Origin of the sequence: Dyadobacter diqingensis (genome assembly GCF_024220585.1) — a bacterium.
GTDB lineage: Bacteria > Bacteroidota > Bacteroidia > Cytophagales > Spirosomataceae > Dyadobacter > Dyadobacter diqingensis.
This window is the reverse complement of the sequence record NZ_JAMXKF010000003.1, coordinates 461,369-519,039: the sequence shown is the minus strand read 5'-3', so window position 1 is coordinate 519,039 and position 57,671 is coordinate 461,369. Positions and strand designations below refer to the sequence as shown.

Sequence of the window (57,671 nt, the reverse complement as noted above, 5' to 3'; positions counted from 1 at the left end):
ACCAAATGTTTTTTTAGATCTTCCGGGGTTATGCTGGCTGCGTATTTTGTCGCATCATCCTGAGCATAACTCAACGTCGTGAGTGTCAGGAGCATTCCTGCGATTATGTTTTTATTCATGGTAGGAAATAAAATGAAAATAGAATTCCTGCAAAGAAAACAAAGACAGCCACGAAACCAAAATTCTTGTCATGCTTATGAATTTTTAATTATTGTTTGGTGTTAAAAGTGAAGGCTAATCTTGTTGTTTTGCTACTTCCAAGTTCTTAACTTTAAATTGATTACCTTTTTCACACACACTAAATATTAAGTAATGCCAGAGATCAGTCGTTTCCTTGGTATCATTATCAGGATGTTTTTTGACGATCATAATCCACCGCACTTTCATGCGGAATTTCAGGATTTCAAAGCGATTATTGATATAAAAACCGCTGAAATACTTGAAGGATATCTGCCGTCTAAACAGTTAAAACTGGTTCAGGCCTGGGCAATCATTCATGAAAAAGAACTGTTGGAGAACTTTGTAAATCTGGGAAAAGAGTTGAAATCCTGGAATAAAATTGATCCGCTGCAATAAATTATGCTTTACTATATCAAAGAAATCCTGTCTGTTCAAGACTATAACATTTCCTGCCTGTTTAACACGGGAGAGGTTAGAGTGGTAGATCTGGCTGCGATAATAGCAAAGTATAAAAAAAATAATGACGGGCTGATCAGTAGCCTTGCCGACAAGACGTATTTTAAATCAGTAAAACTTGACTCATACGGTACATTGACCTGGGCAAATGGAGTGGATTTTGATCCGGACAACCTTTATAATATGTCTTACCCACAAATAGCAACCATCTAATATTTTTCTATACTTTTTGCACTTCTCTTAGCTTAAACGGCGTTTTTGAATTGTTAACAATAAAAAAATTGTAAATTACTGTTATTCAGCGAAAAAAGTCCGTATCTTTGCACCTTATTTCAGAAAGTTCAGCAAGAACACAGCATAGCGGCGAGCCAGGGGGCACCTATTACTGTGCCTGCTGTTAACCGTAAACAATTGACTCATAAAACAATGCAATCCATTCGTAACATCGCAATTATTGCGCACGTTGACCACGGCAAAACAACATTGGTTGACAAAATCATTCATGCTTCGAAGCTTTTTCGTGAAAACCAGGAATTCGGCGATCTGATTCTTGATAACAATGATCTTGAGCGCGAACGTGGAATTACTATCGTTTCGAAAAACGTGTCTGTACGTTACAAAGACTACAAAATCAACGTAATCGATACTCCGGGTCACGCTGACTTTGGTGGTGAAGTGGAACGTGTACTTAAAATGGCTGACGGCGTAATTCTTCTTGTTGATGCTTTTGAAGGTCCTATGCCTCAAACACGTTTTGTACTTGGAAAAGCTATCGCTCTTGGTCTGAAACCAATCGTTGTTGTTAACAAAGTTGACAAAGAGAACTGCCGCCCTGAAGAAGTTCAGGAAAACGTTTTTGATTTAATGTTTAACCTTGGCGCAACAGAAGATCAACTTGACTTTACAACCGTTTACGGTTCATCAAAACAAGGCTGGATGGGGCCGGATTGGACTAAACCAACCGACAACATCACTTACTTGTTGGATACCATTATTTCTCAAATTCCTGCGGCAATTATCCACCCTGGTACTCCACAGATGCAGATTACGTCTCTTGACTACAATGCATTCGTTGGCCGTATCGCGATTGGACGTGTATTGCGCGGAACTTTGAAAGAAGGCGCTGTGATGACGCTTTGTAAAGCGGACGGTGTTTTCAAAAAAGTGAAAGTGAAAGAACTTCAGGTATTTGAAGGTCTTGGAAGAGTGAAAGTAAGTGAAGTTGAAGCAGGTGATATCTGTGCTGTTACCGGTATTGAAGATTTCGAAATCGGGGATACTTTGGCAGATGCTGAAAACCCGGAAGCACTTCCACGTATTTCTGTTGATGAGCCAACATTGAACATGTTGTTCACAATCAACAACTCGCCTTTCTATGGTAAAGAAGGTAAATTCGTAACATCTCGTCACTTACGTGATCGTTTGATGAAAGAAACTGAGAAAAACCTTGCACTTCGCGTAGAATCTACTGACACAGAAGATAAATTCCTGGTTTACGGACGTGGTATCCTTCACTTGTCAGTTTTGATCGAAACGATGCGTCGTGAAGGTTATGAACTACAAGTTGGACAGCCTCAGGTTCTTTTCAAAACAGACGAAAACGGACAGCGTCTTGAACCAATCGAAACATTGGTAGTTGACGTTCCAGAATCATCTGCTGGTAAAGTAATCGAATTGGCTACACAACGTAAGGGTGAGCTTTTGATCATGGAACCAAAAGGAGATTTGCAGCATTTGGAATTCGAAATTCCATCTCGTGGTTTGATCGGTCTTCGTTCTAACGTATTGACTGCAACACAAGGAGAAGCTGTTATGACGCACCGTTTCAAAAGCTTCGAACCATTCCGCGGACCAATTCCAGGACGTAACAGTGGATCGATCATCTCTAAAAACACAGGTGCTGCAACAGGTTACACAATTGATAAATTGCAGGATCGCGGACGTTTCTTCGTTGAACCAGGTGAAGAAATTTACACTGGCCAGGTGATTGGAGAACATACTCGTCCAAATGATATCGTTGTAAACTTGCAGGAAGCGAAAAAACTGACCAACATGCGTGCTTCTGGTACGGATGACGGACTTCGTATCGTTCCTAAAATTAATTTCTCTTTGGAGGAATCAATGGAATATATCCAGAAAGACGAATATCTTGAAGTTACTCCGCAAAGCATGCGTATGCGGAAAATATATCTTGAAGAAAACGATCGTAAACGTTTCGGTGCTAAAATCGAAATGGTTTAATCGAAGATCACGATTTTCAAAAGAAAAGGGGGCACAAATTGTGCTCCCTTTTTTTGTATTTTTTTCATTCTTAATTTCCGGCAAAACCATATGAAAAATTTGGAAGTAATTGCTAAAATAACAGTATCCTTTCACAATTGAAAGGAACTTTGAAATAATATTTTTTTATCAATTTTTTATACAATTTCAAGAAAGAACAGGTTTATATTTAAATATGTTGAAAAGGCGTATGTTTGTATTGTCATAAATAAACAATTCATTAACATACTTATTATCAGATATTTAATTGTAAATTAAAATGACTTATATAGAACCTGCTCCAATTAAGGACAAAGAAAATCCGTTGGAGTCCATGATGCAGCGATTTGACAAAGCCGTAGAGCTTTTGGGAATATCCGACGAAATGTATCATATTCTTAAAGTTCCCCGCAAACAGGTCACAGTAGGAATTCCTGTCACAATGGATTCCGGCAAAATAAAAGTCTTCGAAGGTTATCGCGTCATCCATTCTACCATTCTTGGTCCCAGCAAAGGCGGAATTCGTTTCGATCCGGACGTAAATCTGGACGAAGTGCGTGCCCTCGCGGCATGGATGACCTGGAAATGTGCTGTGGTGGATATTCCCTATGGTGGTGCCAAAGGAGGTGTTGCCTGCAACCCACGCGAAATGTCCGCCGGCGAAATGGAGCGTTTGATGCGTGGTTACACGATGGCACTTTTGGATGTCTTCGGCCCGGATCAGGATATACCTGCGCCGGACATGGGAACAGGACAGCGTGAAATGGCCTGGCTGATGGATGAATATTCAAAAGCAAAAGGCATGACAATCCCCGCTGTGGTTACCGGAAAACCATTGGTTTTGGGTGGATCACTTGGCCGCACCGAAGCAACCGGTCGTGGTGTGATGGTTTCAGCACTGGCTGGTATGGAAAAATTGAGGATAAACCCTTATCGCGCAACGGCTGTCGTACAAGGTTTTGGTAACGTGGGTTCACATGCCGCGGCCCTTTTACGCGAACGCGGGGTGAGCATCCACGGGATCAGCGATATCTCAGGTGCTTATTTTAATGACAAAGGAATAGACATTGCCGCTGCGATAGCTTACCGCGACAGCAACAACGGATCACTCGAAGGTTTCACAGGAGCAGAATCAATTCCTGGCGACGACTTATTTACAATTCCGGTGGATGTTTTGGTCCCTGCTGCCAAAGAAGATGTTATCACGAGGAAAAATGTGGAAAGCATCCAGGTTAAAATGATCGTGGAAGGCGCCAATGGCCCGACTTCCTTCAAAGCTGACGATATTATCAATGATAAGGGTATTATGGTTGTGCCTGATATTTTGGCCAACGCCGGCGGTGTGACCGTTTCCTATTTCGAATGGGTGCAAAACCGTATCGGATACAAATGGACACTGGAACGAGTTAATCGGCGTACCGACAGGATCATGAAAGATGCTTTTGACAAGGTTTATGAAACTTCGCTAAAATACAAGGTTTCACTTCGAATCGCGGCCTATATCGTTGCCATCGACAAAGTATCGAGTACTTATAAATATCGGGGAGGATTTTAAAATCGCCTCAAACATCTTAAAAACGTAGAAGAGCCGACCAGCTTTTCTACGTTTTTTGTTATCATGCCTACCTCTAACATTAACTAAATGTTAATAAAATTCCATCTTTCAGAGAAATCGGGATTCATTGCTTTCATAATGTTAACTTTAACTTTTTATTGACGCATACTTTCTGTTTTAACTCACAGATTATGTGTATTTTAGTTAACATAAAATTAGTATTGAACCCGCTTTATGTCGCTGAGTCCTCGTTTCATTGCCCTGATACTGGCATTTATTATCTCCCTGATCACGACAACCTTTTTAGCTTTTGTAGAAGGTGTTAATACCAGCATGCTCTTTGTCGTAGCCATTGCATGTTTTATTTCCAGCTTTTTCCTTGTGCTGTACACAATTGATATTATTGTTTTCCGGGAGGTGAATAAGATGTACCGCACCATTCACAAGCTGAAAATGAAGGATTTTAATATGGTGCCCCGCAAAAGGCTTATCCGTGAGTCAAACCCGCTTAAAACCCTGAATGATGAGATTTTTGTTTATGTTTCTAAAAAACAAAAGGAAATTGATGAGCTGAAAAAACTCGAATTGTTCAGAAGAGAATTTCTTGCGGATGTTTCCCACGAATTCAAAACACCCATTTTTGCAGCGCAGGGTTTTATCCACACCTTGCTGGACGGCGCCATGGAAGATGAAAATGTCCGCGAGCGTTTTCTGAAAAAAGCCGCCAGAAATCTGGACAGCCTGGATGTACTGGTTAAAGATCTGCTGGTGCTTTCACAAATGGAAACCGGCGATATTAAAATGAACATCGAGGCAGTAGACATGCTTCAATTAAGTCTTAACATTTTCGGACGACTTGAAAACATCGCCGAAGACCGGAATATTTCCCTGAAAGTAAAACCCGATGATTTGACAGAAGCATGGGTAAAAGCCGACCAGGACCGGATGCAGCAGGTCATGCTTAACCTCATCGAAAATGCCATTAAATACGGAAATGATGGGGGAAAGGTTATCGTGCATTTCAATACCGGTAAAAAATATATCGAAATTTCGGTGCGGGATAACGGCCCGGGTATTCCACCTGAACATTTAACGCGTATTTTTGAAAGATTTTATCGTGTAGACAAAAGCAGGTCGAAAGAGCGCGGCGGCACAGGTTTGGGACTGGCCATTGTAAAACATATTATCAATGCGCACGGAACCAAGATTGCCGTCATGTCTAAACCAGATAAAGGCACGACTTTTACTTTTAAACTGGAAAAGCTGTTTCAGGGATCAGGTGTTGAAAACGAGGAATCATTAACATCACAGGCGAATTCATAATTCATTTACCAACACATAAATAATAACTCATGTTTGTACATAACGTATTTTTTTGGCTTAAAGAAAAAGAAAACGAAGAAGCACAAAAAGCACTTTTTGCCGGATTGAAGACGCTTGAAGGTATTGAATCTATTAAATCAGTTTACATCGGAACACCGGCCTCAACACGCAGACCTGTCATTGATGCAAGTTATAATTTTGCAGAAGTTTTGATTTTCGACGATGAAGCTGGTCATGACGTGTACCAGGTTCATCCGCTTCACAAGAAATTCATCGAAGATTGTGCACACCTTTGGGAGAAGGTTGTGATCTACGATGTAGAGGCTTAACAAATATTCACAAAAAAGATATCCACAAGTTATCCACAACATCAATGTGGATAACTTGTGGATATCGCCTTTAAAACCCATCTCATTTATCCAAAACGCATTTTTATTGTTATTAACATCTGTGGATAACTTAAAACTGCATCTCGTGTACGCCTCCTCCTCCGCATAAGAAAGGTAATAATTTGTATTACTGTCGTTATATAAATAACAACAAAAACAAACTAACCATGAGAAGGATCAGAATTGCGGGTTTATATATTGGAATACTGATAGCGGCGATGAGCGTTTCATCCTGTGTCTATCATTCCCGCCAGCCTTATTACGATAACGGCTATGGGTACGGTCACCCGCCTCGTACCATTATTGTCCGGCCCTCACCACCACCACGCGTGGTTTATCGCGACAATTACAGACAAAAAAGACATCACGAAAGACACAGCCACCGGTATTCCAACAGAGAAAGAAATAACCGGTATGGTCGTAATTAATCAATAAATAACAATGAGCCGGTCGAAGTCAATCGCCCGGCTCATTTCTTATCCAGAAAAAGTACCTATTTGGCTCCGTCGATGCCTGATTTTGAAGTTTTCGCTTCAACCGGCATTTTGAACTTCGCATTTTCTATTTTTAACACAACGGTATTCGGCCATTGGCGGTTGGTATAAAAACGCTGACCATTCACCGCACTCACGGCCAGGCCAATCGGTGTTGGCGATACCTTAACCGACGCATCAAAATTATTGACGTATTCAACCAACTCGCTCTTATAACCTAATACACTTACTTTTGTTTTCGCATTTCCTTCAATCATGGACAGTAAAAAGTCGCGACGCTCACCATACTTCCATTCGCCGGGTGTATTCCGCGTCACAAAGGCATAAATGTATTTGTCATCATTAGACTGTGTGAACCAGATATTTTTGTCACGGATCACTGGCAGTGGTTTCACGGTATAAATGGCTTCACGGTTAGCAAAATTCCATAAAGCAATCTCCCTTAGTAAACTTTCCTGTTCAATCTGAATTTCGCCATTGGGTTTCGGGCCCACATTCAATAGAAAGTTACCACCCTTCGCCCGGATCTCGATCAGCATGTTGATGATTTCGGTGCCTGACTTATGCGGATCGTTTGTCGGTTTGTACTGCCAGTCAGTCCCCATCGTGTAACAGGCTTCCCAGGGACGTGGCGAGGCCTTATCCGGAATATTCTGCTCAGGCGTATTCATGGCGTCACGTGTGATCACAAGGTCAGGATTGATGCTCCACGCGTATTCACGAAGACCGTCGCCCGGACCGTCAAAAAACATGATGTCGATTTTACCGTAGTTTGTCAGCAATTCTTTCACCTGCTGTTTGTCATAATCCATCAGCTTCGGATTATTCATCGGAAATTGCTTTTCGTGCTGCAATCTGCCCAGCGGGATATTGTTTTGGTGAAAGAATAGAAAATCTTCCGGCGAAAAATAAATCCCGATCGCGATACCCTGCTTGCGGAACGCATCGATAATCTCCTTGGTTACATCCCGCTTAAAAGGTGTGTTCATCACATTAAACGGGGTCGATTTTGTGTCAAACATGCAAAATCCCGAATGATGTTTCGTCGTAAAAACCACGTATTTCATTCCCGCCAAACGAGCCATCGTGGCCCATTCATCCGGGTCAAATTTTTTAGGATTGAAAAACGAAGGAAGCTCCTTGATGTATCTGTCCACATACTCATCGGATGCCCCGGCCAGCGAATGGCTGATCACCGCACCCAGTGAAACATCCACATTCCAATGGATAAACATGCCAAAACCCAAATCCTGGAACCACTTGATACGTTCAGGATTGTTGGTGACTTGCTGCTGGGCCTGTGTTAAAAAAGAAAGGCAAAAAAAGAAGGACAATAAAGTTAAACGCCGGATCATAGGATTAAATAAGTCAAGATGTAAGTAAAGGATGTCCAAACCAATAGAAAATACCCTCTAAAAGTATTTTTTCTTAATAAACATCTGCAAAAATGGCTATCTCCCTATTTTTTGTTCGTAAAATTGTAAACTGATCTTTCCGAAAATTTCGAACATGCTGGCTTTTTCTATCATTGCTTACTTATTACTAAACCTGGGAATCGGCTTGTGGGCATCACGCAAAATCACCACCACAACCGATTTCGTGCTGGCCGGCAGAAGATTACCACTTTTTCTGGCCGCATCTGCCACTTTTGCAACCTGGTTCGGTTCGGAAACCATTATGGGAGCGCCCACAGAATTTATAGAAAAAGGCGTTTTAGGCGTTATTGAGGATCCTTTTGGTGCAGCGCTGTGTCTGTTTCTTGTCGGAATATTTTTCGCAAGACGTTTTTATAAAATGAATATCATCACCTTTTGCGATTTCTTCCGGATACGTTATGGCAGACCGGCTGAACTATTGTCGGCTGTACTGATTATCCCCTCCTATTTCAGCTGGATTGCAGCCCAGCTGCTCGCTATGGGCATTGTACTGAAAGTAGTTTTAGGCTGGTCCTTAACAGAATGTATTTTACTAAGTTCCTTCGTGGTTATCCTTTACACCATATGGGGCGGAATGTGGTCCATTTCCATCACCGATTTTCTTCAAACCATCATGATCATCGTTGGTTTGCTTGTTGTTGCCATCGTATTGTATTTCAAAGTAGGTGGTTTTTCTCCACTGATAAACGCCGCACCAAAAGATTTTTTCCGGGCTTATCCACAGTTTACCTTCAAAGATTCCGTGGGATATTTCGCGGCCTGGATAACCATTGGCCTGGGCTCCATTCCGCAGCAGGACGTTTTTCAGCGTGTGATGTCTGCAAAATCAGCCGACGTATCGGTTAAAGCTACATTACTTTCATCACTAATGTACCTCACCATCGCCTTGCTACCGCTGTTTATCGGGCTATGCGGCCACCATTTATATCCGGACCTTGGAAAAGACGATCCGCAAATGATCATTCCCAATATGGTTCTGCTTCATTCAGGACTTCCTTTACAAATATTATTTTTCGGGGCTCTGGTTTCGGCTATCCTGAGTACCACCAGCAGCGCGATCATGGCGCCGGCTGCGGTTCTTGGCGAAAATGTGATCAAATTTTTCCATCCGGAACTAAGCGACAAACAATTGTTGAGAATCATCAGAATTGGCATCATTGTCATCACCGGCATCTGCATTTTCATGGCATCCACACGGGAAAGTATTTTTGAGCTCGTAGCAGAGTCATCCGCATTCAGCCTTGTATCGCTGTTTGTGCCGCTCGCAGCAGGCTTATACTGGAAAAATGCCAATCAGCTTGGCTGTATTTTGTCCATGATCGCCGGGCTGGTCGTCTGGCTTGGTTCAGTTTGGCTCGGCACGGAATATCCGCCCATGATTTATGGTTTACTGGCCAGTTTTTCCGGTATGGGTTTGGGAATTGTAATGAGTAGCAAAAATCAGGAGGTTGCTATTTAATATCTGGATTATTTCAGTACTAAAAATAACGAACTCCCGAAAGGTGCATTGGGCAAAAAAACACCTTCCATATCGGTAACGGTTTTTAGCATTCCATTAATAAAATCACCGGGATAAGTTACATCGGACTTCAATTCAGCAGTATCAAGCTTCCCGGAACGCATCTGATAACGCTGCCATTTCCTGACCATCCAGATCGGAAGCGAGAGAAAAAAAGGCCAGTAGGTATTATCGATAATGTACAAACCCGCTGCTTGGGCATAACGCACAAAATCCGCACGTACAAATCTTCTCGAACTGCCCACAGCGACGTCGTGTGTGCCTGAAAATGCTTCAAAGGCATGAATGTTAATGATCAGCAAACCATTCGGACGAAGTTTTTTCTTAAATACCCGCATGGCATCAACAATCTCCTCATCACTCAGGAAATACAGGGCATCGTTGCAGCAGATAACATCAAATGTTTCTTCATCACGGAATGCAGCGACATTCTTCAGATCACCAAAACTGACGTCCAGATTTCTCTCTCTTGAAAAATCAATCGCGTGAACCGAATAATCAAAGCCGGTCAGCGATTGATAACCATGGTCGCGCAGAAAAGATAAAAGGCCGCCTGTACCACAGGCAGCGTCCAAAATCCTGATCTGTTTATCATTTTTGAAATGTTTTTTGATCTGATACAAAACCTTTCCATGTAGTATCTGATACCACCACAGTTTTTGCTCCACATCAAACATACTCTGATATTCCTGCCGGTTGTCAATCATTGGTCTGTATCGCTGTTAAATTTTACAACATATTGTGGCTGACCACTCTGTGCCATAAAACTCTTGCCAATATACTCTCCCAGGACACTCAGCAGCGTACATTGAATACCGCCGACAAATATCACCGAAGCCGTTACCACCTGCCAGCCCTTGGGATCCGGGCCTATTACCCACTGCCCAAATAAAAACATAAGCAGTAAAAAACCAAGACCGAATAACCCCACACCGATCGGCATGAAAAGACGGATAGGTAACGAAGAGTAACAGAATAAAATATTCAGAAAAAGCGAGATAAGTTTCCGCCAAGTATAGTTTGAGGCACCTTCTTCACGTTTTTGATGCATGACCTGAACGGTCCCGATATTTCGGGTAATGCGGAAAATAAGACCGTCAATGTAAGGATAAGGCCCCTGATATTTGATAATCTCCTCCACCACTTCCTTCCGGATCAGTTTAAAGCTGGACAGATACAAATCCTTAGGCTTGTTCAGCGAATAACTCGTGATCCAGTTTACAAGACTGCTGCCCAGATTTCTGTACCGCGCATGTTCCTTTTTCGAATAATAGGTATAAACCACATCGTAGTCGCCCTTTTCGGCCGTTTCCACGAGTTTTAATATTTCATCAGGGGGATTTTGAAAATCGTCATCAATCATAACGCTGTAATCGCCCCGTACCCAGTTCAAACCGCACATTACAGCATTAAATTCACCGTAATTACGTCGTAACGATACAAACCGTACGTTGGAAAATTGTTCGGCCAACTGTTTACAAACCTTTTCAGAGTTGTCGCGGCTGCCATCGTTGATCATCACAATTTCAAACAAAACCCCTTGTAATGCCTGCTGTAATTTATCCACCAATAAGGCTATTGTGGATTCACTGTTGTATACCGGTATAATTACGGATAATTTCATTTCTACTTCCCAAACTGGTTGACTGCGCCGATAATATACGAAACTTCTTCATCGGAAAGAACCGGGTTCAACGGTAGACTGATCACCTGTTCATGAATGCGTTCCGTCAAAGGCAACGATAAGTCGTGCAAATCTGCGTAGGCTTTTTGCTTATGAACCGGCAACGGATAATGCACATTGGTTTGCACACCCGATGTTTCCAGATGTTGTATCAATGCAGTTCTATCCGGATGCCGCACAACAAACAAATGCCAGGCATCGTCATCAATACGATCTCCTGGTGGCAGAATAAGATTTTCCAGCTCAATTTCACGCAAATAACGTCTTGCAATTTCCTTGCGTCTTGTATTTTCGGAATCAAGAAAAGGCAGTTTTACGGTCAGGATTGCGGCCTGAATTTCATCAAGACGGCTGTTAACTCCCAGATATTCGTTCTTATACCGTTCTTTAGAACCGTAATTGCGCAGATACATTATTTTCTCCGCAAGAGCTTCGTCCGAAGTTGTAATGGCACCCGCATCACCCAAAGCACCCAGGTTTTTCGTAGGATAAAAGCTAAAAGCCGTTGCATCCGCAATACTTCCAACTTTCTGCCCATTGTAAACCGCACCATGGGCCTGCGCCGCATCTGTAATCACTTTAAGATTGTACCGCCTGGCGATTTCATTGATCGCTTCCATCTCACAGCTCCGGCCATACAAATCGACACTGAGAATCGCGCGCGTCTTTGAGGTAATCAATTGTTCGATTTTTTTAGGATCGATCAGCATTGTATAGGGATCGGGCTCGACCAGAACGGGCACAAAATTTAAGTAACTAACCGGTAACAGTGAGGCTATATACGTGTTGCCCGGAACAATAATTTCTGTACCGTCCGGAAAGTCATAGGCACGCAGAATAAGGCCGATGGCATCAAGACCATTGGCAACGCCAATACAGTAACGAGCACCGCAGTACTCAGCAAAAGCACTTTCAAAACCTTGTAATTCCCGCCCTAAAATATACCAACCAGAACGTAAAACGCGTAATGAAACCTCTTCAATAGCCTCCAAATGCGGCTTATTGATTTGATTTAAATCCAAAAATGGGATCATAAAGAAACCTGTTGCGATTGCAGTATATAAGGTTCATCAATATAATCACCCCGGTCATAATATTCATTGGACAACACCAGCAGGATGCAGTCTTCTGAAAATGAATCCATTATATGCCAGTCTTTCGGTTCAAGAATAAGACAGCTTTTGGGGTCATCAAGAATAAAATCTTCTTCCTGCTCTCCGTCATTATTATAAATGTGGCAGCTTCCATGGATGCATATCAGCGCATTCCATGATTTATGATGTCTGTGGCCTCCACGTTTAATATCCGCAGCTCCATAGATATAAAATACTCTCTTGATTGTTCCGGGAATGAGTTTTTCAAAAACCGTCAGGTTTCCGGAATCGGAGTTAAAAGTGTCCAGTTGTAATAATCGAGGCATAGATGGGTTAAATTATATTTTGACATATAAATCAAGAGTTGTCTTTCCGCGGGGATTAGGATTTGTCGGGATCCTAAATTAATCTTATTTTAACTTAAATTGATATTTTTTTAGTAAACGGTTACTAATTTATTTTTTTCTAAACTATTTTAATTGAAAAAACCCCACCCCATCCAGTAATCAGCCAGCATAAACAATTTCACCGGGAATGGTTCCAGCCATAAAATTCTGTTGTAACCCATGTAATAGATCATCGGATGAATCACACAAACAACAGTGGTAAAGAACATTATAATCCGTATCGACTTTAACGTCACCGTTTGAAAAAGTATATAAATCGCCATTAAAAGAAATGGAAATCCATACGACAATGCTCTGTCAATATCATGAACATATACGCCGGACAGAATCAAAACGATGAAACCGAAACTTAAAGCAAGCAACATTACATAACGTTTCGTAAGCCATAACGCGAGTATCGCCGCGCCCATCAGTAACCACATACCTTCAAATGCCGTCCACAAACTGCTTCCCAGACCGTGCCTGTGCGCATCTGCAAGCAACACCGGCGTCCCCAGTGTTGAATAACTATGATGTGGAAAATAGGTTTTCTGCACGTAAAATCTGATTCCGAAATAGAATATCCAGGCTAGCCATACAATCGTATTTTTGCCCAGAAACGCATTTTTAAAAAGGGAAACTGTTTCAAAATCCTTTTTATCATAAGCTTTTGTCACCATTTGTAATAACAGCAGATATCCTCCTGCAATCACCGCACGCTCATCTGTAAAAAATGCAATTTGCAAAGCAATGAAAACAACGACCGCGTGACGATTTAATATCGCTACGAGAAGGAAGAAATAAGCAAAACCATCTCCATACCCGTAGATATCAGCAAAAGTCCATACACAGACGAAAATGTTCGCAATGGCTAGGACAAAAAAACTTGTTGTAACCTTATCCTTCGAAACCGAATAAATCCAGCGTCCGGTATCATGAATAAACAGAATACCCAGAACGGACTGCAAGAAAACGATTAGTACGATGTTATGACCAGTGACGAAAGAAAGAAGGGGAAGCACCCACCGGAAGATCATATTTTCCCGGCGGACATCAAAATCCATGTCCTTGGGATGAAAAAGATCCTGGCTCTGATTCTGAATAAAAATCCAGGCATCAAGCTTCATTCCATGTTCACTAAGATGCCCTGCCAGTAAGGAATAGGGCGGAAAAGCAAGAAAAACCGAAACGAGGGTTGCAAAAATAACGAGTTTCCATAACCAGTATTCAGACGTTAGTTTGGATTCTATCCGTCCTTCCAGAGAATGGTAAAAATTCTCAAATAGCATGTTTGTCAGGGATGTAATAATAACTAGTCCGCTATAAAGATACCAGTTAACTTTTGACAATTCCTAACCCCAGCTGGTTACAATTTTACTTCCCTCATCACTTTCAATAATCCTGAGATAGGTCTGAATTTCCTGCTGCAAATCTTCGACATGGCTGATAATACCGACAATCCGGTTTTCTTTGCGAAGTGATTTTAATGTTTCGAAGACTGTTTGCAGAGCATTTTTATCCAGCGAACCAAAGCCTTCATCCAAAAAGAAGAAGTTATGTTTCGACTCGTTCCGGATGTGAATATGGTCTGCGAGGGCGAGAGCGAGGGATAACGCCGCCTGGAATTTCTGTCCGCCCGAAAGCGTTTTCAGCAGTCGCATATGGCCGCCATTAAGCAAATCGCGCACCCAGAAGCTATTGCCTTCTCCCAATTCGAGATGCAGCTGCTGATGCGTCATCTGATGGAAACGGTCGTTGGCAGCATGTATCAGATTTTGCAGATAAATACTCGACGCATAATCCACAAACCCGCTCGAACGGAATAACCTCGCCAGGTCGTCCAGATGTTCCTTGCGAAGTTCCAGCCTGGCTTTCTCTTTTAGCAACAATGCCTTTTTAGTAAGATCCTCAGCCATTTTCAGGAGCAAACCATCCAAACGTCCTTCTTCTTTTCTTTTGCTGTTCAAGCTGGCCGTCAGCAATTCCTTTTTTTCAAGAACCGCCGCATGTTTTTCCACATCATACACTTCGCCAGCATGTTCCTTTTCTAATGCATCAAGATCTCTCCGCGTATTATTCAGCTCCGTTTTAAAATGATCGATTGCTTTGCGTTCCGCCTCGATAATAATTGGCTTTCCAAGAATACTACTGACCCATTCCTCGGATTCAAAACCGTAGGTGGTCAGCTGGTTTTGTAATGCGGTCTGAGTAACGGCTAATTCACTGCGGTTGGCTTCCAGTGCAATAAAAAGTGTCTCCTGGCTTCCGGTTATCGTGTTTTTCTCTTTTTCAAGAATATCCAGCTGCTTTTCTGTTTGCTCATACAAACGGTTCAGCTCCTTGTATTGACTTTTCAGTCCTTCGATTTGATCAGTAATCGAGGATTTTTCATGTGTTTCAAAATCAGCGAGCCGGACTTTCTCCAACTGATCCGTCAAAGTCGCAATCGTATTTTCAACTTTCAGAATGTCGTTTCTAAGATTTTGAAGAGGTTTTTCTATCTTCTCAACTTTTTCCAGCAACTCCGCGTCAATCTTTGCGGCCATGCTTTTGATAACTGCTTCGTTTTCCTTGATCTCGGCCTGATTTTTAACCACTTCTTCGAAATGCTTGTCAAAGGATTCCCGGTTATTCTTATCAAATTTTGTCCAGACAAAAGCCTGATCGTGGGCATCCATGCGGGTCTTAACTTCCTGCCAGCGTTGTTTAATCGTACTTTTCTGTTTTTCCAGATTTTCGATCTGGTTGAAAATGCGCTCAACCGGGGAAAGAAACTGGCGCACCGACTGCTCCAATCCGTTTAAATCACGACGCCGGTTTTCAATATTTTTAATTTCCTCAGAAACTGCCCCATCCGTATGCAGTACCGCGGGATGATGCTCCGAACCACACAGGGGACAAGGTTTTCCGTCGTCAAGGCTGTCCGCATATTGCTGCAACGCCAGCCTCGTATTGGCCTGAACCAATGCCCGGGCCAGATTTTCACCAGCCTTCTCATTAAGCACCAAATAATCTGAAATGCTTTGCTGGATCATTTCCAGAGTCGCTTCCGGTACAATTGTTAACGAAAACTGTTCGTTCGCCTCTTCCAGTTTAATAGCAATGGAGGCTTTCAGTTTTACAATATCTGCCTGTAAGTCGTCTGCCTCCTTCTTAATTGCCGTCCTGCTTTCAATTAGGCTGTCCCAGGTCGTAAACCAAACCTTAATCAGACTCAACTCCTGTACATCCGACTGAACGGCCTTCTTCTTTTCGTTTTCTTCGTCCTTCTCCTGTTTCTGTTTTTTTAGCAATAAGATAGCCGTTTCCTTCTCTGCCAGCATCAATTCTCCTCTCGTAAGCGCGCTACTATTTTTTTCCAGTACAACCTTATTCCCAATAATCTGAATCACCTTTTCCAGCTCCTCCGCCGTATCCAAAAGCTCTTCACGTTTTTCATATTGTGGCCGAACCGCACTTAATATCTCCCGTTGCTGCAACAGCAAAGTTTCAAGTTCATTACTTCTCAGGACATTTTTCGCATACGTCACCTGATCTCTGTCAATCGCGGCATGGTTACTTTTTTTTCTGTCCAGTAACGATTTAAAATGTAATGAACACAGCTCAAAAACCCGCAGCGTTTCTTCCCGCAATTCCATTTCCGGTTTATGCGCTTCAAGCGATGCGATCTGGCTGACGAGCAGCTGCAATTTTTCCGCAACCTGTTTCAGTTTTTGAAACTGACTTTCAATCTCCGTCTGCTCGGTTAATTCCACGCTGACCGTCCTGATCTGCTGCCGTATTTCCTCTCTTTTCGTTTCCTCCCCAGCCACCATTTCCGGCGTTACTTCGCCAAGGCTCATCAACTGGCCATCAAGACTGGATAATTCCAGGTCATTTTGCTTGCTCAACGTGCCTACTTTACGGCTCAGATCGTACTTTTCCAACTGAAAAAGCTCTTTCATCATCCGCGTCCTTTCGGCGTCCTTTAATTCAATAAATTCCTGAAAACGCCCCTGCGGAATAATGATCGTCCGGCGGAAGTTATCATAACTCAACCCTATAATTTGCTCGGCGTTTTCTTCATCGGGAAGCGGAACCCAGGCTTCGTCAACCCATTTGTATGCCTTTCGCTCAAACGTTTTGACCTCTTTAAAGTTCTTGCTGTTTCTTTTACCCTTCACGGTAAAACGATATAATTCCGCACTTTTTCCGGCAATACACTCAAAATCAATCAATAATTCATCCGACCGCAGATTCATCATGTTGTAGGTACGGTCGTCCCCGGAGCGGTTCAGTCGTTCTGTATCTCCATAAAGTGCAAAAGTTATCGCTTCCAGAATGGACGATTTGCCACTTCCTACCGAACCGAAAATACCAAAGAGCGACGCATCTGTTAAAGCATCGAAATGTATTTCCTGCTCCGACTGATAAGAATACAGACCTTTTATTTTGAGATACCTGGGAATCATTTGGAGAGCTATTGGCTTTTAGGCGTCAGCTTTTAGCTGCCGACCCCGTACGAATAATGTAAAAGTATAATATAGATTTAGTTAGTGCAGATTTGGCTAATCGCTAAGAGCCAACAGCTAACAGCTCCAACAAATCGTCGAGATAAACTCTGTCGTTACTTAGTCTGGGCACCTTATTTTGTCCGCCCAGCTTGTTCCTTTTCCCCATCCAGTTGTAGAAGGTATTGGCAGGCGCAAAATGCACTACCGGAGGCAACAGGGCCATATCTTTATATCGTTTCGCGTCGTAATCTGAATTCACCTCCCTTAGCGTTTCATCCAGTATCCGGCAAAATTCGGCGCGGTTATCAGGTTCTGTTGTAAATTCGATAATCCACTCGTGACAGCCACGCGAGCCATCTCCCATGTAAACGGGGCCGGCTGTATAATTGGCCACCAGCGCACCGGTACTTTGTGCGGCCACTTTTATCGCATGATCTGCATTTTCAACGATGACCTCTTCGCCAAAAGCATTGATAAAATGTTTTGTCCTTCCGCTTACTTTTAAACGGAACGGATATTTCGATGTGAATTTCACCGTATCCCCAATGAGATAACGCCATAACCCGGCGTTGGTAGAAATCACCAGTGCGTAGTTTTTACCAACTTCAACCTCGTCCAGTAAAAGCGCTTTCGGATGAGGTTTCCCAACTTCCTCGACAGGCAAAAACTCATAAAATATCCCATAATCCAGCATCAGCAGCATTTCTCCCACTTTGGAAAGATCGTCCTGAATAGCAAAAAAGCCCTCAGAAGCGCTGTAAGTTTCCAGATAGGTTACCTGCTCCGAAGGGAAATATTTTTTCGTAAATAAATCGCGGTAAGGTTCAAAGGAAACTGCGCCATGAATAAAAACTTCAAAATCCGGCCAAACTTCCAGCATGTTACTTTTGCCAGTCAACTCAAGAATCTGATCCAATAAAACAATCGTCCACGTTGGAACGCCTAAGATACTGGTTACATTTTCCTGTGAACAAATGGAAGCCATTTTTTCAAGCTTGGTTTCCCAATGATCCATCAGCGCGACTTCCAGCGGCGGCGTCCGCATAAATTCGCCCCAGGCCGGAAGATTTTGCATGATCACAGCCGATACATCACCAACCTGTGTGTAATCATCAAATGGATTGGCGTACAAAGTTCCCCCGATTGACAACCCCTTGCCATCAAAAACCCTCGTTTCCGGTCTGTTCTGAATCAAAAGCGTCATCATATCCTTGCCACCTTCATAGTGGCATTCTTCCAGGGCTTCGGGAGAAACGGGTAAAAATTTGCTGCGTGCATTGGTAGTTCCCGACGATTTCGAAAACCATTCAATCTGCGAAGGCCACAACACGTTGGGCTCGCCTTTCAGCACCCGCTCAATGTAAGGATACAATTCCTCGTATGAAGAAACCGGGACCTGATCCTGAAATTCTTTAATGGACTTTATCTGACCATAATTATATTTCGTCCCCCATTCTGTATACCGGGCCGTCTCGATAAGTTCGGAAAATATACGTTGCTGGGTTTCAATGGGGTTGTTCATAAACTGCTCGATTCTTTCAAAGCGCCGCCTCAAAAACCAAACAGTCATATTATTTACCAGCTTCATATTAATCAGGTTGTTGATATAAATTCGTTTCAGGAATTTGTCAAAAATAACAAAATAAATGGAGAGGGAATAAGATTGCAACCTTATTCCCTCTCCATTTCAGCAAAACAGACTAGGCCTTCGTACTAAATTTTCTATATAAAAACAGCAGTAACACAGCGCCTAAAATGGCTATAAAAAGGCTTCCCAAATTGAAGCCGTCTACGGTTCCAAATCCTAAAAGAGAGGATATCCAGCCACCAACTACGGCTCCGGCTATCCCGATCAATATTGTTACAATAAAACCTCCCGGATCTTTTCCCGGATGTAATGCTTTGGCGATTGCGCCGGCTACTAATCCTACGATAATCCAAGCCAAAATTCCCATAGTGTACTCTGTTTATAGTGTTAGAAAATTAGATACTCCTCTAATATTATAAAAAGTATACCGCATCCGGAAATTTTGATAAAAATATCCTAAAAAGATGTTTCTGTCAGTCACGTATTCAAGGCTGAAACCGGCAACTTAACTGATTCCCAGATAAAAGAATCCGTAAATTATTTATCAAAAAACATATTACTTCCACCAGCTTTTCGCTCGATTGTGGACGTCAGATCCTCAACAAATCCGGCGGTGCGAAGTTGATCCGCCTTTTGCCTCACATGTGGTGTGCCGGTAATTGTCTCCAATGCCGACGCAAGCAGGGGGTCTTTTGTATTGCCATACGGATAAAGTCTCAACCCCTCGCGCACTTCCTTATCCGGCGTAAAACCTTTGTAATATTCCGACTGCTTCAAACTGTTGAAAGATCTGGTCACAATCGGTTGCAAACCCCACTTTACCTTCCCCGACTTATCACTCAGCGTAATAGAACCCACATTTTTACCAACCGTTTTATCGCCAATCAACGTGACTTTCATAAAGGGTTTCAGGCCGTTTACAAGCAATTCACTGGCAGACGCCGTGCGTGAAGACGTGAGAATGACGAGATTATTCAGATTGGCACCAATACTCTGGCTTTTGGAGGTAAATTTTTCGTAGAAATAATCTTTTCCATACTGTTTTTCCAAAACAGGTGTCACGGTCTTGTTGTATTCTTTCGAATAAAAAATATCGTTTGTCGTGATGCCCTTCCCTATCAAACTCGCCAGATTGGTAGCTGAACTTACATATCCACCCGGGTTATAGCGCAGATCCAGCACCAGGGAATTTACATTTTTAGCTTTAAAGGAAGCAAAAACCTTATCCAGTTTCTGATCGTACTCTTTGGCATCACTATTATTTTTACTCGGGATAAACTGATGGTACACGACATAGCCAATGGTATTGCTGCCATACTGAAATGTGGTATCGTAAAAAACCGGGTCTTCCTGAAATTCTATCGGCGTTACATCCCGTTTTGTCGTCGTTTCAACGATGGAGTCTTTATCATTAAGCGCGCCTAACGTAAATTTTTTGGCGTTGTTGGAATAAACCAGATCAGAATAATTGGATGCAGTCAGCTGCTTGTCGTCAATCCGGGTAATGATGTCGCCTCTTTTGAAACCTGCCTTTTCCGCAGGAGAACCCGGCAGCGTATAAGTTACCAGTCCGACGATGTTCGTGCCGCCGGTTGGATAATAAAACAGCCTGAATTCCATTCCTGTTGTTTTTGAAACGCCGCTGAGCTCTGCTTTTAAAGCTTCCGCATCACTTTCGATCCAGGAAAAACGGTCTCCATCCGGCCGCGCCGTTGCATCGTACTTATAAAGCAGCGAATTAAAAAGCGCCTCTGGTTTCAGGGTCAGATCAGGGTTAGCCGGCAGTTTATCATTCCAGTAATACCATGTTTTCATCTGACCAACGATCCAGTTACTCGTTTCCAGATCAGTAGCCGGATCCACATTTTTATCCCGACATGCAGTCAGAAATCCCGTAATCACAAACAGCAAGAATAGACCCTTTTTCATTCCGTTGATTTAGTTTGTTGTCAAAAACACTTCTTCAATGATATCACAAGCGGCATTCATTTGTTCTTCAGTAATCACCAGCGGAGGCGCAAAGCGGATCTTGTTTCCATGCGTGGGTTTACACAAAAGCCCTTTGTCCATCATTTTGTAACACAGATTCATGGCAGTCGGGCTTTCTTCCGTGTCGTTGATTACAATCGCATTCAAAAGTCCTTTGCCTCTTACTAACGATATCAGGCTACATTTCTGCTGTAAATCCGAAATTCTTTTACGAAACAGCTGTCCCATGATTTCAGCATTGTCCGCCAGATTTTCGTCCTCTACAACCTGTAACGCGGCAATCGTAACGGCACATGCCAGCGGATTTCCTCCGTATGTCGACCCATGTTCACCGGGTGCGATGGTCAGCATAATCTCGTCATTGGCAAAGGCTGCGGAAACCGGCATTGTCCCACCGGATAGCGCTTTTCCAAGCACCAGAATATCCGGTTTTACATTTTCCCAGTCACATGCCAGTCTTTTTCCCGTACGGCCTATCCCCGTCTGAACTTCATCCGCAATAAATAAAACGTTGTATCGAGTACATAAATCACGCACACCTTTCAGATAACCTTCTTTTGGAACCACTACTCCCGCCTCGCCCTGAATCGGCTCTACCATAAAGCCAGCGATATCCGGGTCATTCTTAAACGTATTTTCAAGCGCCTCAAGATCATCGTAGGGGATGATAATATAGCCAGGCAAAAACGGACCATAGTCATCCGTACTTGACGGATCGGTCGACGAGGAGATAGCTGCCAGCGTACGCCCCCAGAAATTGCCGGACGCATAAACTGTTTTTGCCTTACCCGGCGCAATACCTTTCACTTTATATGCCCACTTCCGGGTTAATTTCAAGGCCGTTTCACCTCCTTCAACACCCGAATTCATCATCAGCACCTTATCATATCCAAAATATTCGCACAGAAACTTCTCACACTCACCAAGTTTGTCGCTGTAAAAAGCACGGGAAGTCAGGGTCAGCTTTTGAGCCTGTTCGATCATCGCACCGACAATCTTCGGATGGCAATGCCCCTGACTTACCGCACTGTATGCCGATAAAAAATCAAGGTACTGTTTTCCTTCCACATCCCATACATACACACCAGAGCCTTTGGAGAGCACTACGGGCATCGGTTTGTAATTATGCGCACCGTATTTCCCTTCCAATTCCATTGCATGCTGCGTTGCTTCAAGACCGGGTCTCGTTAGACCAGCCACCGTGTCTGTATAGTTTGCCATTATATGTACGTTTAAGCAGATTCATTCGATTTTAATATTGTAAAAATACAGAAATTGAGTGTTTTTAACGCAGATAATCATCTAACAATAGAAAACAGTCTCGCTTAGTCAGCCAATAGTTTATACAGATACCTTTACGAGCCGATTTGTTCCCCTGAATGAAGGCAATTATAACTTTAACAAGGATCTATACAATCCGCCAGTAGACTTGATACGAGGAAATATTAAAAAATCAAACGAATATTTGTAAGTTCCGACCTATCATATTAAATCCCCCGTACTTGTTAACCACTAAAATGAACCTTCCCCAATATTAAATCCCAGCCGATTTTATGACAATAAATTTTGACCTCGCAGACGATATTGCCACCGATGGTTTTGCTATTGTTAACGATGTTTTCGGGAATGACGAAATTGCAGATTTGATTAAAGAGATTTCAAAAGCCGATCAAACGAAATCAACTTTCAGAAAATCCAGCGATTTGTTTGCTATCAGACAATTCCTGAAAGAAATTCCTACATTAACCGACAAGATTTTCAACAATAATTTAAAGCATATCATCACCCATTTCTTCGGCGACGATTTCTTTATTGTAAAGTCAATTTATTTTGACAAACCGGGCAGCTCAAACTGGTTTGTGCCGTATCACCAGGATCTGACCATTTCCGTTGATCAAAAACGGGACACCAAGGGATACGGACCATGGACAGTAAAGCAAAATCAATTCTCGGTGCAACCGCCGTTAGAAATTTTGCAGGATATTTTTACGATCCGAATCCATCTGGACGACACGAACATGGATAACGGTGCTCTAAAAGTGATTCCTCAATCACATCTGAAAGGAATTTACAAAGCTGAAACAATTGATTGGAACGTTGAGACTGAAACGATTTGTAACGTGCAAAAAGGCGGGATCATGTTTATGAAACCACTGCTTTTACACGCATCGAGCCGAACCACGAATAATCAGAAAAGACGTGTTATCCATATCGAGTTCAGCAGAAGTCAGCTGGCCGATAATTTAAGCTGGGCGGAGCTGATGTATACGAATCTTAATCAGTAAATTGTCTTTGTTTACATCCAAAATGACGTATCCATGAACAGAATTTACACCCGATTCCTGAAGGCGATTGCTTTCATACTGCTCCTCGCCATCCAGGCCAAAGCCCAAACCGCCAATCCCGCATACAACAAAACATTGGCGGACTCACTGGGGGCTGATGAGTATGGTATGAAACAATATGTACTGGTCATTTTAAAAACAGGCAGCAACAAAATTGCGGATAAGCAAAAAGTCGATAGTCTTTTTCGGGGCCATATGGGCAATATCAATCGACTTGCCACCGCAGGAAAACTCGTAGTAGCCGGGCCGATGAAGAAAAACGATAAGGCTTATCGCGGGATTTTCATCCTGAATGTTAAAACCATCGAGGAAGCGAACGGCCTGCTCGATACTGATCCGGCTATCAAAGAAAAATTACTAGAAGCCGAAACCTTTATCTGGTATGGTTCTGCTGCCTTGCCAACCTATCTGCCAAATCATGAAAAGGTGGAAAAAATCAAAATCTGAGATTCAGGATATTTGTTCGCATTATGGAATACCGGTATAGAATTGCGACCGATGAAGATATCAACGGTCTTCAAAAACTCGGCTTAAATGCCTACGGTCAGTTCAAAGAAATTTTAACGGATGAAAACTGGATCAAACTACATACTTTTCTGACTAGCGAGAACACATATCCCGACCTGCTTTCAAAATCAGTATGTTATGTTTGCGAAACTGGTCAGGATATTGTCGGCATGGCGTTTTTCATTTCGAATGGAAATCCGACAGATATTTTCCAGTCCGATTGGTCCTATGTCAGAATGGTTGGCGTCCATACGGATTTTGGCGGCAAAGGCATAGGAAAGACGCTGATGCAAAAGTGCATTGAGCAGGCCAGGGAAACGGGCGAAAAAATGATCGCATTACACACGTCCGAGTTTATGGATGCAGCACGGCACATCTACGAAAACATGGGTTTCAGACAAGTCCGAGAACTGGAAACCAGGCTTGGAAAAATCTATTGGCTTTATCTGCTGGAATTGTGATATATTTCCGGTTCATTCTGCGTTTCCGGATTAGAGAAAATAACGATTTGCTATATGAGGTCAGTCTGTAAATATTCAACCCTGCTCTTAATTTTTCTGTTTCCGCTGACATCCGCTTTTTCTCAAAAAGTACAGATCCAGATTGTAAGTCCCCGCGAGCTCAAAGGTCGCAAAGCCATTCTTTTAACCCGTGAAAAAGGCTTTGCCGCGCTTGTTCATTCCATAAAACTTAACTCGGATGTTTTTAATCTTGAAATAGACCGCGATCTGGTGCCGGATCTTTATCAGCTGCATGTTTCCCAAATCAAAGGCTCATTGCTGTTTTTCCTCGAACCGGGCATTAAAATTACCCTGGACACGACAGATTTATCCCATTCAAAAGTAGTAAATTCGAAAAGTACGCAGGAATGGAAGCAGTTCGAGCAGGACATCCAGCAACCATCAGACAGGCGCATGGAACAGTATGCGGCGGGAGAAAAACGTGCGCGTAAAACAAAAAATGCAGATAGTCTTAATTACTGGGTTGACAAACAATCCTTTGAAAAAGAAGATCTTGTCAGGCAAAGTGGTGAATTTATTGCCGAAAATCTGGATTCTTACGTGAGCCTGTATTTGCTAAAAATCAACTGGTATGCGTTTCAGGGGAAAGGGATATTCGAGCAGTTGAACAGCCGTATGGCCGGACATAAAACGTATACCTTTTTAAAGGAAAGAAATAAAAAACTGGCAAAAGCGGAAACTACGGAACCGCAACACCTTAAAGCTGCCAACAAGGTTAAATAAAATCAAACTTCGGTCATTTCCCAGGCATAATTTTACACAGCTATGACAAAGAAAAATCCAGATGTTGATAACTATATCGCAGGTTTTCCCGAAGCAACGCAGAAACTGCTGGAAGAAATGCGGCAAACGCTCCACCAGGCAGCACCGGATGCAGAAGAAAAAATCGGCTACGGAATTCCTACACTGACATTACATGGAAATCTGGTGCACTTCGCCGGTTATAAAAACCACATTGGCTTTTACCCCGCTCCACGCGGACTCGAAGCTTTCAAAGAAGAACTTTCGGGTTATAAGGGTGCAAAAGGCTCCGTTCAGTTCCCCCTGGATCAACCATTACCATTGGATCTGATCACGCGCATCACAAAATTCAGAATTGAAGAAAACCTGGCCAAAGCCGAAACCAAGACAAAAAAGAAACCGGCCTCTCCCAAACCCAACAAGCTTTCTGACCAGGAACAGGTTACGCAGCACATTCAGCAACTTGAACCCGAGTTGGGCAAAATTATTGAAACCATCAGGCAGATAATGCTTGGTATCGACAAAGAGATCGGAGAACATATCAAATGGAATAACCCGACTTTTTATTATACCGGAGCTATCAAACCGTTTGATCCAAAAGAGTACAAAAGGGAGATTGTGGTGATGAACCTGTACAAAGGACGGATCATGCTCGTTTTCCCGAGCGGTGCCAAAATCGGCGATAACTCCGGTTTCCTGGAAGGCGACTACAAAGACGGCAGGAGAACGGTTATTTTTAAGGATCCGGATGATGTGAAGTCCAGAAAAGGGCAACTGGAAGATGTCGTAAAAAAGTGGCTGACATTGGTGGAAAAATAACACGAACTGACGGTTTCCGACGCGCTAACAACTACTAACCCAAGGCTTCAGCCTTGGGAGCACAGGCCTAAGACAGAGTACCAGGCTTTAGCCACACGACCCGCTATCACTGCTTCCATGGCTAAGGCCTCAGATGAATCACCTTCCTGGTCCAAGGCTAAGGCCTTGGATTAATTGAGCCAGTCTATTCCCTGCACCCAATAAACAACCTTCCCCTTGCTTCCCCACCCCAAACCCCTTACCTTTGTCCCATAATCTCAAAGGGGTGCCCTACCTAACGGGCTGAGATCATACCCATATTACCTGATCCGGATAATGCCGGCGTAGGAAGAGAAAGCTACAAGCAGGATTAGCGAAAATCACATCCATAATCGACTGATTTTCAGACTTACCGGAAAAGCTGAATCGAATAACCATTTTTATTGAACCAAAGGATAGGCGGCCCCTTGCCTGTTCGTAACAACTAATGATCGCAATGCGAAAAGTTACGACCTGTCTTTTAACACTCGTTATCAGCACATTGATGAGCATATCTGTTTTTGCTCAGAAAACATTAACCGGCCAGATTACCGACCGAGAAGATGGAAAACCATTACCCGGCGCTACCATCAGGGCCGGAGAAATTCGCGGTACCACCACGGATGCGAATGGAAAATTTGTTCTCCGCAATATTTCAGACAACATAACAGCGCTTGAAATATCCTACATCGGATACCAGACCATCAAACTGGGCCCTGATGACTTAAAAACAGAAAATCCCCTTGACATTAAGCTGCAAAAAAGCACTTTTCAGGCCGATGAAGTGATCGTGAATACCACCCGTGTAACAGACAAAACGGGAATGGCTTATACCAACGTCAATGCGGAAGCGCTTAAAAAACAGAATCTTGGCCAGGATCTTCCGGTACTTTTAAATTTTACACCTTCGCTGGTCAGCACCAGTGATGCGGGCGGCGGGGTTGGTTATACGGGTATCCGGATTCGCGGAACGGATGCGACACGGATTAATGTCACCGTAAACGGGATACCTTACAACGATGCCGAAAGCCAGGGTGTGTTCTGGGTTAATATGCCTGATCTGGCTTCTTCCGTCAACAGCATCCAGATTCAGCGCGGGGTTGGGACATCAACAAACGGTGCAGGAGCTTTTGGCGCAACGGTTAACATCAGCACCAATGCCTTCCGCAAAGAGGCATACGCCGAACTTAATAATTCGTATGGATCTTTTAATACATTCAAAAACACGATAAAAATAGGCAGCGGACTGGTGAAGGACAAATTCACTTTTGATGCCCGTCTGTCACGCGTTTCCTCGGATGGGTATGTTGACCGGGCCTCTTCCGAGTTGCATTCCTATTATTTATCCGGAGCCTATTTTGGCGGAAAAAGTTTTGTGCGGGTGAATGTATTTTCAGGAAAGGAGAAAACGTATCAGTCCTGGAATGGCGTACCCGAGGCGAAACTTCGTGGCGACAGGGAAGGTATTTTATCCTACATCAACAGAAACGTGCTGGATGAAAAAGATGCTGACAATCTGATTAATTCAGACAACCGGACTTACAATTCATACACGTATAAAAACGAGGTTGATAATTATCGTCAGGATCACTACCAGATCGTTTCCTCGCACACCCTGAGTAATAAACTCACGCTGAACCTGAATGGATTCCTTGTCCGCGGATTGGGATATTACGAGCAATATCGGAAAAATAATAAATTCAGTGCGTACAACCTGCCGAACGTGGTCATTGGAGGTGATACAGTAACACGCACCGATCTGATCCGTCGCAGGTGGCTGGACAATTATTTTTACGGCTCCACTTTTTCTCTGGACTATAACAGCTTCAAAAAGTTAACGGCAAGCGTCGGCGGCGGATATAACGAATATCACGGTGATCATTATGGCGAGATTATCTGGGCCAGAAATGCAGGAGCGACAGAGAACGGACAGCGTTATTATTTCAACAAGGGTATTAAAAAAGATTTCAACCTATATGGTAAACTTTACTATCAATTCACAGAAAAACTGAATGCTTTTGGCGATCTGCAATACCGCCGGGTAAGTCATAAGATCAATGGGATGGACAATGATCTGGTCTCGTTTGACTTTGATCAGTCCTATTCTTTTGTAAACCCGAAGGCCGGTATTACCTATCAGCTCGCACCGCAAAGCTCCGTTTATGCTTCTTATAGTGTAGGGAACAAGGAGCCAAACCGCGATGATTTCACGGCATCGACCACCCGGCTTTTTCCAAAAAGCGAAAGGCTCAATAACGTGGAAGCAGGTTTCCGCATGCAAAAAGGAATATGGGGAATTTCTGCGAATTATTACCTGATGCATTACAAAAACCAGCTGGTGTTAACCGGGCAGATCAATGACGTCGGGAATGCGATACGGGTGAATGTTCCGAAAAGCTACCGGACGGGCATTGAACTGGAAGGTGCCGTTGCCTTTAATTCTCACCTGAAATGGAATGCAAACGCGACTTTCAGCCAGAATAAGATTGCCAATTTCACCGAATATGTCGTCAACTATGATACCGGTGATTATGACCTGATTAACCATGGAAAATCTGATATTTCATTTTCACCGAATGTCATTGCCGGAAACCAGTTTACCTACAGTCCGCAGAAAAATCTTGAATTTGCGTTGCTGACCAAATACGTAGGAAAACAATATCTGGATAACACCTCGAACGAAAGTCGCAGACTGGATGCTTACTTGACCAACGATATCCGCCTGACCTGGACCATCAAGCCGAGCTGGGCAAAAGAAATTACGCTGAATTTCCTGCTGAACAACGTCCTTAATGAGCGTTACGAATCAAATGGATATACCTACGGCTATATTTCAGAAAAAACGCTGATACAGGAAAACTTCTACTTCCCGCAAGCCGGAAGTAATTTTCTGGTGGGCTTAAATTTCCATTTCTAGCCTCAAAAACCTGATTAACAAAAACGAGAGCGTCGGATGGCGCTCTCGTTTTTTTAAGTCTAACGATATATTACCTTATCCAATAATTTCCTTCTCTTTCAACATTCCGACATATTTCTCCGGATTCAATCTGCCTGAGAAAAAACTTTCGGCCGTTTTTTCTTCCGTTAATTTTAACTGACCAGAAATGGTGTCCATCAATTCCGGGCTTAGCGGCGCCTTGCCCACATAGGTAAAAACGGCCTGCTTTTTGCCATCCACCACCAGATAGTGCAACTGGTGATGATCCTTTTCTGAAAAAGATTCGAATCCCTGCTTTTGCAATGCCCTTTGTATATCCTTACTTTTTCTCGCTTTCATTTGATCGCCTTAACAATGGTCAACAATTTATTTTTCAGCACAATCGCCTCCTCAGAAAGCGCGCTGTCCGATTCCAGGGCGAAGTTTTGATACAGCGCATGAAAACTGAAATTGAAGGCGGCCTCAGCTTCTTCACGCGTTGTTCCCCACACGCACAAATCAAGTGGCTGAAACGATATCACGTAAGCCTGATTTTCGAAGTTTACTTCACAATTCAGCTTTTCGTGCAGGACATATAGTTTTTCATCGTACTTGATGATATCCGGGCCAAACGGATACGTCCCGTGCTCCATCTCCTCAATCAGAAGTACTTTTTTAATATCCTTTTTGCTCAAATCGGCCGAGGCATCCTTGCCGCCTATTTTAGCATATATTTTTGCAAAACGATAAATCGTTTTCTCCTTTTTTGTTTTTTCCTTTTTCGGGAAGTAACGGTCCGTAAAACTCTTGTCCGGCTGTCTCAGATTCAGTTTTTTTCCCTTCGCGTCAATCAGGAAAAGCTTGAAAGGCCTGTCGGATGCCGAAGCAGTGAAAAGCGGTTTATAAATACGGCTCCTTTCGTCGGGCGTATATTTCTCAATAATCTGAGTCATATACTGAGGTTCCTCGAAATTTCCGAACAGGATGTTTTTCTTGAAGTCGGCGAACGCGTTCCTTTTCCAATCGTCGATATCCGTCGTGAAAAGGCTTGGCGGCTCCACAATATTGGAAGCAACGGCCGCTTCAAAACTGCTGAATTTAAGATCAACAACCAGTAATTCCAGCTCTTTTTTAAGCCCGTCCAAGACCTTTGGCGATTTTTCATAAGCCGCCCTGAACTTGTCGTTCTTCAAAAACTCAATTTCAATAAAATTCAAAAATGAAGTATTGAGATTATTTAATACCGTGATAACCGAAGATAATCTTGCCGTATGTCCGGCAGTTTGTTGAGGGTCAATCTGAAATCTAAACGCAATTCTCCTTAATTCTTCCAGCATTATAAAACATCCTTTAATAATAGGTAACTACAAATATCATTGTATCTCAGAAAAAAATGGCACTGATTTCGAAAATATTTTGATCTTTTTACTTGGTTAGCCCCTAAAAAACAAGGCTGACCCATACCGGGACAGCCTTTAAAATCAATTTCGGGTTATCTGATTCAGTCTGAAAACTTAACCTCCGTCAACCAGAGTCCATTTCTTTTTATTTTTATCGTAAGAAAATTGATATGAAGTCTCGGATTTAATGCGGGCGTCTGGCACGCTAAAATGAAAGGGGGAGCCTGCAACCAGTAAATTGCCATTTTCATCAAAACGCAGGCTTCGGGCTCTTATGTCATTGGGCGTTCCCACATGCTTAAGTGTTCCTTCCGAACGCACATCGCCTTTAAAATTTCCGTTTCTGGTTAATGCTACCGAATAAATATCAGACGAACGAAGACCTCCGAAGTACAACCTTTTCTCCCCGGTAATCCCGCCAACGAAAACGCTCGCCGCATCGTGTCCCTCAAGCCGGTCTTCAATGTCGCCGTCTTCCGGATCAATCACATAAATAACGCCCTTTTCTTTGTCCTTCGTACTTCCTGCCACGCTGCTCACGTATAACTTTTTACCATGGCAGTCGTAATAAATGCCCAACACAGCAAAAGGTACCACCCCTGCTACACTGTCCGGCTCGGGAAGTTTGGTCAAAACCTCCATCGTTCCCGTTTCAGAATCAATCCTGAACACCCTGTTCATCTGGCTCAACGGGATACCGGTTTCATGTTCTTTGGGCAAGGGCGCAGTGTAAATATTGCCTTCAATATCGGTGGTGGTATTCCCCATCCATCCGTTTTTATTCCATGAAACATCCTGATAAGTCCGTTGACTGGCCGAGTCGGCAACTTTTCTGGGATGTTCCACCAAAACCACTCCCATCATTCCGGGTTCATCGGTGGAAAGGCTTGACCGCGTGGGATCAAAACCCAACGTTTTGATAAACGGAGCAGAACTTCGGCAGGGCGACATGCCGATCTGCCGGATTTCATCTTCTGCCATTTCCTTTTCTCCGCAGGAAGACAACACGAACGCTGTGGCCAGCAACAATATCAGGGGAAAGTATTTCATAATCGGGTTTATTGTATAAAACGATCCGCTTAAAAACCGTTCCAGACCAGTCGATTTTTCCTTTCTTTTCTACTTTGCTATACGGAAATTCAAAAATCCTCCTGCTTCTTAACGTACTTCGGCTGTAAGTGCGTCCACTGTAAGCACATAATTCCTACCTTTGCGGCATGAAATTGAAAAATGATCTTTTGCTTCGGGCAGCGCGTGGTGAAAAAGTAGAACGCACACCCGTATGGATGATGCGTCAGGCCGGTAGAATTCTTGCAGAATACCGTGCCGTTCGTGAAAAAGCGGGAAGTTTTATCCAGCTTGCCACCACACCGGAATTAGCCGCCGAAGTTACCATTCAGCCTGTTGACTTATTAGGCGTTGACGCCGCAATTATATTTTCAGACATTCTTGTAGTCCCGGAAGGCATGGGATTACCTTATGAAATGGCTGAACAAAAAGGCCCCATTTTCCCTGCGACCGTCAACACGATTGCCGATCTGGACAAACTCAGAATCGCCGATCCTGAAAATGATCTGGGATATGTGCTCGAAGCCATTCGCCTTACCAAACAAGGACTGGCTGACCGTGTTCCGTTAATCGGTTTTGCGGGCGCACCTTTTACCATTTTCTGTTACATGACAGAGGGCAAAGGGTCAAAAACATTTTCAGTGGCGAAAAAACATCTTTACGCAGATCCTGAATTTTCTCATTTATTATTACAAAAAATCACCGACAGCACCATCGCCTACCTGAAAGCACAGGTTGTGGCAGGCGCGGATCTCGTGCAGATTTTTGACTCCTGGGCAGGAATTCTGTCTCCGGAACAATATAAAACGTTCTCTCTGCCTTATATCAAACAGATCTGTGATGCCATCACGGAGGTCCCGGTGACGGTTTTTGCAAAAGGTGCATTTTTTGCAAGAGAAGAAATCGGCACATTGAATTGCTCGGTTGTAGGACTTGACTGGAACATGGATATTGCCGAGTCGCGCAAACTGATCCCGAATAAAACTTTACAGGGAAATCTTGATCCTTGTGTGTTATATTCTTCTTATGATCAGATCAGAGCGGAGGTTAAGAAAATGGTAAACCAGTTCGGTACACAGCGTTACATTGCCAATCTTGGCCATGGCGTTTATCCGGACATGCAGCCGGATAAGGTAAGATGTTTTATCGAAGCAGTAAAAGAATTCTCTTCCAGCCAAAACATCTGACCCAGTTCCCTATGCCCTTAGCCAAATGTATTTTCCTCGACCGTGATGGTGTTTTAAATGAGGATCTGAGCGACTATTTACACAAACTGGAAGAGCTGGTTATCCCGGCGGGTGTTCCGGAAGGACTGCAATTACTGAAAGAAGCCGGGTATCTGCTGATCGTCATTACCAACCAGGCGGGCATTGCCAAAGGATTGTACGGACCTGACGCCGTTTATGCCATTCACGAGCGTATGCAGGAAGTGTCGGGAGGTATTCTGGACGACTTGTATTTTGCGCCTTCGCATCCTGATTTCACAGGAAAATCGCTGTCACGCAAGCCGGATTCTTTGTTGCTGGAAAAGGCGATAGCCAAGTATAATATCGATGCAACACAATCCTGGATGATTGGCGACCGTGCACGCGATATGGAGGCCGGACATAAAGTCGGCCTTAAAACCATTCATATTATTCCTGAAAGTGAAGTTTCAGCAGGAGATTTTACCGCTGTAAGCCTATTGGAAGCGGCAAAAATTATTTTAGATCTGCAAAACTAAGCGCGTACTTTTACCGCTTGCTTCTGAACTTTCAAAGTGGATCCGTAAGCCGGGCACTGATGCTTTGTGCAAGACGATGCAAAGCCGATAGTCCCGCACAGCGCTAAAAGAAAGAATACCTTTTTCATAAATTTTTTAGAGTAGTATAAGAACGTTAGTTTTTAGACTTTAAAGTTTTGGAATGAATTCGTAAGATTAACGAATTCATTCCAAGAACGTTATATATTTTGTTAATTTTTTGTTTCAGCCAGTTCTTCTTCCGGTTCCACGGCAGTTTCTTCCTTATTGACCGGCGCTACATAAGACTCGTCTTTGAATCCTAAAATACGCAGCATCGAATCGCTATCCTGCTCTTCTGCAAAAACACGGGTAGTAATCCGTCCTTCCTCATCACGGTCAATCAAAACGTGTTTTGGTGCCGGAATCAGACAGTGCTGAATTCCGCCATAACCGCCCAGCGATTCCTGGTAAGCGCCCGTGTGGAAAAATCCGATGTATTGTTTTTCTGCCTCTTCTTCGAAAATCGGCATATACAAATCGGCACTGTGCATTTCACTATTGTAGAAATCCTGTGAGTCGCAGGTCAGACCGCCAAGGTTTACTTTTTGATACGGACTATCCCAGTTATTGATCGGAAGCATGATATACTTCTGGTTCATACCCCAGGAGTCAGGAAGCTGCGTGATAAACGAGCCGTTGATCATATACCAAAGCTCTTTATCATTCTGCAATTTCTTATCGATGATCTCGTAAATGACCGCACCGCTCTCTCCTACCGTATAACTGCCGAACTCCGTAAAAATATGAGGAACCGGAACATTGTTTTTATTACAGATCCACTGAATATTTTCAATGATCTCGTCAATCATCTGCTGATAATCATAACCCGACTGCAATGAAGTCTGGATTGGAAGTCCGCCTCCGATATCGATTGAATCCAGTTCAGGACAAATTTTCTGCATTTCGCAGTATTTGAACATGAAACGGGTCAGCTCACTCCAGTAATACGCACTGTCCTTGATACCGGTGTTGATAAAGAAGTGAAGCATTTTAAGTTTAAAACGAGGATTTGACTCGATTTTATCCTTATACAATTGCTGCACATCGTTATAGCGAATACCCAAACGCGACGTATAGAACGCAAAATTCGGTTCTTCATCCGTTGCAATACGCATTCCGAAATTGACCGTATCGGCTGTCACCTGCTGCTCGTAGAATTCAATTTCTTTCAGGTTATCCAGAATTGGAATCACATTAAAGCCCTCATTGATCAGCTCGCTCAGATACTGCGTGTATAATGGACGCTTGTATCCATTGGCAAGGATAAAAGTCGATTTGCTGATTTTCCCGCGACGATACAATTCCCTGATAATAGGAATATCGAAAGACGAAGATGTTTCAAGGTGTATATTATGCTTAAGCGCCTCTTCCAACACAAAACTGAAATGCGAAGATTTGGTACAATAGCAGTAAGTATAAGTTCCCTTATAATTATGCCGTTTAAATGCATTTTTGAAAAACATATTAGCATTACCAATATGTTCACCGATTTTTGGCAGATAATTAAGTTTCAAAGGCGTACCATGTTCCTTGATGATGTCCATCAGTGGTACATTGTTGAACAGCAATTCATTTTTGTCAACGTTAAACTCCATCGTAGGGAACTCGAACGTTTGCTGAATCAGGTCAATGTAGCTTTTCATTTATTTTTTTTCGCGGTAGCTATTAGTGGATTTGAATAAATAATTGAATTTTATCTTTTTTACTTTTGATTCTCCCAGCCTCTTTCCGTCTCCTCTCATTTAATTATTTAACGGCTAACAACGGTTAAAAGAAAAGACCCGAAATTTGGTCAGAATATGTATTATTTCCAAACATCATTTGACTTTAAAACATTCCGTCACATTACTTTATCATGGATATTTTAATGTTCATACCTCAAATCCCGTGTTTGGTACTTTTTCAATAGGTTATTTTCTCTTACGGAACTTACTTTAAACTCCGGATCAAGATCCGTGATCACCAGTACTTTTAAATTATTCCGTACGACACCCTGTTGGTTTCTCTGTATTAAATCTTAATAAATTACAATTTAAAATATTTTTGTAAACAGATTTCAATGACATGGTTTACTTAAAAACCTCTTCAAAAGAACGAAACATCAAAGGTAAAAAACACACTGAATAATTTAATAATCAAGAAATTAACAAATCTTTAATTTAATGCACCCTCCCTGCTGAACCAAGTCGCTTTTGTAATTCATGAAAACTTTAAACATTATTAAAGTTTTCATAGTTTTTATCATTGGAAAATTTCAACTTTACTCTGTGAAAGAAAGAATTATAAAAGAAGCATTTAATCTCTTTTGGCGCTACGGCATCAAGAGTGTTACGATGGACGACATCGCAAAGGAACTTGGTATATCCAAGCGGACGATCTACCAGCACTATCCCGACAAAGAGGCTATTGTGGTTCTTGCCGTACAACAGGAACTGGACGTGCAGCAATGTCAGATGGATAAGATGGATGCCGAGAACCTGAACCCGATTGCGGAGATGATCAGGGCCTCGGATTATATGCGTATTTCTCTTGCTCACATGAATCCGGTGCTTTTCAACGACTTAAAAAAATATCATCCTCAGGCCTGGGATCTGTTTTACAAGTACAAGCACCAATACATTATCAAGAGTATCCGGGACAACCTTATCAAAGGGCAGCAGATGTTTTTATACCGAAAAGATATCAACGTAGAGATACTGTCGCTTTTGAGGATTGAACAGGTGGAAATGGCTTTCGACCCGACCATTTTCCCCGCGGACCGCTTCAATATGATGAACGTTCAGATGGAATTCGTACACCATTTTTTACGTGGCATATTGACGGAATCAGGGTTTGAATACTATACTAAATATACCGAAGAATCAGCAACACAAGCAAACACCCATGAAAAATGAACAATTTATTCGCAGTGGCATTTTATCGCTGGCGATGTTTTTCAGCATTATATCTGTCCGGGCACAGGATGCCAGTTATACATTACCGGAAGCTGTTGACTATGCCATCAAACATAACGTCAATATCAAAAGCGCACAACTGGATGCCGTCTCAGCCGAAGCCCGCATTGGTGAGATCCGGGGTTCCGGACTTCCGCAGGTAACCGCCAACCTGAATTTCAGCGATAACGTAATCATTCAGCGCGTATTCCTTCCGGCAAACTTTGCAGACCCGAATGCTTCACCAGACGCAGCGCCTGTGGCGGTTCAGTTTGGTGTAAAATATTCAGGGAGCGCTTCGGCAACACTAAATCAGTTGATTTTCAGCGGATCCTATTTTATCGGATTAAGAGCTGCGGCAACATATCGTGAACTTGCCAGTAAAAACGTAACACAGTCGAAAGTTACCGTGGCGGAGGCTGTCACAAAAGCTTACTATTCTGCACAGGTTGCGGAAGAGCGGGCGAAAGTGCTTGACCTCAATATCGCCCGTGTGGATTCTCTGAAACGCGAAACCGAAATCATGAACAAAAGCGGTTTTGTGGAGCTTCTGGATGTGAACCGTCTGGAAGTACAGATTAACAATCTGATCACGGAACGTCAGAAAGTGCAGAACCTGATCGAGCTGAGTTATACGCTTTTGAAATATCAGATGGGCATGCCAATGACCGAATCCATCAAACTGGAAGACAAAATCGAGGACCTGAGCATTGAAGCGTTGAAATCTGAATTTTCGGTAACGGCCGTCAATTACAACAGCCGCATTGAATATTCTTTGCTCGATACCCAGTTCAAACTTGCCGGACTTGACTTGAAAAATATCCGCAGCGGTTATCTGCCAACGGTGTCGGCCTCTTTCGGTTACGGACATAACAATGGTAGAAACAACATTCCGGATCTGTTTGGGACAAAATGGTTTAACAACTCAGTCCTTGCGATCAACGTCAACATCCCGATTTTTGACGGTTTCACGAAAAAGTATCAGGTACAGCAGAAAAAAGTGGCGCTTGATAAGGTGAAGTTAAGCCAGACTTTACTGGAACAGTCCATCGATCTGGAATCGAGACAGGCTGCCACCAACATCAAAAATGCTTATGCAACGCTGGAAACCCAACGCAGGAATGTTGATCTGGCCAAGGAGATTGTACGTGTTTCCAAAATTAAATACAAGGAAGGTGTTGGCTCTAACATTGAAGTGATCAATGCTGAGTCGGCTTTCAAGGAGGCGCAAACGAACTACTACTCCGCCCTGTATGACTTCCTGATTTCCAAAGTGGATCTGAGCAAAGCCAAAGGAGAACTATATAATGATTAGTGCCGGGCCGCCGGTGCGGTTAATGGTTAAGGGTTAATTGTTAATGGGGCGGCTCATCCAGCTCTCAATCATTAACAACCAACCACCGATTCCGACCATTAATAATTAACAATCGACAATTAACAATTACAAAAATATCTCATGAAAAAAAATATTCTAACCATAGCGATCGCTGCTGCTTTGCTGGCTTCATGCACAGGAGAGAAAAAAGACGGACTTGCGGCAAAAAAAGAAGAGCTGACCCAACTAAAAACGCAACAGGGCGAAACCGATAAAAAGATAAAAGCACTTGAAATTGAGATTGCCAAACTGGACCCTAAAAAAGCCGGTGAAGCAAAAATAAAAGCTGTAAGTGTGGCGCCGTTAAGTGCCGAAACGTTTCGCCATTATGTTGAACTTCAGGGTTCGGTAGATGCCAAAAACAATGTACTGGTTACACCAAAATCAGGTGGCGCGATTACCGCTATGTATGTAAAAGAAGGTGATTACGTGAATGCCGGTACAGCGATTGGTAAAATCGATGACAGTATCCTGCGGGAATCACTGGAAGAGATCAAAACGCAGCTGACATTGGCCAATACGTTGTTTGATAAACAAAAAAATCTTTGGGACCAGAAAATCGGTACTGAAATTCAATTCCTTCAGGCAAAAAACAATAAGGAAGGTCTGGAAAGAAAGCTGGCCACTTTGAATTCTCAGCTGGCTCAGTCCCGCATCGTTTCTCCGATGTCTGGCGTGGTGGATCAGGTGAATGTAAAAGTGGGTGAAATGGCTTCTCCGGGTGTTGGAGTCGTGAGAATTGTGAACCTGAGCAATCTGAAAGTGATGGCGAAGGTATCCGATACTTATGCAGCCAGCGTGAAAAAAGGTGACGAAGTGATCGTTAAGTTTCCCGATCTGAAAAAGGAATACAAGGCGAAAATCTCGTTTGTAAGTACAACCGTGGACCCGCTTTCCAGGACTTTTACCATTGAAGCCAACCTGCCGTCATCGAAGGAAATCAAACCCAATATGATGGCACAAATTCAAATCAACGACGCTACGAGTAAAAACGCCCTTGCCATTGACCAGAACTTTGTTCAAAGTACGGAAAAAGGAAATGTCGTTTATGTAGCGGTTACAGAAGGAAATAAAAAAGTAGCCAAGGCCAAAGAAGTGAAAACCGGACTAAGCTATAACGGAAAAATAGAAATACTGGAAGGTCTGACCGCCGGCGACCAGCTGATCACACTCGGCTATCAGGAAGTATCGGACGGACAACCTATCACGTATTAGCAGTGGGCTTGGGGGTAAAGGTATGGGGCGAAGGTCGCCCTCTGCCCGACGCCTTTACCTCACTGCCCTTCACTTTTAACTTTCTTAGACATGAAATTTGAAGAATATAAAACCCTTGGCTTTACCAACTGGTGCGTGGAGAATCGGACGACGATTTACATCTTCACGTTCATCATTACGCTGGCCGGGTTCATGGTTTACAATAACCTGCCCAAGGAGCAGTTCCCGGATATCAAGATTCCGCAGATCTATATCAATACCGTTTATTTCGGTACTGCGCCGGCTGATATTGAAAATACAATTAACAAACCGATTGAAAAACAGCTCAAATCGCTGAGCGGTGTCAAAAAGATAAAATCCAATGCGTTGCAGGATGTGTCGGTAATTCTGGTGGAATTTACGCCGGACGTGGCGGTTGAAGTCGCCTTGCAGCGTGTCCGGGATGCGATCGATAAGGCCAAAACGGATTTACCGCAAAACCTCGATACCGGCCCGACGGCGCAGGATGTGAACTTCTCGGAGTTCCCGATCATGAACGTAAACATTGCCGGTAACTACTCGCTGAAACAGTTAAAAGAATATGCCGAAGATTTACAGGATGGCATTGAAGCACTGCCGGAAATAACGCGTGTGGATATCCTGGGTGCTCTAAACCGGGAAATCCAGATCAACGTGGACCTGCCGCGTATGCAGTCAACGGGTCTTACTTTTTATGATATCCAGACTGCGATTCAGGGCGAAAACATCAACGTTTCGGGTGGTGAACTCAATGTTCAGGGGGTTCGCCGGACATTACGTGTGAAAGGTGAATATACCGATGCAACGGAAATGGCCAACATCCGCATTCGTACCGGCACCGGTGCTACCGTGCGTTTGGGCGATGTGGCAGATGTACTCGATAATTTTGAAGAACAGCAGGATTTCGCACGTTTGGCAAACAAATCAGTTATCACGCTGAACGTGATCAAACGTTCCGGAGAAAACCTTGTGGAAGCCGCAGATAAGATTGAAAATATTATTGCTGAATACAAGGAAAACCGTTTCCCGCAAGGGCTGGATATTAAAATTACTGCGGATCAATCTATTCAAACCCGCGCCGATTTGCATGATTTGATCAATACCGTTGTACTTGGTTTTATTTTCGTGGTAATGGTACTGATGTTCTTTATGGGTGTCCGCGATGCGATTTTCGTTGGACTTTCGGTGCCATTGTCTGCATTGGTGGCCTTTGTGATGATGCCGATTATCGGCCCGATGGTCGGTACTGAGTTTACACTGAACACGATCGTACTTTTCGCTTTCCTTCTGGGGATCGGGCTTGTGGTGGATGATGCCATTGTGGTTATTGAAAATACCCACAGGCTTTTCAACATGCACAGAGACTGGACCATTCAGCAGGCGGTGAAAGCAGCGGCGGGTGAAGTATTTATTCCGGTGCTTTCAGGAACGCTTACCACCATTGCGCCATTCTTCCCGCTTCTTTTCTGGACCGGGATTGTCGGGCAGTTTATGAAGTTTATGCCGCTCACGCTCATCATTACGCTCGGCGCTTCACTTTTTGTAGCTTATGTAATGAACCCCGTTTTTGCGGTATCCTTTATGGGTCGTCACGAAGATGAGAAAGAAGCGCACGATACCAGTTTTAAAACCATTCGCCGGCCGCTGATTATACTGGCTGTGGCGGCGGGTCTGGGTTATCTGATCGATCGTGGGGTTGGAAACTTCTTTGTTTTCATTCTGATCCTTTACATTTTCAACCATTATATTCTTACGCCGCGTATTCTGGTACCCTTCCAGGACAGACTTTTACCGGCTTTGAAAAACAATTACCGTAAACTGATCGACTGGTTGCTTCGCGGCTGGCGTCCGGTTGTGGCTATTGTTGCCATGGTGGTATTGCTGGTGTTTACCTTTGTGCTGACGGGAATAGTGAAACCACAGGTACTTTTCTTCCCAAGCGGTGATCCGGATTATGTATATGTCTATAACAAATTGCCGATTGGTACCGATGCCAAGGTAACGGACTCGGTAACGAAGGTGATCGAGCAAAAGGTTTTTGCAGTTTTGGAAAAAGAGAAAGCCATGGATATGGTGAACTCGGTGATTGCCAACGTAGGTAAAAACGCCGGAGACCCTAACAATCCTGACCGTTCTGCCACACCGCATAAGTCTAAAGTTACCGTTGCATTTGTATATGGAACAGAACGCGGCGGCCGTTCGACTCAGGTTATTTTACAGAAAATCAGGGAAGCAGTTTCGGGAATTCCGGGTGCAGAAATCTCCGTAGAACGTGAAGCCGTTGGACCGCCAACCGGGAAACCGATCTCGATCGAGATTTCGGGAGATGACTTTACCGAACTTCAAAAACTTGAAAAAACAGTACTGAAAAAAGTGCAGGATTCAGGCATTGAAGGTATCGACCAGCTTCGCTCCGACCTTGTGACCAACAAACCGGAAATCGTTATTGACATCGACCGCGAAAAAGCACAGCGCGAAGGGATCAGCTCGTCACAGATCGCCCTGGCGGTGAGAACTGCTCTGTTCGGATTGGAAGTTTCCAAGTTCCGTGACGACAAGGACGAGTATCCGATCATGGTCCGTTTGAAAAAGGATGATCGTGAGCAGATTGAAAAACTGTTGAGCCTTAACGTCGTTTATCGTGATATGACCATGGGCGGTGCCCTGCGCCAGGTGCCGATTACGTCGGTTGCCAATATCCATTATTCCACAACTTTCAGCCAGATTAACCGACAGGACCAGCGTAGGATCGTGACCCTCGGATCGGATGTTTTGCCGGGCTATAATGCCAATGAAATTGTTGCCCAGATCGAGACACTGATCCAGGAAATGGAAGTACCGAACGGTTATATCGTTAAAATGGGTGGAGAACAGGAAGAGCAGAATGAATCCATGGCTTTCCTGGGGACAGCTTTCGGAGCGGCAATCCTGCTTATTTATCTGATCCTGGCCACACAGTTTAACTCCGTGGTAAAACCGTTTATTATCTTCTTCACGATCGTGTTGTCGCTGATCGGGGTATTACTTGGTTTCATTATTTTCGACCGCGACTTCTCCATTATCATGTCGGGTGTGGGTATCATCGCCCTTGCCGGGATTGTGGTGAAAAACGGGATTCTGCTCATCGAATTTATTGAAGAGTTACGCGGGCGCGGTTATCCGATGCGTGAAGCCATCATCGAAGGCGGTGCCATCCGTCTGACGCCGGTATTGCTGACAGCCTCGGCGGCGGTACTGGGACTTGTGCCACTGGCGCTGGGTATCACTGTTGACTTTGTCGGACTGTTCCAGGACCTTGAACCCCATCTGATCATCGGCGGGCCAAGTGCGGTATTCTGGAATATCCTGGCCTGGACTATCATTTACGGACTTACGTTCTCAACCATCCTTACGCTAATTATCGTACCGTGTATGTATTATACGAACGAGCGTATACGTGACAAATGGTTTAGAAAAAGCAAGCCGGAGCCGATTAACCCAAACTGGCAGAACGAATCCATATAATGTAAAAAATTGTCAATGTTCCATGAAAAAGTTACATGGGGCATTGACAATTTTTATAAAAAGATTATTAGATTTGCAGCCCCAAATACAGCGGAAAGACATCTTCTTTCTTTCCCTGACTGGAACAAAAAACATCACGGGATGTGGCGCAGCTCGGTAGCGTGCTTGCATGGGGTGCAAGAGGTCGCAGGTTCAAATCCTGTCATCCCGACATTGATTATCAGACACTTACAAATCATTCTGTAAGTGTCTTTTTTTGTCTAGTCGAACATTTTTATTAGTATTGTTTTAGGTTTTTTGGTTTTGTCTTATTTTAGGCGATACTTTTTTCAGTTTTGCTAGCCAAAGACAATAGATTTGTGTTTCTTCACCATTGTCGTCTGAAATGTTCAAAGAAATGTCTACGCGTAAAATTATCCCATAAATGGGAAGCTGACAGAGGTTAAAATTAATTGCTTATCCAATGTAACAGGTCTGGACCTGCTATATTTAAGTGGACATTGAGTTAAGAGAAACTTTTATAACTTAACATTCATGTCTGGAGAAAGAAGAGTATTTGACAAGGAGTTCAAACTGATGAGCGTTGCACTAAGCAACACCCGCACCGACCTTAGTGCATTGGCAAAAGAATTAGATGTTCCACCGGCGATGCTATATCGTTGGCGAAGAGAGTTTTATGCGAAACAGAATGGTAGTTTTCCCGGCAATGGAAAAGTGATTTTGAGCGAAACGGAACAGGAACTGGCCCGGCTAAGCAAAGAACTCCGCGACACACAACTTGAACGAGATATATTAAAAAAGGCTGTCGGCATTTTCTCCAGGAGCGATGGCAAATATTCGGGTTCATAAAGAATCATCGGAAATTATTTCCCATCGAGAAAATGTGTATAGTTTTTAAGGTGAGCAGAAGCAGATTTTATACCTGGCTGAGAAATGAATTGTCGGACACAGCCATTGAAAACCAGATCCTTACTGATAAAATCAAGGTTATTTATGGAAATAGTAAACAAACGTACGGGAGTCCCAGAATTATTCAGGAACTGTACAAAGGTTTTGCTTACTTAGTTTGTATTAATACTATTAAAATTAATTTCACCTGAGTTAAATATGTTAAGTGGCTTGAACTTCGATCAGTCAAATACTAATTAACAATAAAAAGAATTCAAGAACTAATAATAACGATATAACATATGGAAGACCCTATTAAAGCAAGACTTAAAGTACTTATCGACAAGCGAAAGGAAAATCTTGTTACAATCCGAGAATTTGAAGGCCTGTTTTACGATTTGACAAGATCTAAATTAAAGCGCATAGTGCAGGAAATTAATCATGAAATCGAAAAATCAACAGATGATAGCTTGAGGCTATTATATGACGATCCATATGAAAATAAGAGAAACTCGTACTTCGCTCTTATACAAATGTTTGTTGGAACAAATAAGTTCGAGTTCCTCATAGATAATACTAAAAATAACCCTTCGATCAAATTTGAAGGTCAAGAATTTAATGCTACGGTAAAAGTGTCATTTAAGTTACAAAATGAAGATAAATTTAAAGATCTAAAAAATTATAAAATTCAGGACTTAACTGATATAGAAATTACAACTATCTTAATCGATTTTATAGAAAAAGTTTACACCAAATAAAATGGCAGGATCGCCAAAATTCAAAATTTTAGCAATTGATGGGGGTGGTATAAGGGGTGTTGTGCCATTGCAGGTAATCCGGTATATAGAATCAGTAACCAAAAGAGAAATTCATCAATCTTTTGATTTAATCGCAGGCACATCAACTGGAGGCATATTAGCGAGTGCACTAACGATTCAAGACAGGAGCTCTGTTGAAGCAAATAAAAGGAAATATAAATTGGATGATTTAGAAAGTATTTATAGAGTTCGAGGAAAAGAAATCTTCCCTGCGCCCTCAAACAGATTCATGAATTGGTACACTGCCTTCACTAATTGGATTCAGCCACAGTTTAATCCAAATAATTTAAACAGAGTACTTATAGAATTCTTTGGAGATGACAGGATAAGTAATTGCTTAAAACCGATATTTATAGCCTCATACGATATCCATAGAAATAAACCTGTATTCTTCACATTTCGCGAAGCAAGTCTTTTCCCAGATAGAAATTCCACTCTCGTTGAGGTCGCTAGAGCTACCTCCGCCGCCCCAACTTACTTTCCGACTTTCGATTTTCATTACGCCTCAGAAAGATTAATTTGTATTGATGGAGGTATTTACATGAACAATCCTTCCCTCGGAGCATTAGTTGAAGTATTGGGAAACGCGGACTACAAACATTACAAATTAAATGATAATGTTTTACAGATTAAGGATATTTCATTACTTTCTCTAGGAACTGGGCATAGTGATTCATTAGTTGACGGTGTTAGGGCAAATGGATGGGGTAAATTGAGATGGCTAAAACCAGTTATTGATTTAAGTACAAATGGACCTGTCAAAGTTATTGACAATCAAATGGAAACAATTTTCAAATCGTTTAGTTTGGATAGTAACTATTTGAGAGTAGATATTTACATACAAAATAAGTATTCTGAAATGTCTGATGCCAGAGATTCCACTATTGACTATTTAATTAAGGAGGCAAAATCCCAAATCTTGAACAATGACACAATGAAATTAAAAATAGATAACTTTTTGAGAGAAGCTGGGCTAATAGATTAAATAAATGCTCATAAAGTCAGATATTAAGCTACCTTGTAGGGTATTCAATGTCATTGAATTCGAACGAAATCGGCCGCGTAAGTATTCCATATTCTTTTTGAACACGCAAAGCTTCATTTCGAAATTCCTCTTTCCAATTAGAGCAGTCCAAAGCAATTAAATCTTTAGACTTATTGGTAAAGTCGTCACCCGATTCCATCCCAATTCCAATAATATATTTAGCACTATCAAAACGCAACTTAGCAACTTGAATCGAATTCTCAAGAAATTCTCTTCTCACGGTGCGATAATCGTTATATGAAGAGTCCTTCATGGGATTGTAATATGGAAATAGTGCAAACACATAAATGATTTCAGAATTTGCCTTTTGCGGCTGAACAACTCTCAACATCCGCATATTTTCTGGAACTTTTGAAAACATATCAAGTAATGCATTAGATAAATACCTCCTTGCAAATCTTGACTCCATGGCCATAAAGCGAATAGCACGTTCCGCATCTAGAAATCCTCCAGAACTAACATAATGTTGAGTTTCACTAATTGCGTGAAGACTAAATTCCTCAATGAGAGCATCCCAAAATTTACTAGACTCGTTCGCTCTTAGTTGGTTAACTCTTCGTTGATTACCCTGAAAATTCTGCCATTCTCCTTCGTCAAATAATCGGATAACTTTACTATGCCGCTCGGCTGGGTAATCAAAATCGTGCTCATCTTCATCATCTAAATTTGTCAGGTAATCCGCTAGCAATTCTTCCTCACCTAATGCCATGGTGATAAAAGTCTCTTTCATTAACACCTCTCTTTTCCTTAAATATGCTACGAAGTCGGTAACAGTACTCAAATTCTCGAGGAGAAGTTCTAGGGAAAAATCATCTAATATGTGAAGAAAGGTTTTATTACCAGAAATATCGCCAATATAGAATGGTTCAGAGTGATCTTCAACACTCTTTAACTTTGTATAAATAATATGGCTACCACTTCCACCCATTGCATCGACGCAGGCACGAGACGACCCATGAGCAACGAGCACCAAATGGAATTTCGTTTTTTCATTAAGTAAAATTGGTAGTGGGAATTTTTTAATGCATTGCGCGTCAATAAAAACCCTGTTTGGATCCCGCTTAATCCAAGACTCTGCTCCCCACAATTGCTTAGCAGATGCTAAGACAGCTTTTTTAAACCAGCGTTTCCAGTTTAATCCTGCGTCAACTGATGTCCCGTAAGCACAATGTTTATCAGAAAAAATAACAATATCATCACCAACTACAACTAGCAGATCACATAATTCTGAGCCAGGTTGGCGGTATACGTTTGCGTGACTCCATAGCGATAGAAATGTCTTATCACAAAGTGATTTAAGATATTTCTCGGACTCATTGACTCCCTGTCCCATTTGTATCAAACTGTACAGATTATTTATTACAAATGAAGATAATAAATATGGACGGATATTTGATGCTAAAATTATCGTAACTAGCTTTTCAAAATTTCTTAGGTATTTCAGTCTTAATTAGAATTTCTAACCAAAGAAAGACATAATTAGATACATAATATCCCTGTTGGGCTCGCAAATGCAACACTAGAATATTTAAATAACACTTCTCCATTTTTAGGCTTATTAAGTACTTCGCCACTTTTAAAAGGAGGAATACCAACTTCAACAATCCTTAGATATAGCCTTCAAAATCTAGTATCAATTGATGAAAATAACATAAATCTACATAAATTTTGGGTTAAGGAAGGTAATTTACCTACTGATAAATTAGCCGATTTGTCAGGTTACATAACATACTGTGGAAGACACATTTCTCAATTTTTCAAGATTATCAAGGATCTAAATAAACCTATGTTATCTGAGACCGGGCTTAAAATAGGTTGGAATGAGAAAAAACTTAAAGAATCCAAAATACTCTCTGTTACATCAATAGTGGCTTTTATTCGTGCCTATAGAAAATCCTTAGAGATATTTGATGGCCCTCAAAACTTTCCATTTTATAAAGAAAAACTAAAATCGCTTAACATTGACTTCAAGGACTACACTTCGAGCCACTGGAACTTGTTAGCTGTGGAAATAGAAAAACAGTGCTGGAATTAACTAATAAACAATCAAGTTCAAAATTTGGAATCGAGACAAAATTAAAGTCTCATTTTATCAATGTTGTCTTCTCAAAAGTTGTACTATTAAAGTATTGAAATTCTTATGTCTACATTACCATTCGAAGAAATTGTTGAAGGTCATTTACAAATTATAAGTCAAAATATTGAAAATGATCAAAAATTCAATTACCCATATACCCATCATCTTTTTAGAGCCAAATTGGACGATGATAGCTATAAGAAGATCATGAGTGAGCTAATTGTGCGACTTAGGGATAAAGGCTATAAAGTAAGTGATTGGAGAAGAATAAATGGATACAATGATTGGCCTGAATTTCATGGTGCTGCCGACTATATGTGTATAATATTACTGAAACCCGAATCCTTAGATTTAGCCAAAGAAGCTGGCTGGCGCTTTTAAAATTTACCCAATCCTCATCGATCATTAACCGAAATACGAAGCAATTCAACCGCTACGTTTTAGTTAAGAATAGAAAATACCCAGATTCCAATTTTTTTAATCAAATCTGGATTAATTTCACCCCGCCTTGTACAAAGCGCACAAAATATATTACCTTTGTATCAACATGTTCACCCCCCTTCCCGTAAGAACAGGGCGCTTAGGGTGAACTTTTTATTTTTATAGCCTCTATGAATAAGGTTCAATATTCAAAACCTCCTCTTACGTTTCAGCAACAACTTCAACAACTCAAAGACAGAGGAATGGTTTTCGAGGATGAATCGAAAGCTCTTCATTTATTAGAAACTGTAAGTTATTATCGTCTAAGTGGCTATTGGTACCCATTACTTTTGGATAAACAAAAACATTCGTTTAAACCGAATAGCAGCTTTACGGCTGCCTTTCATTTATATTGCTTCGACCGTGATCTGCGCTCTTTGATTATTTCAGAACTGGAAAAAATTGAAGTTGGTGTACGTGCTAAAATGATCTACATTTTATCTCATAAACATGACTGTTTCTGGTTCGAGGATAATACTTTATTTCGAGACCCTGTTCAACATGGAAAAACAATTATCAAAATTGGAGAAGAATATAAGCGCAGCGATGAAGAATTTATAAAAGCATTTCGTAATAAATATTCCGACCCACTTCCTCCGGCATGGATGATTATGGAGATTACTTCGTTTGGAACGTTATCAATGCTTTATAAAAATTTGAGTCCAAGTAGAGAAAAACGAGAAATTGCTAATCATTTTGGACTTTCCGATTCCGTTTTCGAGACTTGGTTACATAGCATTGTCTATTTAAGAAATATTTGTGCGCACCATACCAGACTATGGAATCGATCAATGAGCATTCGCCCGGAAATGCCACGATCTCCAAAGAAGACCTGGATTTTAAACAAAAATATCCGGAATAGCAGGACTTATTTTATGCTGTCAATGGTAAGGTTCTTATTACAGACGGTTAACCCAAATACACGATTTTCCGAAAAACTAAAAACGCTTTTGAAGAAGTATCCTAATGTCGATACCAAAGCGATGGATTTCCCTATTGATTGGGAGAATGAAATATTATGGCAATGAAGTAATTCACTTCAATCAAGAAATAAACCGGATCTTGAATAATACATCGAAAAAACAGATTTATGAAATCTGTTTTTCTAAGACCATTTGATTAGAGTCCACTACGTCCGAGCGTCCCCCGTCAGCCGTAGTCTCCAGACTACGTCCGAGCGTCACCGGTCTCCGACCGAACCACACAAAACGCATAAACACGCCGCGCCAGCGCGGGCAGCACCGCAGAGGCCTGAAAACAGCTAACGACCTTTTCCTTTGAACGCCACTTTGTCTTGGTACGCTAACCTTAGCAAAAGATGGTAAAGGTGCTCATGTGTTATTTCCGATAAGAGCCACATTGTTGGTACAATTTCATCTGAAAGTATTGTAACTTGTTGAGTGTAACAGACGACAGTAACAACATAAAACAATGCACGATTTACTATTTGACTTTATATCAAAATACATTGCTCTGACAGATGATGAAAAGAACGCTATCGTTTCTTTAGACGTATTCCGTTCCTTTAAAAAAGGAGCAACTTTACTCAAAGAGGGACAAAAGTCTAATGATGGCTATTTTGTTCTTAAAGGTTGTATCCGGACCTATTACATCATAGGCGGAGATGAAAAAACAACCGCTTTCTATACAGAGATGGAGGCTCTGACACCACATTGTGTTATCAATAAAGCCCCTTCCGAATATTACATATCTTGTGTGGAAGATACAATTCTGATATTTTCAACCCCTGATATGGAAGCTGAAATGTTTAGTAAGTTTCCGAAGTTTGAAAGCCTTTGCAGAATATTGGCAGAAGAATTTTTGGCTAAACAACAAATTAATTTTGATGAGTTTAAGACTTCTTCACCCGAACAACGGTATCTGAATCTATTACAAAAGAGACCAGACCTGATTCAACGTGTTCCGCAACACCAGTTAGCAAGTTATCTTGGTATAAAACCACAATCATTAAGCAGGTTAAGGGCGAGGATTTTGGAGAAAGATAAAGGTTAAGAATCATTTCTTAACTTAAGTGAACGTATTTAAGCTACCTGCCAATCTAATTTTGCAGTATCCTTTAACAAGAAAAGATATGCAAAAGAAAATTTTATATTTCGCCTTGATTTTAATGATGGCAAGCACGCTACAGGTTAAAGCCCAATATGCCAAAGAAGACAGTACTTATAAGAAGTATTTTATAGGCAGCACCTTGTTTATGCTAGCGAATTTAATACCGGATAACAATCCGCCTGAAATGATTTATCTGAACTTAGGTTATCGCATTACAGGAAAGGATGTGATTTCACTTGAATTTAAAACCTGGAAATATGCCTGGCCAATTGGCATTCCTTTTGGAAAATCATATGAAGCAGAAGGAGAAGGGTTTCCAGGTTATATTCGGGAACACGGAGTTTCACTTAATTATCAAAGGTTTTTATGGAAAGGTCTTTTTGCTCAGGTCGACGTGATGCCTGCTTTTCAAACTTTTGTCAATGATGGTAAAAAGATTGACAAGGGCTTTCAGATCTTCAACACTTATTCCATTGGTTATCACATTAAACTTTTCAAGGACAGGTTCTTTTTTCAACCTTCCATAGCAATGACTCATCGCCCCTATCAATCAAAAATGCCTGATTCGTTTAAACAGGTTGACGATAGATGGCCAAGAGTCTTCTTCTGGCAGCCGGGCCTTCATTTTGGTTTTAATTTTTAAAACTACAATGATCAGATGAAGGCAGTTATTTGTACCCAATACGGAACCCCGGAAGTTTTGCAAATTCAGGAAGTTTCCAAACCAATACCTAAAGACAGTCAAATTCTTGTCAAAATCGTTGCCACTGCGGCTAACTCAGGAGATGCAAGGGTAAGAAGTCTTAATGTCAAGGGATTTATGAAGTTCGTCATGCGCCTGGTATTAGGAATTTCAAAACCAAGAAAACCCATCTTAGGAACCGTTTTTTCGGGTATTGTTGAAAGCAAAGGAAATAAAGTCTCAAAATTCAAAGTTGGCGATAAAGTTTTTGGAATGACTGGTTTCAAATTCGGAACATATTCAGAATATATTGCAGTTAATCAGAACAGTAATGTACTGGAAATGCCTAAAAATGCTTCATACGAAGAAGCGGTTGCAATAATATTTGGGGGACATACAGCGATTCGGTTTTTAGAGAAAGCAAGGATTACCGAAAAATCAACCCTAAAAATTTTAATTATTGGTGCAACTGGTTCAGTAGGAACAGCAGCAATACAGGTTGCCAAACATCATAGTGCAAATATAACAGCTGTATGCAGTTCCAGAGGCCATAAACTGGTTGCCGAATTAGGGGTTAAAAACATAGTTCATTATGACAAGGAAGACTTTACAAGACGGACTGAAAAGTTTGATATTATATTTGACGCCATTGGTAAATATGGTAAGAATCAATGTAAAAATCTCTTGAACAAAAACGGTGTATATGTAAGTACTAATTTAGGCTACGCTTCCGAAAACATACAACAACTAAAGCTATTAAAAGAGTTGTTTGAGAAAGGAGAATTTACTGCTACGATTGACAGAACTTTTACAATGGAAGAGATCGTTGAGGCACACAGATACGTTGACACAGAAAGAAAAAAAGGAAATGTTGTACTAAAAATATGCGAATGAGAAGAACACCAGCCACCAGCACGTATTTCGCAAAAGTGGTGGTTCAGTGCTTCTTATGATAATTTTTCTTAAATTTTAAGTTCTATGCTTCGTATGGAATTTGGTGGAAAATCGCCACCTTCGCAAAGCCCGGAATCGTTGGGTGCGACTTTAACATACGACAGTAACAATGAAAAATATCCTATTTGACTTTATATCGAAATACGTTTCTCTGACAGAAGATGAGAAGAACGTAATCGTTTCTTTGGATATATTTCGCTCGGTAAAGAAAGGAACGACTTTACTAAAAGAAGGACAAAAATCGAAAGATAGCTACTTTGTTCTGAAAGGCTGTATTCGGACATATTATGTTGTAGATAGTGAAGAAAAAACTACTGCTTTTTACACAGAAATGGAAGCTTTGACTCCCCCTTGTGTTATAAGCAAAACTCCGTCCGAATATTATATAAGCTGCATAGAAGACAGTATACTTACCGTTTCTAATTCTGATATGGAAGCAGAAATAAACAGTAAATTTCCAAAGTTTGAAACGGTATGCAGAATATTATCCGAAGAACTTTTAGCTAAACAACGAATGGACTTTGACGAGTTTAAGACTTCGTCACCTGAACAGCGATACCTGAACTTACTACATAAAAGACCGGACCTTATTCAGCGTGTTCCACAACACCAATTAGCGAGCTATTTGGGCATCAAACCTCAATCATTAAGCCGACTAAGAGCAAGAATCCTGGAAAAAAGCAAAGCGTAACTTCATTTCTTAACTTAAGTGAACGATTTTAAGTCTATTGCCAATCTACTTTTGCAGTATCGGTTAAAGAAAAAAGGAAAGAAATGCAAAAGAAAATTTTATTGATTGGTTTTGTCTTAATGATGGCAGGTACGCTCCACCTCAAAGCACAATATGCTAAAACAGACAGCACTTACAAACGGTGGTTCGTTGGGAGCACTATATTTTTATTGGGTAATTTGGCTACTACAAACAGCCCCGGCTTCGCTCAACTCAATCTAGGCTACCGTATTACAGGAAGAGATGTAATTACATTAGAACCGAAAACCTGGAAATATGCTTGGCCGAATGGTATTCACCCATTTTTTAACAAATCATACGGAAAGCCGGAAGAAGAATTTCCGGGGTATGTTCGTGAGTATGGCTTCTCAGTGGCTTACCAAAGATTTTTGTGGAAAGGTTTATATGCCGAACTTAATGTAATGCCTGCCTGGCAATCTTTTGTGAATGGTGACGGAAATAAAATTGACAATGGATTTCAGATTTTCAATACGTACCGGGTAGGTTATCACATAAAACTTTTTAAGGATAGATTTTTTATTCAACCATCAATTGCAATAACCCACCGCGCTTATCATACAAAAATGCCTGATGGATTTAAACAGTTAGACGATAAATGGTCGAAATTTGTCTTCGGAGAACCGGGATTTCATTTTGGGTTTAATTTTTAATAACCTTTCAGTGCACTAATAAAACTGCCTTTAACCAATAATAATAAAAGATAAAACAGCAACCACCAACAGGTGTCTGGCAGAGAAGCAGGTTCCAACGTTTGGCGTAGTCCCACGGGGAGCGTAGTCTCCCACGTTGGCGTAGTTGGTAGTTGGGCGTAGTAGGTAGTTGGGTAGTCGGTAGTTGGGCGTAGTCTCCAGACTACGTCCGAGCGTCGCCGGTCTCTGATCGAACAACAAAAAACGCATAAGCACGTTGAGCCAGCTCACGCATGTGTTCCCGCAACGCCGGCGGTTCGAGTATGGTGACAGCCCCGGCAAAAGGTAACAACCAGGTAGCGAGGTAAGCCAATGAGCCGATCAGAAATGTCATATTCACGCTGCCATCCGTTTGAGGCTCGTCGTGTGTCCATCCATAGTGGTGTTTGGTATCCTGCAAGTGCTGCGCCAAAGCGGGCAGCGCCGCAGAAGCCTGGAAACAGATAACGACCTTTTCCTTTGAACGCCGCTTTGCCTCATCTGCCCAGTATTGCTGCAAGGTTTCGGGGCGGGCAGTAAAAATTTCTTCACACAATAATAAATGCCGGATACGGTCGAGGCGGAAATCCCGGAATGCCTGTCGCAGCCGGCAATACCCCACCACATGCCAGTGCTGGCTCAGATAAAGACCGATGGGCTCGATTTCACGATCGATTGGCAAATCGCTGTCGGCAGCGCAGTACGAAAGATGCACCACACGATGGACCGTAACGGCAGCAACCAATTGCTGGTAAGCATTTGAATATCCGGGCTGACTGGCCGGTTCCAGCACCTGAATATGGGGTGTGAGCGTTTCCAGGTGATCCCGGTCGGAACGCCGTAGTGCAGCCCGCAACTTGTCCATTGCGGCGGCGGTGCGTTCTGCGGTGGTCGCGTCAGTACGCTGGGCGGCGAGCTTTTCAGCGGTCAGCAGAGCAATCGCTTCCTCGCGTGTGAACATCACAGGCGGCAGCCGGTAACCATCCAGCATGGCAAAACCTTTACCTTCCAGCGTCACCACGGGAATCCCTGCACTTTCGAGCGTTCGTATGTCGCGGTAAATGGTACGGGTACTGACCGAAAAACGAAACGACAACTCTCTGGCCGTCAGCACCCGCTTTGTTTGAAGCAAGGTAAGCAGCGCCACCAGACGAGAAAGACGGGTTACTTCGGGATCGATCATGCGTTAATTAGGGCTGGCGTAACAACCAGACTATTTTTTTGTCCACTGAATAACTTTGGGTTTCAGATTCTGAGCTGCAAGCGTTACAATTTCCGTGATGCGGTTTTGCCGGGTTTCCGCCCGTTTGGCCTGAACGAGCCATTGCAAAATATTCCGTTTGTCGGATTTGCTCAAACTTAAAAAATAGCTTTTTGCATTGGGGATTTTTTGAAGCTCCTCGTCCAGATCAGCAGGGATTATCAGCTCTTCAGCTTCATCCAAAATCGTCCAGGAGCCATTTTGCTTTGCGGTTTCAATACAATCAAAACCTGCCTGTGTTATCAATCCTTCATCTGTGAGTCGCCGGACTTTTTCCTTATTTATTTTCGACCAGACACTTTTTGCTTTTCTCCTGCTAAAAAAACGCATAAACCTTTCCTCGTCCAGAGGTTTCGCGATGCTGTCTATCCAGCCAAAACAAAGTGCTTCGTCCACGGCCTCACTCCATGTGATTGTCGGCAGGTTGGATTTATTTTTGTAGAAAATCAGCCAGACGGATTTTTCCTGCTCATGGTGCGCCTCCAACCATGCTCTCCATTGCTGCCGGCTGACCGGACAAAACGTTTTGATCTCACTTTCTGTCATTTCCCTCTGGCGTATTTCCTCAAAAATAACACTTAACCGGATGAATAACGCTCAATCCTTATTTCATCGCTACTAAAATGATACAGACCAACACGATACCAACAAAATGATAGGTGCCGCTGATCAGGCCATAAAGCAATGGCCGTGGGATATTGGGGTTGATCGCGATATTGACCGTATTGGCAACCAGGAAGCCTAAGCCGATAATGGCGGCAAAGATCAGCGCATCTTCATACGAATCAATCTTTAATGCATAAATCAGGATTGCACTGGCAACCGTAATGACCAGACAGCACAGCGCCGGTCCGATAATAAAAATAGGCGCGGGGTTTTGTTGTATCTCATTTTCCCTACCCAATGAAGTTTTGTATTGCCTGGCAAAAAGCAACGTGAACCACAAAGCGCCGAGAAGAAAATACGGTACAAATGCGAGTAAAACATTTAACCATGCGATTTCTGCTAATACATTGAACATATCTGTTTTCGTTTATTGAATGATTATTATTACCCCACAAAGGAAAACAGCAGTTGTGACAGCCTTATGTCATAGGTAAATCCGGTACGATAAAAATTATCATCTTCCACTGAAATACAGGCAAGCATCGGTTCGGCGCAGCATCAGTTAGTCCGGTTGGAAACAACTGGACACGTTGGACATAGTCTCAGTTTGAGCGACCGTTGGGCGCAGTCCGCAGTTGGGCATAGTCCCACCGTCGGGCATAGTCCCACCGTTGGGCGTAGTCTCCAGACTACGTCCGAGCGTCATCGGTCTCTGACCGATCAACAATAAAGATCCGAATTCCCAAAAGGGCGCAGCCCCAAGACCACGCCCCAACTCCCCACCTCCTACTCCTTCACAATCTTCCATGAACTTTTCCGTCCCTTCTCATTCAACCGTAAAATGTACAGCCCCGGGGATAACAGATGCAGATCAATTTCAATAAACATGGTGTTTGACGCTTTTTGGATTCCGTTCTGAAATAATTTTCCATTGACACCATAGATACTCCATTGAAAAGGCTCTTTCCAGGATCGTTTATTTTTTAACAATAACAGGCCCGAGGACGGATTTGGGTAAACTGCTATTCCGGAAGACGGCGGCTCACTGCCTACCACCAGCGACACCGTCACCGTGCGTTTTCCCCCAATGGTTCCATACCCGCATACATTACGGACGGAATCCAGCGAGAAGACCCGTTCCTGCCCGATCAGCAGCATCCTGACCAATATGGCCTGACTCGTATTTCCGCTGAGTGTATCGGCGCCATATTTGAGGTAATAATACACCGGCAAACTTCCCGTGAAGCTAAACTGAATCTTTACTTCCTCAGTATTTATAATTGTTTCCTTATCCAGGACAAAACTTCCGGTCGCGGTTTTATGAATGGGAATCATATCAGAATTATTCTGTGTAAAAACCAGTGGTGAATCCAGAGCTTTCACCCGGATGCGGTACCGGTCTCCTTCCGGAATAGTGCCGGGCAGCAAGGTACGAATGGGACTGGCATTTCCATTTCCCAAAACAACGGGCGTATTAAAATTCCCATTCTGATCAGAAAGTTCAACGGAATATGTCATTTTATCATCGGGCCCTACCACCGTGTAAGCCACCGAAAGCGAATCACCGGTACAAAGTGCTGTTCTCGATGCAACGGTTATTCTCGACACGTTTGTTACTGTCAAAACAGGCTCTTTAACAACCACGTGAACACTGCCCGTTGCCTGCCCTGTCCCGCAACTGTTGGAAACCGTTTTCAGCGAATATGTCTGTGAATTAACCGGTTTTACCTCAATAGATTTTTCCGCAACAGTAGAATTTCCGCTGCTGTTATCCGAAAGCACATAACTCCACGGCCCCTCTCCTTCAAATTTCACCCCTATTAAAAATGGCTGTCCTTTCCATATGGTGGCCGTTTCAGCCGGAGCAATCGTCGCTTTCGGAAGGGCCTTGATCTGGATTTCTGAGCTTTCGAGCTGATCCAGATACGCACTTTTCGTCACGATTTTGATCCTGTATTTTCCAGCCTCCATATTACCCGGAAGTTTTGCTGCGATAGGCGAACGAACGCCTTCGGCCAGCGGTACATCTCCTGAGGCAGTCACCAGACGAGCTTCATAAACCAGGGGAAAACCAGACTCGTTACCAACCGCCGTAAACTGTACCCGCACGGAATCACCGGCGCAAAATTGTGGTGCTTCAACAGAGGTTTTGGCAATTTTGAATTGCTTCGATGCTGGCGGAGGTGCCAGCGTGGCTGGCGTACTGATCAATTGCGCATCAAAAGTAAAGGGGTCCAGGCTCGGATTGACCGGAAATCCTCCGCTGAGCATTGGCGTTAAATAATAACTCACCAGTATGTAATTGACACCATAGTTAAATCCTGCATTACTCAGCGTATAGACAATTTCCTCCCTTCCTCCCGCAATGTCCTTCGAAGACGTGCCTTGGATGACAGCCTCCTGCCCGTTGATCAGGATCGTCTGTAAACTGGTGGTGTAGGATTTTCTGGTTGCCAGGTTTTTGTCCCGTTGCAGGGTAAGCTTAAAACTGGCATAAGTAGCAGTAGAGCCAGTTAAAATAAAACTTCGCCTGAACCACAGTTTTTCAGCTGGCACAAAAACCCGCTCAATCAACGCATTGGAGAGCTTGAACCCCTCATCCGTGTGTCCAAGACCGATAATTCCTTTTCCAGGCATTTCAAAAGCAGGAGCAGAAAAAGTCCAGGAGACCACGCATTGTTCATTCAGTTTAACCCCCTTGGTTGAAAAACCTGCTGATAAAGGAAACAACCATTCCGAATGAAAAGGGATCACGGTATCACCCACCACGGTACCTCTTGGATTGGTGACATTGACGATAAACGTATCGGCCAGGTATCCGTTTTGATCCCTGACGTAAAAAGTGCTGTTACTGTTTGGCCCCATGCTGAGCTCGCGCACCCCGGAAGCAAGCAGCTGAGTAGGCTGCGCAGACGAATACCAGCGATAATCACCAATCCAGGAGGCCTTCAGATTGACCAGATCTCCTCCATTCTGTGAAGTAATGGTCGTTTTTTTGTTCACATCCTTCATAACGACAAAGGAATCAGCTATGACATAGTTTGGCGATACGTCTGATTCCTTTATAAACTTCACGTCGAGGCGGTTTTCCTGAAAAAAAAGTTCGACAGATCCTCCTTTGGTGTGATAAAAATCGGTTGTATTATCACCCGTCAAATTGTCCATAGGAGGCGAAGTGTCAAAGGGAGGCGTGGAAATACTTGGGTGTTTGACTTTGGCAGGATCATCGTAACCGGAGTCATTTACATAAACATTGGTACCGTTGTTGTTAACATTACCAAAAAATCCTCTCCCGGCAGATCCTGACAAAATGTAAGAGTAGGCTGTTTCACTATTTGACTTAACATATGGAGGCGAAGCCG

General features: G+C 42.5%; 52 protein-coding genes, 1 tRNA gene and 1 riboswitch (2 of these 54 running past the window's edge). Of the genes, 32 read left to right on the top strand and 21 right to left on the bottom strand.

What is annotated here, in order from left to right; genetic code table 11:
* Positions 1-119 carry the 5' end (the start) of a M28 family peptidase gene (locus tag M1L62_RS11365; RefSeq protein ID WP_254413151.1) on the bottom strand. Its footprint begins 1,474 nt before the window's first position, so the window shows 119 of its 1,593 coding nt (coding positions 1-119); it begins with the start codon at positions 117-119; its stop codon lies beyond the left edge, outside the window.
* Positions 120-312: 193 nt separating this feature from the next.
* On the opposite strand from M1L62_RS11365, the gene M1L62_RS11360 reads away from it, so the two are divergent.
* The 7 genes from M1L62_RS11360 to M1L62_RS11330 all read left to right on the top strand — a co-directional run bounded on the left by M1L62_RS11360 (position 313) and on the right by M1L62_RS11330 (position 6,590).
* Positions 313-576 carry a DUF4160 domain-containing protein gene (locus tag M1L62_RS11360; protein WP_254413150.1) on the top strand — a complete coding sequence of 88 codons (264 nt, stop codon included), beginning with the start codon at positions 313-315 and terminating at the stop codon, positions 574-576.
* A 3-nt stretch (positions 577-579) separates the two neighbouring features.
* A complete protein-coding gene (locus M1L62_RS11355) occupies positions 580-849 on the top strand; it encodes a DUF2442 domain-containing protein (RefSeq protein WP_254413149.1) in 270 nt (89 codons plus the stop codon).
* A gap of 213 nt (positions 850-1,062) precedes the next feature.
* Positions 1,063-2,877: a translational GTPase TypA gene (typA, locus tag M1L62_RS11350; RefSeq protein WP_254413148.1), complete on the top strand. Its 1,815-nt coding sequence runs from the start codon at positions 1,063-1,065 to the stop codon at positions 2,875-2,877.
* A 298-nt stretch (positions 2,878-3,175) separates the two neighbouring features.
* The gene (locus tag M1L62_RS11345; RefSeq protein ID WP_254413147.1) at positions 3,176-4,450 is read left to right on the top strand and encodes a Glu/Leu/Phe/Val family dehydrogenase; all 1,275 of its coding nucleotides are present in this window, start codon (positions 3,176-3,178) and stop codon (positions 4,448-4,450) included.
* 234 nt (positions 4,451-4,684) lie between these two features.
* Positions 4,685-5,773, top strand: coding sequence for a sensor histidine kinase (locus tag M1L62_RS11340; RefSeq protein WP_254413146.1), 1,089 nt, complete (start codon positions 4,685-4,687; stop codon positions 5,771-5,773).
* Positions 5,774-5,802: 29 nt separating this feature from the next.
* Positions 5,803-6,102 (top strand): Dabb family protein, encoded by a 300-nt coding sequence (locus tag M1L62_RS11335; RefSeq protein ID WP_254413145.1) that lies wholly within the window; start codon positions 5,803-5,805, stop codon positions 6,100-6,102.
* Positions 6,103-6,329: 227 nt separating this feature from the next.
* On the top strand, positions 6,330-6,590 hold the full coding sequence (locus M1L62_RS11330; RefSeq protein ID WP_254413144.1) for a hypothetical protein: 261 nt from the start codon (positions 6,330-6,332) through the stop codon (positions 6,588-6,590).
* Between the two features lie 65 nt (positions 6,591-6,655).
* On the opposite strand, the gene M1L62_RS11325 is transcribed toward M1L62_RS11330, so the two are convergent.
* A complete protein-coding gene (locus tag M1L62_RS11325; protein WP_254413143.1) occupies positions 6,656-8,011 on the bottom strand; it encodes an alpha-L-fucosidase in 1,356 nt (451 codons plus the stop codon).
* 154 nt (positions 8,012-8,165) lie between these two features.
* On the opposite strand from M1L62_RS11325, the gene M1L62_RS11320 reads away from it, so the two are divergent.
* Positions 8,166-9,551, top strand: coding sequence for a high affinity choline transporter 1 (locus M1L62_RS11320; RefSeq protein ID WP_254413142.1), 1,386 nt, complete (start codon positions 8,166-8,168; stop codon positions 9,549-9,551).
* A gap of 8 nt (positions 9,552-9,559) precedes the next feature.
* On the opposite strand, the gene M1L62_RS11315 is transcribed toward M1L62_RS11320, so the two are convergent.
* The 10 genes from M1L62_RS11315 to rocD all read right to left on the bottom strand — a co-directional run bounded on the left by M1L62_RS11315 (position 9,560) and on the right by rocD (position 22,066).
* Positions 9,560-10,318: a class I SAM-dependent methyltransferase gene (locus tag M1L62_RS11315; protein WP_254413141.1), complete on the bottom strand. Its 759-nt coding sequence runs from the start codon at positions 10,316-10,318 to the stop codon at positions 9,560-9,562.
* Positions 10,315-11,235 (bottom strand): glycosyltransferase family 2 protein, encoded by a 921-nt coding sequence (locus tag M1L62_RS11310; protein WP_254413140.1) that lies wholly within the window; start codon positions 11,233-11,235, stop codon positions 10,315-10,317. Before M1L62_RS11310 ends, M1L62_RS11315 begins: the two co-directional genes overlap by 4 nt.
* A gap of 2 nt (positions 11,236-11,237) precedes the next feature.
* Positions 11,238-12,329 carry a DegT/DnrJ/EryC1/StrS family aminotransferase gene (locus tag M1L62_RS11305; RefSeq protein WP_254413139.1) on the bottom strand — a complete coding sequence of 364 codons (1,092 nt, stop codon included), beginning with the start codon at positions 12,327-12,329 and terminating at the stop codon, positions 11,238-11,240.
* Complete coding sequence (locus M1L62_RS11300) at positions 12,326-12,715, bottom strand: sugar 3,4-ketoisomerase (RefSeq protein WP_254413138.1); 390 nt, start codon at positions 12,713-12,715, stop codon at positions 12,326-12,328. The genes M1L62_RS11305 and M1L62_RS11300 overlap by 4 nt, the downstream gene beginning before the upstream one ends.
* 149 nt (positions 12,716-12,864) lie before the next feature.
* Entirely contained in the window at positions 12,865-14,064 is a 1,200-nt protein-coding gene (locus tag M1L62_RS11295) for a hypothetical protein (protein ID WP_254413137.1), read from the bottom strand.
* A gap of 63 nt (positions 14,065-14,127) precedes the next feature.
* On the bottom strand, positions 14,128-17,226 hold the full coding sequence (locus tag M1L62_RS11290; protein ID WP_254413136.1) for an SbcC/MukB-like Walker B domain-containing protein: 3,099 nt from the start codon (positions 17,224-17,226) through the stop codon (positions 14,128-14,130).
* Between the two features lie 103 nt (positions 17,227-17,329).
* Positions 17,330-18,856 carry a GH3 auxin-responsive promoter family protein gene (locus M1L62_RS11285; protein WP_254413135.1) on the bottom strand — a complete coding sequence of 509 codons (1,527 nt, stop codon included), beginning with the start codon at positions 18,854-18,856 and terminating at the stop codon, positions 17,330-17,332.
* A 112-nt stretch (positions 18,857-18,968) separates the two neighbouring features.
* Positions 18,969-19,223 (bottom strand): GlsB/YeaQ/YmgE family stress response membrane protein, encoded by a 255-nt coding sequence (locus M1L62_RS11280; protein ID WP_254413134.1) that lies wholly within the window; start codon positions 19,221-19,223, stop codon positions 18,969-18,971.
* A gap of 170 nt (positions 19,224-19,393) precedes the next feature.
* Entirely contained in the window at positions 19,394-20,785 is a 1,392-nt protein-coding gene (locus tag M1L62_RS11275; RefSeq protein ID WP_254413133.1) for a S41 family peptidase, read from the bottom strand.
* A 9-nt stretch (positions 20,786-20,794) separates the two neighbouring features.
* A complete protein-coding gene (gene rocD / locus M1L62_RS11270; protein ID WP_254413132.1) occupies positions 20,795-22,066 on the bottom strand; it encodes an ornithine--oxo-acid transaminase in 1,272 nt (423 codons plus the stop codon).
* A gap of 332 nt (positions 22,067-22,398) precedes the next feature.
* Between rocD and M1L62_RS11265 the strand changes: the two genes are divergently transcribed.
* The 6 genes from M1L62_RS11265 to M1L62_RS11235 all read left to right on the top strand — a co-directional run bounded on the left by M1L62_RS11265 (position 22,399) and on the right by M1L62_RS11235 (position 28,713).
* Positions 22,399-23,130 (top strand): phytanoyl-CoA dioxygenase family protein, encoded by a 732-nt coding sequence (locus tag M1L62_RS11265; RefSeq protein WP_254413131.1) that lies wholly within the window; start codon positions 22,399-22,401, stop codon positions 23,128-23,130.
* A gap of 33 nt (positions 23,131-23,163) precedes the next feature.
* Entirely contained in the window at positions 23,164-23,637 is a 474-nt protein-coding gene (locus tag M1L62_RS11260) for a YciI family protein (RefSeq protein WP_254413130.1), read from the top strand.
* Between the two features lie 23 nt (positions 23,638-23,660).
* Complete coding sequence (locus tag M1L62_RS11255; protein WP_254413129.1) at positions 23,661-24,158, top strand: GNAT family N-acetyltransferase; 498 nt, start codon at positions 23,661-23,663, stop codon at positions 24,156-24,158.
* Positions 24,159-24,212: 54 nt separating this feature from the next.
* Positions 24,213-24,941, top strand: coding sequence for a hypothetical protein (locus M1L62_RS11250; protein ID WP_254413128.1), 729 nt, complete (start codon positions 24,213-24,215; stop codon positions 24,939-24,941).
* A 42-nt stretch (positions 24,942-24,983) separates the two neighbouring features.
* A complete protein-coding gene (locus M1L62_RS29560) occupies positions 24,984-25,778 on the top strand; it encodes a DUF1801 domain-containing protein (protein ID WP_310589967.1) in 795 nt (264 codons plus the stop codon).
* A 251-nt stretch (positions 25,779-26,029) separates the two neighbouring features.
* Positions 26,030-26,125: riboswitch (TPP riboswitch) on the top strand.
* Positions 26,126-26,253: 128 nt separating this feature from the next.
* Complete coding sequence (locus tag M1L62_RS11235; RefSeq protein WP_254413127.1) at positions 26,254-28,713, top strand: TonB-dependent receptor; 2,460 nt, start codon at positions 26,254-26,256, stop codon at positions 28,711-28,713.
* Positions 28,714-28,788: 75 nt separating this feature from the next.
* Here the strand turns inward: M1L62_RS11235 and M1L62_RS11230 are convergent, their stop codons facing one another.
* The 3 genes from M1L62_RS11230 to M1L62_RS11220 all read right to left on the bottom strand — a co-directional run bounded on the left by M1L62_RS11230 (position 28,789) and on the right by M1L62_RS11220 (position 31,163).
* Complete coding sequence (locus M1L62_RS11230) at positions 28,789-29,073, bottom strand: hypothetical protein (RefSeq protein WP_254413126.1); 285 nt, start codon at positions 29,071-29,073, stop codon at positions 28,789-28,791.
* Positions 29,070-30,050 carry a hypothetical protein gene (locus M1L62_RS11225; RefSeq protein WP_254413125.1) on the bottom strand — a complete coding sequence of 327 codons (981 nt, stop codon included), beginning with the start codon at positions 30,048-30,050 and terminating at the stop codon, positions 29,070-29,072. The genes M1L62_RS11230 and M1L62_RS11225 overlap by 4 nt, the downstream gene beginning before the upstream one ends.
* Positions 30,051-30,227: 177 nt before the next feature.
* Complete coding sequence (locus M1L62_RS11220; RefSeq protein ID WP_254413124.1) at positions 30,228-31,163, bottom strand: SMP-30/gluconolactonase/LRE family protein; 936 nt, start codon at positions 31,161-31,163, stop codon at positions 30,228-30,230.
* 167 nt (positions 31,164-31,330) lie between these two features.
* On the opposite strand from M1L62_RS11220, the gene hemE reads away from it, so the two are divergent.
* Both hemE and M1L62_RS11210 read left to right on the top strand, forming a co-directional pair.
* A complete protein-coding gene (gene hemE, locus M1L62_RS11215) occupies positions 31,331-32,368 on the top strand; it encodes a uroporphyrinogen decarboxylase (protein ID WP_254413123.1) in 1,038 nt (345 codons plus the stop codon).
* Between the two features lie 11 nt (positions 32,369-32,379).
* Entirely contained in the window at positions 32,380-32,904 is a 525-nt protein-coding gene (locus M1L62_RS11210; protein ID WP_254413122.1) for a D-glycero-alpha-D-manno-heptose-1,7-bisphosphate 7-phosphatase, read from the top strand.
* Positions 32,905-33,134: 230 nt separating this feature from the next.
* Here M1L62_RS11210 and M1L62_RS11205 read toward each other — a convergent pair whose 3' ends face one another.
* Positions 33,135-34,607, bottom strand: coding sequence for a type III PLP-dependent enzyme domain-containing protein (locus M1L62_RS11205; protein WP_254413121.1), 1,473 nt, complete (start codon positions 34,605-34,607; stop codon positions 33,135-33,137).
* A gap of 624 nt (positions 34,608-35,231) precedes the next feature.
* On the opposite strand from M1L62_RS11205, the gene M1L62_RS11200 reads away from it, so the two are divergent.
* From M1L62_RS11200 to M1L62_RS11165, 8 genes are all read left to right on the top strand, one after another.
* On the top strand, positions 35,232-35,858 hold the full coding sequence (locus M1L62_RS11200) for a TetR/AcrR family transcriptional regulator (protein WP_254413120.1): 627 nt from the start codon (positions 35,232-35,234) through the stop codon (positions 35,856-35,858).
* Positions 35,848-37,212 carry a TolC family protein gene (locus tag M1L62_RS11195; protein WP_254413119.1) on the top strand — a complete coding sequence of 455 codons (1,365 nt, stop codon included), beginning with the start codon at positions 35,848-35,850 and terminating at the stop codon, positions 37,210-37,212. The genes M1L62_RS11200 and M1L62_RS11195 overlap by 11 nt, the downstream gene beginning before the upstream one ends.
* A gap of 141 nt (positions 37,213-37,353) precedes the next feature.
* On the top strand, positions 37,354-38,487 hold the full coding sequence (locus M1L62_RS11190) for an efflux RND transporter periplasmic adaptor subunit (protein WP_254413118.1): 1,134 nt from the start codon (positions 37,354-37,356) through the stop codon (positions 38,485-38,487).
* A 90-nt stretch (positions 38,488-38,577) separates the two neighbouring features.
* The gene (locus tag M1L62_RS11185; protein WP_254413117.1) at positions 38,578-42,009 is read left to right on the top strand and encodes an efflux RND transporter permease subunit; all 3,432 of its coding nucleotides are present in this window, start codon (positions 38,578-38,580) and stop codon (positions 42,007-42,009) included.
* A gap of 137 nt (positions 42,010-42,146) precedes the next feature.
* Positions 42,147-42,220 (top strand) — tRNA-Pro (locus tag M1L62_RS11180).
* Between the two features lie 323 nt (positions 42,221-42,543).
* Entirely contained in the window at positions 42,544-42,858 is a 315-nt protein-coding gene (locus M1L62_RS11175) for a transposase (RefSeq protein ID WP_254413116.1), read from the top strand.
* Positions 42,859-43,199: 341 nt separating this feature from the next.
* On the top strand, positions 43,200-43,655 hold the full coding sequence (locus M1L62_RS11170) for a hypothetical protein (RefSeq protein ID WP_254413115.1): 456 nt from the start codon (positions 43,200-43,202) through the stop codon (positions 43,653-43,655).
* Between the two features lies 1 nt (position 43,656).
* Positions 43,657-44,700: a patatin-like phospholipase family protein gene (locus tag M1L62_RS11165; RefSeq protein WP_254413114.1), complete on the top strand. Its 1,044-nt coding sequence runs from the start codon at positions 43,657-43,659 to the stop codon at positions 44,698-44,700.
* Between the two features lie 28 nt (positions 44,701-44,728).
* Here M1L62_RS11165 and M1L62_RS11160 read toward each other — a convergent pair whose 3' ends face one another.
* On the bottom strand, positions 44,729-46,093 hold the full coding sequence (locus M1L62_RS11160) for a hypothetical protein (RefSeq protein ID WP_254413113.1): 1,365 nt from the start codon (positions 46,091-46,093) through the stop codon (positions 44,729-44,731).
* A 453-nt stretch (positions 46,094-46,546) separates the two neighbouring features.
* Here M1L62_RS11160 and M1L62_RS11155 point away from each other — a divergent pair, with 453 nt between their 5' ends.
* The 8 genes from M1L62_RS11155 to M1L62_RS11120 all read left to right on the top strand — a co-directional run bounded on the left by M1L62_RS11155 (position 46,547) and on the right by M1L62_RS11120 (position 52,424).
* Entirely contained in the window at positions 46,547-46,795 is a 249-nt protein-coding gene (locus M1L62_RS11155; RefSeq protein ID WP_254413112.1) for a hypothetical protein, read from the top strand.
* A gap of 105 nt (positions 46,796-46,900) precedes the next feature.
* Positions 46,901-47,218: a hypothetical protein gene (locus M1L62_RS11150; protein ID WP_254413111.1), complete on the top strand. Its 318-nt coding sequence runs from the start codon at positions 46,901-46,903 to the stop codon at positions 47,216-47,218.
* 230 nt (positions 47,219-47,448) lie between these two features.
* A complete protein-coding gene (locus tag M1L62_RS11145; RefSeq protein ID WP_254413110.1) occupies positions 47,449-48,345 on the top strand; it encodes an Abi family protein in 897 nt (298 codons plus the stop codon).
* 403 nt (positions 48,346-48,748) lie between these two features.
* The gene (locus tag M1L62_RS11140; RefSeq protein ID WP_254413109.1) at positions 48,749-49,330 is read left to right on the top strand and encodes a Crp/Fnr family transcriptional regulator; all 582 of its coding nucleotides are present in this window, start codon (positions 48,749-48,751) and stop codon (positions 49,328-49,330) included.
* Positions 49,331-49,409: 79 nt separating this feature from the next.
* Positions 49,410-50,030: a hypothetical protein gene (locus M1L62_RS11135; protein WP_254413394.1), complete on the top strand. Its 621-nt coding sequence runs from the start codon at positions 49,410-49,412 to the stop codon at positions 50,028-50,030.
* A gap of 15 nt (positions 50,031-50,045) precedes the next feature.
* Positions 50,046-50,963 carry an NAD(P)-dependent alcohol dehydrogenase gene (locus M1L62_RS11130; RefSeq protein WP_254413108.1) on the top strand — a complete coding sequence of 306 codons (918 nt, stop codon included), beginning with the start codon at positions 50,046-50,048 and terminating at the stop codon, positions 50,961-50,963.
* A 169-nt stretch (positions 50,964-51,132) separates the two neighbouring features.
* On the top strand, positions 51,133-51,714 hold the full coding sequence (locus M1L62_RS11125) for a Crp/Fnr family transcriptional regulator (RefSeq protein WP_254413107.1): 582 nt from the start codon (positions 51,133-51,135) through the stop codon (positions 51,712-51,714).
* A gap of 83 nt (positions 51,715-51,797) precedes the next feature.
* Positions 51,798-52,424: a hypothetical protein gene (locus M1L62_RS11120; protein WP_254413106.1), complete on the top strand. Its 627-nt coding sequence runs from the start codon at positions 51,798-51,800 to the stop codon at positions 52,422-52,424.
* A 202-nt stretch (positions 52,425-52,626) separates the two neighbouring features.
* On the opposite strand, the gene M1L62_RS11115 is transcribed toward M1L62_RS11120, so the two are convergent.
* From M1L62_RS11115 to M1L62_RS11100, 4 genes are all read right to left on the bottom strand, one after another.
* Complete coding sequence (locus M1L62_RS11115) at positions 52,627-53,625, bottom strand: helix-turn-helix transcriptional regulator (RefSeq protein ID WP_254413105.1); 999 nt, start codon at positions 53,623-53,625, stop codon at positions 52,627-52,629.
* Positions 53,626-53,655: 30 nt separating this feature from the next.
* The gene (locus M1L62_RS11110) at positions 53,656-54,249 is read right to left on the bottom strand and encodes a YdeI/OmpD-associated family protein (protein WP_254413104.1); all 594 of its coding nucleotides are present in this window, start codon (positions 54,247-54,249) and stop codon (positions 53,656-53,658) included.
* Positions 54,250-54,307: 58 nt separating this feature from the next.
* Positions 54,308-54,724 (bottom strand): DUF1761 domain-containing protein, encoded by a 417-nt coding sequence (locus tag M1L62_RS11105; RefSeq protein ID WP_254413103.1) that lies wholly within the window; start codon positions 54,722-54,724, stop codon positions 54,308-54,310.
* A gap of 371 nt (positions 54,725-55,095) precedes the next feature.
* Positions 55,096-57,671, bottom strand: the 3' portion of a protein-coding gene (locus M1L62_RS11100) for a fibronectin type III domain-containing protein (RefSeq protein ID WP_254413102.1). It continues 1,792 nt past the right edge of the window; 2,576 of the gene's 4,368 nt are visible here — the last part of the coding sequence; its start codon lies beyond the right edge, outside the window — the gene reads right to left on this strand; the stop codon is at positions 55,096-55,098.

Bases quoted from the DNA above. Each gene is read 5' to 3' on its own strand.
- M1L62_RS11360 (WP_254413150.1), top strand. From the start codon at position 313: ATGCCAGAGATCAGTCGTTTCCTTGGTATCATTATCAGGATGTTTTTT.
- M1L62_RS11355 (WP_254413149.1), top strand. From the start codon at position 580: ATGCTTTACTATATCAAAGAAATCCTGTCTGTTCAAGACTATAACATT.
- typA (WP_254413148.1), top strand. From the start codon at position 1,063: ATGCAATCCATTCGTAACATCGCAATTATTGCGCACGTTGACCACGGC.
- M1L62_RS11345 (WP_254413147.1), top strand. From the start codon at position 3,176: ATGACTTATATAGAACCTGCTCCAATTAAGGACAAAGAAAATCCGTTG.
- M1L62_RS11340 (WP_254413146.1), top strand. From the start codon at position 4,685: ATGTCGCTGAGTCCTCGTTTCATTGCCCTGATACTGGCATTTATTATC.
- M1L62_RS11335 (WP_254413145.1), top strand. From the start codon at position 5,803: ATGTTTGTACATAACGTATTTTTTTGGCTTAAAGAAAAAGAAAACGAA.
- M1L62_RS11330 (WP_254413144.1), top strand. From the start codon at position 6,330: ATGAGAAGGATCAGAATTGCGGGTTTATATATTGGAATACTGATAGCG.
- M1L62_RS11325 (WP_254413143.1), bottom strand. From the start codon at position 8,011: ATGATCCGGCGTTTAACTTTATTGTCCTTCTTTTTTTGCCTTTCTTTT.
- M1L62_RS11320 (WP_254413142.1), top strand. From the start codon at position 8,166: ATGCTGGCTTTTTCTATCATTGCTTACTTATTACTAAACCTGGGAATC.
- M1L62_RS11315 (WP_254413141.1), bottom strand. From the start codon at position 10,318: ATGATTGACAACCGGCAGGAATATCAGAGTATGTTTGATGTGGAGCAA.
- M1L62_RS11310 (WP_254413140.1), bottom strand. From the start codon at position 11,235: ATGAAATTATCCGTAATTATACCGGTATACAACAGTGAATCCACAATA.
- M1L62_RS11305 (WP_254413139.1), bottom strand. From the start codon at position 12,329: ATGATCCCATTTTTGGATTTAAATCAAATCAATAAGCCGCATTTGGAG.
- M1L62_RS11300 (WP_254413138.1), bottom strand. From the start codon at position 12,715: ATGCCTCGATTATTACAACTGGACACTTTTAACTCCGATTCCGGAAAC.
- M1L62_RS11295 (WP_254413137.1), bottom strand. From the start codon at position 14,064: ATGCTATTTGAGAATTTTTACCATTCTCTGGAAGGACGGATAGAATCC.
- M1L62_RS11290 (WP_254413136.1), bottom strand. From the start codon at position 17,226: ATGATTCCCAGGTATCTCAAAATAAAAGGTCTGTATTCTTATCAGTCG.
- M1L62_RS11285 (WP_254413135.1), bottom strand. From the start codon at position 18,856: ATGAAGCTGGTAAATAATATGACTGTTTGGTTTTTGAGGCGGCGCTTT.
- M1L62_RS11280 (WP_254413134.1), bottom strand. From the start codon at position 19,223: ATGGGAATTTTGGCTTGGATTATCGTAGGATTAGTAGCCGGCGCAATC.
- M1L62_RS11275 (WP_254413133.1), bottom strand. From the start codon at position 20,785: ATGAAAAAGGGTCTATTCTTGCTGTTTGTGATTACGGGATTTCTGACT.
- rocD (WP_254413132.1), bottom strand. From the start codon at position 22,066: ATGGCAAACTATACAGACACGGTGGCTGGTCTAACGAGACCCGGTCTT.
- M1L62_RS11265 (WP_254413131.1), top strand. From the start codon at position 22,399: ATGACAATAAATTTTGACCTCGCAGACGATATTGCCACCGATGGTTTT.
- M1L62_RS11260 (WP_254413130.1), top strand. From the start codon at position 23,164: ATGAACAGAATTTACACCCGATTCCTGAAGGCGATTGCTTTCATACTG.
- M1L62_RS11255 (WP_254413129.1), top strand. From the start codon at position 23,661: ATGGAATACCGGTATAGAATTGCGACCGATGAAGATATCAACGGTCTT.
- M1L62_RS11250 (WP_254413128.1), top strand. From the start codon at position 24,213: ATGAGGTCAGTCTGTAAATATTCAACCCTGCTCTTAATTTTTCTGTTT.
- M1L62_RS29560 (WP_310589967.1), top strand. From the start codon at position 24,984: ATGACAAAGAAAAATCCAGATGTTGATAACTATATCGCAGGTTTTCCC.
- M1L62_RS11235 (WP_254413127.1), top strand. From the start codon at position 26,254: ATGCGAAAAGTTACGACCTGTCTTTTAACACTCGTTATCAGCACATTG.
- M1L62_RS11230 (WP_254413126.1), bottom strand. From the start codon at position 29,073: ATGAAAGCGAGAAAAAGTAAGGATATACAAAGGGCATTGCAAAAGCAG.
- M1L62_RS11225 (WP_254413125.1), bottom strand. From the start codon at position 30,050: ATGCTGGAAGAATTAAGGAGAATTGCGTTTAGATTTCAGATTGACCCT.
- M1L62_RS11220 (WP_254413124.1), bottom strand. From the start codon at position 31,163: ATGAAATACTTTCCCCTGATATTGTTGCTGGCCACAGCGTTCGTGTTG.
- hemE (WP_254413123.1), top strand. From the start codon at position 31,331: ATGAAATTGAAAAATGATCTTTTGCTTCGGGCAGCGCGTGGTGAAAAA.
- M1L62_RS11210 (WP_254413122.1), top strand. From the start codon at position 32,380: ATGCCCTTAGCCAAATGTATTTTCCTCGACCGTGATGGTGTTTTAAAT.
- M1L62_RS11205 (WP_254413121.1), bottom strand. From the start codon at position 34,607: ATGAAAAGCTACATTGACCTGATTCAGCAAACGTTCGAGTTCCCTACG.
- M1L62_RS11195 (WP_254413119.1), top strand. From the start codon at position 35,848: ATGAAAAATGAACAATTTATTCGCAGTGGCATTTTATCGCTGGCGATG.
- M1L62_RS11190 (WP_254413118.1), top strand. From the start codon at position 37,354: ATGAAAAAAAATATTCTAACCATAGCGATCGCTGCTGCTTTGCTGGCT.
- M1L62_RS11185 (WP_254413117.1), top strand. From the start codon at position 38,578: ATGAAATTTGAAGAATATAAAACCCTTGGCTTTACCAACTGGTGCGTG.
- M1L62_RS11175 (WP_254413116.1), top strand. From the start codon at position 42,544: ATGTCTGGAGAAAGAAGAGTATTTGACAAGGAGTTCAAACTGATGAGC.
- M1L62_RS11170 (WP_254413115.1), top strand. From the start codon at position 43,200: ATGGAAGACCCTATTAAAGCAAGACTTAAAGTACTTATCGACAAGCGA.
- M1L62_RS11165 (WP_254413114.1), top strand. From the start codon at position 43,657: ATGGCAGGATCGCCAAAATTCAAAATTTTAGCAATTGATGGGGGTGGT.
- M1L62_RS11160 (WP_254413113.1), bottom strand. From the start codon at position 46,093: ATGGGACAGGGAGTCAATGAGTCCGAGAAATATCTTAAATCACTTTGT.
- M1L62_RS11155 (WP_254413112.1), top strand. From the start codon at position 46,547: ATGTTATCTGAGACCGGGCTTAAAATAGGTTGGAATGAGAAAAAACTT.
- M1L62_RS11150 (WP_254413111.1), top strand. From the start codon at position 46,901: ATGTCTACATTACCATTCGAAGAAATTGTTGAAGGTCATTTACAAATT.
- M1L62_RS11145 (WP_254413110.1), top strand. From the start codon at position 47,449: ATGAATAAGGTTCAATATTCAAAACCTCCTCTTACGTTTCAGCAACAA.
- M1L62_RS11140 (WP_254413109.1), top strand. From the start codon at position 48,749: ATGCACGATTTACTATTTGACTTTATATCAAAATACATTGCTCTGACA.
- M1L62_RS11135 (WP_254413394.1), top strand. From the start codon at position 49,410: ATGCAAAAGAAAATTTTATATTTCGCCTTGATTTTAATGATGGCAAGC.
- M1L62_RS11130 (WP_254413108.1), top strand. From the start codon at position 50,046: ATGAAGGCAGTTATTTGTACCCAATACGGAACCCCGGAAGTTTTGCAA.
- M1L62_RS11125 (WP_254413107.1), top strand. From the start codon at position 51,133: ATGAAAAATATCCTATTTGACTTTATATCGAAATACGTTTCTCTGACA.
- M1L62_RS11120 (WP_254413106.1), top strand. From the start codon at position 51,798: ATGCAAAAGAAAATTTTATTGATTGGTTTTGTCTTAATGATGGCAGGT.
- M1L62_RS11115 (WP_254413105.1), bottom strand. From the start codon at position 53,625: ATGATCGATCCCGAAGTAACCCGTCTTTCTCGTCTGGTGGCGCTGCTT.
- M1L62_RS11110 (WP_254413104.1), bottom strand. From the start codon at position 54,249: ATGACAGAAAGTGAGATCAAAACGTTTTGTCCGGTCAGCCGGCAGCAA.
- M1L62_RS11105 (WP_254413103.1), bottom strand. From the start codon at position 54,724: ATGTTCAATGTATTAGCAGAAATCGCATGGTTAAATGTTTTACTCGCA.